Annotated in this window: 51 protein-coding genes and 1 pseudogene (2 of these 52 running past the window's edge); 47 read left to right on the plus strand and 5 right to left on the minus strand. The window is 39.4% G+C overall.

Annotation, left to right across the window (positions count from 1 at the left end):
• The 6 genes in view from CKK03_RS02535 to CKK03_RS02560 are tightly spaced (at most 25 nt apart) and all read left to right on the plus strand, a layout consistent with a single transcriptional unit that may run on beyond the window.
• Nucleotides 1-733, plus strand: partial view of a Tad domain-containing protein gene (locus CKK03_RS02535; RefSeq protein ID WP_099361059.1) — the 3' portion only. 248 nt of this gene lie to the left of the window's left edge; the window shows 733 of its 981 coding nt (coding positions 249-981); its start codon lies off the left edge, out of view; its stop codon occupies nt 731-733.
• Nucleotides 734-758: 25 nt separating this feature from the next.
• Nucleotides 759-1,352 (plus strand): Flp pilus assembly protein CpaB, encoded by a 594-nt coding sequence (gene cpaB, locus CKK03_RS02540; protein ID WP_099361060.1) that lies wholly within the window; start codon nt 759-761, stop codon nt 1,350-1,352.
• Nucleotides 1,352-2,524 carry a CpaE/TadZ family protein gene (locus tag CKK03_RS02545; RefSeq protein WP_099361061.1) on the plus strand — a complete coding sequence of 391 codons (1,173 nt, stop codon included), beginning with the start codon at nt 1,352-1,354 and terminating at the stop codon, nt 2,522-2,524. The genes cpaB and CKK03_RS02545 overlap by 1 nt, the downstream gene beginning before the upstream one ends.
• The gene (locus CKK03_RS02550) at nt 2,524-3,837 is read left to right on the plus strand and encodes a TadA family conjugal transfer-associated ATPase (protein WP_099361062.1); all 1,314 of its coding nucleotides are present in this window, start codon (nt 2,524-2,526) and stop codon (nt 3,835-3,837) included. Before CKK03_RS02545 ends, CKK03_RS02550 begins: the two co-directional genes overlap by 1 nt.
• Nucleotides 3,834-4,784 (plus strand): type II secretion system F family protein, encoded by a 951-nt coding sequence (locus CKK03_RS02555; protein WP_099361063.1) that lies wholly within the window; start codon nt 3,834-3,836, stop codon nt 4,782-4,784. Before CKK03_RS02550 ends, CKK03_RS02555 begins: the two co-directional genes overlap by 4 nt.
• Before the next feature lie 6 nt (nt 4,785-4,790).
• Nucleotides 4,791-5,702 carry a type II secretion system F family protein gene (locus CKK03_RS02560; protein WP_099361064.1) on the plus strand — a complete coding sequence of 304 codons (912 nt, stop codon included), beginning with the start codon at nt 4,791-4,793 and terminating at the stop codon, nt 5,700-5,702.
• Nucleotides 5,703-5,775: 73 nt separating this feature from the next.
• Here CKK03_RS02560 and CKK03_RS02565 read toward each other — a convergent pair whose 3' ends face one another.
• Nucleotides 5,776-6,993: an MFS transporter gene (locus CKK03_RS02565; protein ID WP_483866638.1), complete on the minus strand. Its 1,218-nt coding sequence runs from the start codon at nt 6,991-6,993 to the stop codon at nt 5,776-5,778.
• Between the two features lie 195 nt (nt 6,994-7,188).
• Here CKK03_RS02565 and CKK03_RS02570 point away from each other — a divergent pair.
• The 15 genes and pseudogenes from CKK03_RS02570 to CKK03_RS02635 all read left to right on the plus strand — a co-directional run bounded on the left by CKK03_RS02570 (nt 7,189) and on the right by CKK03_RS02635 (nt 23,172).
• A pseudogene (locus tag CKK03_RS02570) lies at nt 7,189-8,626 on the plus strand (DEAD/DEAH box helicase).
• A 208-nt stretch (nt 8,627-8,834) separates the two neighbouring features.
• Entirely contained in the window at nt 8,835-9,863 is a 1,029-nt protein-coding gene (locus CKK03_RS02575; protein WP_245863964.1) for an alpha/beta fold hydrolase, read from the plus strand.
• Nucleotides 9,864-9,882: 19 nt separating this feature from the next.
• On the plus strand, nt 9,883-10,224 hold the full coding sequence (locus CKK03_RS02580; protein ID WP_099361066.1) for a hypothetical protein: 342 nt from the start codon (nt 9,883-9,885) through the stop codon (nt 10,222-10,224).
• A gap of 138 nt (nt 10,225-10,362) precedes the next feature.
• Complete coding sequence (locus CKK03_RS02585; RefSeq protein ID WP_099361067.1) at nt 10,363-10,812, plus strand: YueI family protein; 450 nt, start codon at nt 10,363-10,365, stop codon at nt 10,810-10,812.
• A 216-nt stretch (nt 10,813-11,028) separates the two neighbouring features.
• The gene (locus tag CKK03_RS02590) at nt 11,029-12,525 is read left to right on the plus strand and encodes a nitrate/nitrite transporter (protein WP_099361068.1); all 1,497 of its coding nucleotides are present in this window, start codon (nt 11,029-11,031) and stop codon (nt 12,523-12,525) included.
• Nucleotides 12,526-12,791: 266 nt separating this feature from the next.
• On the plus strand, nt 12,792-13,217 hold the full coding sequence (locus tag CKK03_RS02595) for a hemerythrin domain-containing protein (RefSeq protein ID WP_099361069.1): 426 nt from the start codon (nt 12,792-12,794) through the stop codon (nt 13,215-13,217).
• A 38-nt stretch (nt 13,218-13,255) separates the two neighbouring features.
• Nucleotides 13,256-13,567, plus strand: a complete 312-nt coding sequence (locus tag CKK03_RS02600) for a hypothetical protein (RefSeq protein WP_099361070.1) — start codon at nt 13,256-13,258, stop codon at nt 13,565-13,567.
• A gap of 97 nt (nt 13,568-13,664) precedes the next feature.
• Nucleotides 13,665-13,949 (plus strand): hypothetical protein, encoded by a 285-nt coding sequence (locus CKK03_RS02605; RefSeq protein WP_388040876.1) that lies wholly within the window; start codon nt 13,665-13,667, stop codon nt 13,947-13,949.
• Nucleotides 13,933-17,610, plus strand: coding sequence for a nitrate reductase subunit alpha (locus CKK03_RS02610; protein WP_099361072.1), 3,678 nt, complete (start codon nt 13,933-13,935; stop codon nt 17,608-17,610). Before CKK03_RS02605 ends, CKK03_RS02610 begins: the two co-directional genes overlap by 17 nt.
• Nucleotides 17,600-19,102: a nitrate reductase subunit beta gene (narH, locus tag CKK03_RS02615; protein WP_099361073.1), complete on the plus strand. Its 1,503-nt coding sequence runs from the start codon at nt 17,600-17,602 to the stop codon at nt 19,100-19,102. Before CKK03_RS02610 ends, narH begins: the two co-directional genes overlap by 11 nt.
• Nucleotides 19,099-19,701: a nitrate reductase molybdenum cofactor assembly chaperone gene (gene narJ, locus CKK03_RS02620; RefSeq protein WP_099361074.1), complete on the plus strand. Its 603-nt coding sequence runs from the start codon at nt 19,099-19,101 to the stop codon at nt 19,699-19,701. The genes narH and narJ overlap by 4 nt, the downstream gene beginning before the upstream one ends.
• A gap of 183 nt (nt 19,702-19,884) precedes the next feature.
• Nucleotides 19,885-20,586, plus strand: coding sequence for a respiratory nitrate reductase subunit gamma (narI, locus tag CKK03_RS02625; RefSeq protein ID WP_099361075.1), 702 nt, complete (start codon nt 19,885-19,887; stop codon nt 20,584-20,586).
• A gap of 44 nt (nt 20,587-20,630) precedes the next feature.
• Entirely contained in the window at nt 20,631-20,780 is a 150-nt protein-coding gene (locus tag CKK03_RS23560) for a hypothetical protein (RefSeq protein ID WP_180271125.1), read from the plus strand.
• A gap of 828 nt (nt 20,781-21,608) precedes the next feature.
• The gene (locus CKK03_RS02630; protein WP_180271129.1) at nt 21,609-22,544 is read left to right on the plus strand and encodes a ring-cleaving dioxygenase; all 936 of its coding nucleotides are present in this window, start codon (nt 21,609-21,611) and stop codon (nt 22,542-22,544) included.
• A 16-nt stretch (nt 22,545-22,560) separates the two neighbouring features.
• Nucleotides 22,561-23,172: a flavin reductase family protein gene (locus CKK03_RS02635; protein ID WP_099361077.1), complete on the plus strand. Its 612-nt coding sequence runs from the start codon at nt 22,561-22,563 to the stop codon at nt 23,170-23,172.
• Here CKK03_RS02635 and CKK03_RS23565 read toward each other — a convergent pair whose 3' ends face one another.
• Together CKK03_RS23565 and CKK03_RS02645 are read right to left on the minus strand one after the other, a co-directional pair.
• Nucleotides 23,173-23,784: a hypothetical protein gene (locus CKK03_RS23565; protein WP_180271126.1), complete on the minus strand. Its 612-nt coding sequence runs from the start codon at nt 23,782-23,784 to the stop codon at nt 23,173-23,175.
• 144 nt (nt 23,785-23,928) lie between these two features.
• Entirely contained in the window at nt 23,929-24,795 is an 867-nt protein-coding gene (locus CKK03_RS02645; RefSeq protein WP_180271130.1) for a VanW family protein, read from the minus strand.
• Nucleotides 24,796-25,235: 440 nt separating this feature from the next.
• Between CKK03_RS02645 and qoxA the strand changes: the two genes are divergently transcribed.
• The 5 genes from qoxA to CKK03_RS02670 all read left to right on the plus strand — a co-directional run bounded on the left by qoxA (nt 25,236) and on the right by CKK03_RS02670 (nt 29,641).
• Complete coding sequence (gene qoxA, locus CKK03_RS02650) at nt 25,236-26,150, plus strand: cytochrome aa3 quinol oxidase subunit II (RefSeq protein ID WP_099361079.1); 915 nt, start codon at nt 25,236-25,238, stop codon at nt 26,148-26,150.
• A gap of 57 nt (nt 26,151-26,207) precedes the next feature.
• Complete coding sequence (gene qoxB / locus CKK03_RS02655) at nt 26,208-28,157, plus strand: cytochrome aa3 quinol oxidase subunit I (RefSeq protein WP_099361080.1); 1,950 nt, start codon at nt 26,208-26,210, stop codon at nt 28,155-28,157.
• Nucleotides 28,154-28,750: a cytochrome aa3 quinol oxidase subunit III gene (qoxC, locus tag CKK03_RS02660; RefSeq protein WP_099361081.1), complete on the plus strand. Its 597-nt coding sequence runs from the start codon at nt 28,154-28,156 to the stop codon at nt 28,748-28,750. Before qoxB ends, qoxC begins: the two co-directional genes overlap by 4 nt.
• A 1-nt stretch (nt 28,751) precedes the next feature.
• Nucleotides 28,752-29,033, plus strand: a complete 282-nt coding sequence (qoxD, locus tag CKK03_RS02665) for a cytochrome aa3 quinol oxidase subunit IV (RefSeq protein ID WP_099353953.1) — start codon at nt 28,752-28,754, stop codon at nt 29,031-29,033.
• Between the two features lie 92 nt (nt 29,034-29,125).
• A complete protein-coding gene (locus tag CKK03_RS02670) occupies nt 29,126-29,641 on the plus strand; it encodes an RDD family protein (RefSeq protein ID WP_099361082.1) in 516 nt (171 codons plus the stop codon).
• Nucleotides 29,642-29,715: 74 nt separating this feature from the next.
• Here the strand turns inward: CKK03_RS02670 and CKK03_RS02675 are convergent, their stop codons facing one another.
• The gene (locus CKK03_RS02675; RefSeq protein WP_099361083.1) at nt 29,716-29,940 is read right to left on the minus strand and encodes a hypothetical protein; all 225 of its coding nucleotides are present in this window, start codon (nt 29,938-29,940) and stop codon (nt 29,716-29,718) included.
• Between the two features lie 399 nt (nt 29,941-30,339).
• On the opposite strand from CKK03_RS02675, the gene CKK03_RS02680 reads away from it, so the two are divergent.
• The 15 genes from CKK03_RS02680 to CKK03_RS02750 all read left to right on the plus strand — a co-directional run bounded on the left by CKK03_RS02680 (nt 30,340) and on the right by CKK03_RS02750 (nt 50,675).
• Nucleotides 30,340-31,062 carry a DsbA family oxidoreductase gene (locus tag CKK03_RS02680; protein WP_099361084.1) on the plus strand — a complete coding sequence of 241 codons (723 nt, stop codon included), beginning with the start codon at nt 30,340-30,342 and terminating at the stop codon, nt 31,060-31,062.
• Between the two features lie 114 nt (nt 31,063-31,176).
• Entirely contained in the window at nt 31,177-31,899 is a 723-nt protein-coding gene (locus CKK03_RS02685; protein ID WP_099361085.1) for a hypothetical protein, read from the plus strand.
• The gene (locus tag CKK03_RS02690) at nt 31,896-32,627 is read left to right on the plus strand and encodes a hypothetical protein (RefSeq protein WP_099361086.1); all 732 of its coding nucleotides are present in this window, start codon (nt 31,896-31,898) and stop codon (nt 32,625-32,627) included. The genes CKK03_RS02685 and CKK03_RS02690 overlap by 4 nt, the downstream gene beginning before the upstream one ends.
• A 46-nt stretch (nt 32,628-32,673) precedes the next feature.
• Nucleotides 32,674-33,555 (plus strand): DMT family transporter, encoded by an 882-nt coding sequence (locus CKK03_RS02695; RefSeq protein WP_245863967.1) that lies wholly within the window; start codon nt 32,674-32,676, stop codon nt 33,553-33,555.
• Nucleotides 33,556-33,730: 175 nt separating this feature from the next.
• On the plus strand, nt 33,731-34,516 hold the full coding sequence (locus CKK03_RS02700) for a helix-turn-helix domain-containing protein (protein ID WP_099361087.1): 786 nt from the start codon (nt 33,731-33,733) through the stop codon (nt 34,514-34,516).
• 671 nt (nt 34,517-35,187) lie between these two features.
• A complete protein-coding gene (gene asnB, locus CKK03_RS02705; protein WP_099361088.1) occupies nt 35,188-37,038 on the plus strand; it encodes an asparagine synthase (glutamine-hydrolyzing) in 1,851 nt (616 codons plus the stop codon).
• 165 nt (nt 37,039-37,203) lie between these two features.
• Nucleotides 37,204-41,655, plus strand: a complete 4,452-nt coding sequence (gene gltB / locus CKK03_RS02710; RefSeq protein ID WP_099361089.1) for a glutamate synthase large subunit — start codon at nt 37,204-37,206, stop codon at nt 41,653-41,655.
• Nucleotides 41,656-41,697: 42 nt separating this feature from the next.
• Complete coding sequence (locus tag CKK03_RS02715) at nt 41,698-43,167, plus strand: glutamate synthase subunit beta (protein WP_099361090.1); 1,470 nt, start codon at nt 41,698-41,700, stop codon at nt 43,165-43,167.
• 203 nt (nt 43,168-43,370) lie between these two features.
• Nucleotides 43,371-44,609 carry an LL-diaminopimelate aminotransferase gene (locus tag CKK03_RS02720; protein ID WP_099361091.1) on the plus strand — a complete coding sequence of 413 codons (1,239 nt, stop codon included), beginning with the start codon at nt 43,371-43,373 and terminating at the stop codon, nt 44,607-44,609.
• 19 nt (nt 44,610-44,628) lie between these two features.
• Entirely contained in the window at nt 44,629-45,513 is an 885-nt protein-coding gene (gene dapF / locus CKK03_RS02725; RefSeq protein ID WP_099361092.1) for a diaminopimelate epimerase, read from the plus strand.
• Nucleotides 45,514-45,625: 112 nt separating this feature from the next.
• Nucleotides 45,626-46,963 carry a type I glutamate--ammonia ligase gene (glnA, locus tag CKK03_RS02730; protein ID WP_099361093.1) on the plus strand — a complete coding sequence of 446 codons (1,338 nt, stop codon included), beginning with the start codon at nt 45,626-45,628 and terminating at the stop codon, nt 46,961-46,963.
• Between the two features lie 344 nt (nt 46,964-47,307).
• Nucleotides 47,308-48,027, plus strand: a complete 720-nt coding sequence (locus tag CKK03_RS02735; RefSeq protein WP_099361094.1) for a YebC/PmpR family DNA-binding transcriptional regulator — start codon at nt 47,308-47,310, stop codon at nt 48,025-48,027.
• 189 nt (nt 48,028-48,216) lie between these two features.
• Nucleotides 48,217-48,603: a DUF2500 domain-containing protein gene (locus CKK03_RS02740; RefSeq protein ID WP_099361095.1), complete on the plus strand. Its 387-nt coding sequence runs from the start codon at nt 48,217-48,219 to the stop codon at nt 48,601-48,603.
• Between the two features lie 50 nt (nt 48,604-48,653).
• Nucleotides 48,654-50,231 (plus strand): M2 family metallopeptidase, encoded by a 1,578-nt coding sequence (locus CKK03_RS02745; RefSeq protein ID WP_099361096.1) that lies wholly within the window; start codon nt 48,654-48,656, stop codon nt 50,229-50,231.
• Between the two features lie 213 nt (nt 50,232-50,444).
• Nucleotides 50,445-50,675 carry an excisionase family DNA-binding protein gene (locus tag CKK03_RS02750; protein WP_099361097.1) on the plus strand — a complete coding sequence of 77 codons (231 nt, stop codon included), beginning with the start codon at nt 50,445-50,447 and terminating at the stop codon, nt 50,673-50,675.
• 48 nt (nt 50,676-50,723) lie between these two features.
• On the opposite strand, the gene CKK03_RS02755 is transcribed toward CKK03_RS02750, so the two are convergent.
• Nucleotides 50,724-51,680: a D-2-hydroxyacid dehydrogenase gene (locus CKK03_RS02755; protein ID WP_099361098.1), complete on the minus strand. Its 957-nt coding sequence runs from the start codon at nt 51,678-51,680 to the stop codon at nt 50,724-50,726.
• A gap of 146 nt (nt 51,681-51,826) precedes the next feature.
• Here CKK03_RS02755 and CKK03_RS02760 point away from each other — a divergent pair, with 146 nt between their 5' ends.
• From CKK03_RS02760 to CKK03_RS02785, 6 genes are all read left to right on the plus strand, one after another.
• Nucleotides 51,827-52,462 carry a YesL family protein gene (locus CKK03_RS02760; RefSeq protein ID WP_099361099.1) on the plus strand — a complete coding sequence of 212 codons (636 nt, stop codon included), beginning with the start codon at nt 51,827-51,829 and terminating at the stop codon, nt 52,460-52,462.
• 7 nt (nt 52,463-52,469) lie between these two features.
• Nucleotides 52,470-54,185 (plus strand): sensor histidine kinase, encoded by a 1,716-nt coding sequence (locus tag CKK03_RS02765; protein ID WP_099361100.1) that lies wholly within the window; start codon nt 52,470-52,472, stop codon nt 54,183-54,185.
• Between the two features lie 55 nt (nt 54,186-54,240).
• Nucleotides 54,241-54,987: a response regulator transcription factor gene (locus CKK03_RS02770; protein WP_099361101.1), complete on the plus strand. Its 747-nt coding sequence runs from the start codon at nt 54,241-54,243 to the stop codon at nt 54,985-54,987.
• Nucleotides 54,988-55,117: 130 nt separating this feature from the next.
• Nucleotides 55,118-56,389, plus strand: coding sequence for an ABC transporter substrate-binding protein (locus CKK03_RS02775; protein ID WP_099361102.1), 1,272 nt, complete (start codon nt 55,118-55,120; stop codon nt 56,387-56,389).
• Nucleotides 56,390-56,469: 80 nt separating this feature from the next.
• Nucleotides 56,470-57,399: a carbohydrate ABC transporter permease gene (locus CKK03_RS02780; protein WP_245863969.1), complete on the plus strand. Its 930-nt coding sequence runs from the start codon at nt 56,470-56,472 to the stop codon at nt 57,397-57,399.
• On the plus strand, nt 57,399-57,671 hold the beginning of the coding sequence (locus tag CKK03_RS02785; RefSeq protein WP_099361104.1) for a carbohydrate ABC transporter permease. Its footprint extends 558 nt past the window's final position; the window shows 273 of its 831 coding nt (coding positions 1-273); the start codon lies at nt 57,399-57,401; the stop codon falls past the right edge of the window. The genes CKK03_RS02780 and CKK03_RS02785 overlap by 1 nt, the downstream gene beginning before the upstream one ends.

Consider the following 57,671-nt stretch of genomic DNA (forward strand, 5'->3'; position numbering starts at 1 on the left):
AGATATTGCACAAGAAAATGGCATTACTATCGTCGATGCTGGTACAGAGGATAACAAAATAGTAGTTACACAAGAATCTGTAGAAGTTACGCAAACTGTAAAAGAAAACCTCTATTTCGCAAGAGTTTTATCACCAGACCTAACTAATGCTGATGTAAAAGCACATGCTAAGGCTGAAATACAATCATTAGTTGATCCAAATGGGGCGATACCAGTGGCTTTTAAGCACAAGCTACTTCAGGATGGAAGCTTTGGTCAAGAATTTCGTTTGAAAGCAGAATCATCTGAAACCGGGAATTATGGATTTCTGGCGATCGGTGGACAAGGGGCAGATGTACTTGCAAAAGGGATTAAAGAAGGTGTCACAGTTAATATTGGAGAAAAGCCTAATACCGAGCCAGGAAGTATATCAAGTGTTACCGATGTATTTGATGACAGAATTAAAGAGGATAACAATGACCCAAATAAAAAGGAAAAGTGTAATGATCCGACTACTGTGGACAATACATGTCGACGGCTAGTAACCATCCCATTGGTTGACGTTGAGACATATCCGAACGGACGAAAAGAAATTGAAATTGTGGGTTTAGCAGCATTTTTATTAACAGAAGCAAGTGGGAATGGAAATAGTACGGTAATAACAGGGAAATTCATCGAATACAAGCTAAAAAACAGTTACACCCCAAACCAGGGTTTTCCTGAAACAATTAGAAAGGTCAAACTCATTAACTAGTACAAATATGAAAAGCAGGTGACGTATGAACACGAAAAAAATCTGGATAGCTGCAATGGTTTTTGGTCTAGTTGCCTCTGGGCTATTATACATACTTTTAAACACTGAACAGCCAACGAAAGCACAAACTGCTAGCAAAGAAGTTGTACAGGAAGATAAGGATGAAGAAAAAGAGGAAACTGTACAGCCGGAAGAAACAGAAGTGGCTTCCGCTGAGTCGTCAGGAATAAAGATTGCAAAAGGAAACCGTGCGATGACATTCGGCGTGACAGATGTTCAAGGGGTAGCTGGACATGTTAAACCTGGTTCATTTGTCGATGTTGTGGCAGTAATGACGGTGCCGGAAGAATATAAAGCGGAAGGACAACATGATTCCGCAACACTCCTTTTACAAAATGTGAGGGTAATAGAAATTGGTCATGCAGCGGATGATCCTGAAACTGAGAAGAAACGTTACCAAATGGTAACTGTTGAAGTAACACCGAAGCAAGGTTTGGCATTAGGATTTGCGTCAAGATATGAATTGTATTTAATGCTTAGAGAAGAAGGGGACCACGATGTGGAACCAACACATACGCATGTTCATGAGGACCAACTTCACGAAGGAGTGTTTAAGTGATGATTAAACTAATTTCTATTTTTGAAAATGAAGAAACGAAGTCTATGCTTGATGCTATAGCGAAAAAAGTAGATAGAAAAATAGAGTGGACTACTCATGAGGAACTTTTCGAGAAATTGCTTCCAACTGAACAGTCACTTGTATTACTTCCACAATCTATTTCATATGACATATACAATCTATGTTCAAAAATTAAGAAGGAATACCGGAATGCAAAGGTATTGCTAGTTTTCGAATATGAGACAGAACTAGATTCCAAACAGGCAATTCGTGCAGGAGCGACCGACGTGACTTTTCTATCGTCAAGTCCTTCAAAAATCCGTGATGATATTCAAAATGCAATTCAAGAAACTAAAAATCAGATCATCTATCAATTGGATCAACCTAAAAAGAACGGAAAAGTCATTACGGTTGGAAGTACAAAAGGTGGAGTTGGCAAAACAAGTATCTCTGTTAACCTAGCTGCATCTTATGGAAAGAGATTAGCAAAGGTTGCGATTCTTGATTTGGACCTTCAGTTTGGTGATGTATCCATGTTCTATGATGTGAAGCCGAAAAGAACAATATATGACTGGGTAAAAGAAGATCGTAACGGGTCGCAAATTGAAAACTTTATGACGCCATTTAAAAATGGAATTTCTATTTTAGCAGCTCCACAGCGACCTGAATTTGCAGAGGTGATAACAGGTGAAGATGTGAAAAGGGCGATAAAAGCGCTAAAGGAAAACTACGATATTGTCGTCGTCGACACAGCACCACATTTAGATGAAAATTCAATTGTTGCTTTGGAAAAATCGGATGAAATTCTTCTCGTCACACATCAGGACCTACCAACCTTAAAAAATACAAAATTATTAATTGAAACATTAGAAACCTTACAGCTTCTAGAAAAGGTAAAAATGGTTTTAAATCGCCATGCCAAGGTAAAAGGGCTAACTATCGAAACGGTCGAAAAGATCATTGGGCAAAAGGTTGCCTTCACATTACCAGCAATGGAAAAAGTAATGGTTACTTCAGTCAATGAAGGTAAGCCACTCGTCTATTCCTATCCTAGGTCACAGGTGGCGAAAAAAATTTTTCAAATGGCCGATACCATTGTTGTGCCTGTTAGTACAACCGGCCGCAAAAAGCTTAAGTCAAAACGAGTGATCCATGCAGGGGGTATGGTCTGATGTCGTTATTAGCGAGGCTTGGTGGTGAGACTCCGGTTAAGGAGCTAAAGAAGGACCCTCCAAAAATAAAGACAGCGAGCGTTAAATCAAGTGAACTAGGAGTTCGCCTACACAATTACCTAGTTGAGGAATTGAAAAAGCCAATCTATCAAGATCGAAACCTAGAGGAAATAATTGATAAGCTTTCGGAAAGCTTTCTTGAAGAAGAGGGTGAACAGCTCGCTTACGAAGAAAAAAAGCAACTAAAATATGATATGTCCTACGAGCTAACAGGTTTTGGACCAATTTCTCCATTGCTGGCTGACCCTGAAGTTTCTGAAGTCATGGTAAATGGTCCAAAGGATATTTATATTGAATCGAGGGGGAAAATCGAAAAAACAGATGTACAATTTCGCGATGATTTGCATGTTTTACGGATAATCGAAAAAATTGTTGCTCCATTAGGACGAAGAATTGATGAGAGTTCACCATTAGTAGATGCAAGACTACCAGACGGATCGCGTGTGAATGCGATTATTCCGCCACTTGCTTTAAATGGACCAACTATTACAATTCGTAAATTCTCTGCAACTCCTTTTACGATCTATGATTTGTTGCGTATGGGGACTTTAAGTGAACAGATGGCCGATTTTTTAAAGGCTGCCGTAGAATCAAAGCTAAATATTTTTATTAGTGGGGGAACAGGATCAGGGAAAACGAGCACATTGAATGTGTTGTCATCCTTCATTCCGAGAAATGAACGCATCGTTACAATCGAGGACGCCGCCGAGCTCAGGTTATCACAAGACCATGTGGTGTCACTGGAGTCACGTCCACGAAATATTGAGGGGCAAGGTGAAATAACCATTCGTGATCTTGTTCGAAATTCACTGCGGATGCGTCCAAATCGAATTATTGTCGGAGAAGTCCGTGGTGCGGAAGCACTTGATATGCTTCAAGCGATGAATACTGGACATGATGGAAGCTTAGGAACAGGGCACGCGAACACCCCTCGAGACCTTTTAGCAAGGCTAGAGACAATGGTGCTAATGGCCGGATTCGATCTTCCTGTTAGAGCTATTCGTGAACAAATTGCGGGTGCCCTTAATTTAATTGTCCAACAATCTCGAATGAAAGACGGTACAAGAAAAATCACGAAAATTACCGAAGTTTTAGGACTTGAGGGAGATACGATTGTCCTGCAGGATCTTTTCGTTTATCAGGAGGGTAAGAAACAAGAGTTTGCCTCTACTGGAATTCTTCCGGATTGTGCTGAAAAGCTTGAGTATGCTGGCTTTAATGTGCGATCGATGATTAGGGAGGAGTGGATATGAGCACTTCCGTTTTAATTGCTATGTCTGCGTTTTTGGTAGTTACCCTTTTTACCGGAATGGTAATTACAATGATTACGGAAAAAGGAAAGTATGAAAAACGAGTCAGTAAATATTTACCCATAAAAAAAGAGGAAGAAAAGAAAAAGAAGAATCGTGAAGGTGTTTTCGTAAAAAAGATCAGCGAAAGAATGGAGCGGGCGATTCATTTTTCAAAATACGAAACAATACTTACGCAATCAGGGCTAAAAATGAATCAGGGTGAATTGTTTATTTGGAGAGTCATTGGTGCTTGTGTAGTTGTGGGTATTGGATACTTATATGAGTTCCATTTCCTTTTATTGATTTTATGTGGAATCATCGGATTCTCCCTTCCGATTTTGTATATCAAACGTAAACGAAAACTTCGTCTGAAAAAGTGTTCTGAACAACTAGGGAATGCACTAGGGACAATGGCAAATGCATTAAGGGCTGGATTTAGTTTCATGCAGGCGATGAAAATGGTAACCGAAGAAATCGAAGATCCATTAGGACCGGAATTTTTGAATACACTTAAGGAAATCAATTATGGTGTTAAGATTGAGGATGCCTTTGATAATCTACTTAAAAGATTACCAGACCGAGAGCTCGAAATGGTTTTAACTACGTTGCTAATCCAACGTTCAAGTGGTGGAAACTTAGCATATTTACTTGAAACAATGCAGGAAACAATTATTGATCGCTCAAGGGTGCAAGATGAGGTAAAGACATTGACTGCACAAGGTAAAATGTCATCAGTTATCATTACTTTATTACCGCCAGCATTGGCATTGTATTTAACTTTAGTAAACCCAGAATATTTTAATATGCTTTTTTCACATCCATTAGGTTGGGGGATGCTTATCGTGGGTGGAATTAACATGATATTAGGCTGGTTATTTATTAATAAAATTGTACACATTGAGGTGTAGGTTCCAATGATACAAATCTTTTTTATTGTCACTAGTTTTCTTTGTTTTATGTTGGTCATTGGTGGGCTGCTAAGTCTAATATATAAAAAGGATATTGCAATTGAGGTGCGGACCAAGCATTATTTTGGTCCAGACATAGAAAGAGAAATACCTGTGAAGAAACAAAAATTACAGTTGCATATAATGAAGAATTATAGCGACAGGCTCAAGTTGGTCGTTGATAAAAAAATGGCGAGTTCGAAAAAAAGAGAACTCGAGAGAAGGCTACGTGAAGCGGGATACCCGTTAAATATGTCAGCCATCGACTTTCGTTTTTTACAGCTGTTAATTGGGGGTGTCCTGTTTCTATCGGTCTTTTTGTTATTAGGTAGTACGGCCATTTTTTCAAGGATTTTACTAGCGGGTGTGGTTGCGGCTCTAGGGATTTATTATCCTTCTTTTTATTTAAGTACAATTATTAAAAAACGGAGACATCAGATTCAAAAGAGTATGTCTGATTTTTTTGATATGGTCAATTTATCGATTGGGGCAGGAATGGGGCTGGATGCCTCGATCCAAAAGGTATGCAAGCAAATGAAAGGGCCATTGTCAGAGGAATTTATGCAAACAATGGAGGGCATGAAGCTAGGAAAATCAAGGAGAGAAGCATTTGCAGATCTCCGTGCTAGGGTTCCAATTCCACAATTCCAAAGTATCATTACTTCACTCATCCAAGCGGACATGTTGGGTGTCGGTATGGCAAAGGTTCTCCACCAACTGACGCAACGAATTAGGGAACAACGGACTCAGTTTGCACGTGAACAGGCCATGAAAGCACCAGTCAAAATGATTTTTCCAATGATGCTATTTATCTTCCCGTCCATCTTTATCGTGTTAATGGGACCGTTAATTATTTATCTAATCGAAAATGTAATGTAAGACAGTTGACCAGTCCCAACATAGAAAAAGGTGACCGAATTTGGTCACCTTTTTTAAAGACATCACTGTCCCATCAAATCATCGCTTTGACTTGCGGTTTTGACTTTGAATTTCTTTGCCACATGATTGTGATGAATAATGTGACAATGAGAAGGATTAGCCCTAGGATGAATGGATAGATAATATTAACATCATATAATAATCCACCAAGTGTTGGGCCTAATATATTCCCAATACTCATATAAGCGTTATTCATTCCCATCGCAAATCCTTGTTCGTTGCCTGCAAGCTTAGAAATTAGTGTGTTAAGCACAGGTCGTAGGATAGAAGTAGCAAGGAAAACGAGTAGCGAAATAGCAAAAAACATTGCAAAACTAGTAGCAACTAATGAAAGAAGGAAGCCTAACGCAGCCACGGAAATAAAAATGTTTAAGATTTTTCCTTCTCCAAAGCGTGTTACCATGCGATCTACAACAAATAATTGAACTATAACACTTACAAGTCCAGTTGATGTTACCATGGTTGCAATATCCTGAGGTGTAGCTTGGTATTGGTTATCAACGAAAAGTCCGATAACTGATTCAAATGCCATTAAACCAAAGCTCATCACAAGTGTTATAATCAATGGAATGAAAAATGGCATTCGGACAGAACGTACTAGTTTTTTTGCCATTGTTTCATCATCAACAGGCATGAATCCTTCTTCTTTTTGTTGACTTTCCTTTAGGACCGCAAACGAGAAAATAACCGATATAAGCGAAACCAATGCGGAAATTAAAAAAGGAAATTTCAATCCAAAGTCAGCTAAAAATCCACCGATACCAGGTCCCACTACGATTCCAAGAGACATTGCCGCTGATACATAACTATTCCCTTTTGCACGTTGTTGCATCGTTGTAATATCCGCAACATAGGCAAAAATAGCTGGAATAAGAAGTGCTGCACCGATTCCGCCAACAACGCGGGATGCATAAAGTAGCCAAATTGAATCCACAAAATAAAAAATAAACATGGACAATGTTAACCCGGATAGTCCATAGATAATCATTTTTCTACGGCCATATTGGTCCGTCCATTTACCTGCGATCGGTGAGAAAATAAATTGCGCACCAGCAAAAATAGCAATCATGAGGCCAGCTGCTTTTCCACCCTCATTGATTGATTCTAGATAAGCAGGCAAAATGGGAATAATAATCCCAAAACTCCCTATTGCAATAAACATATTAATCATCAAAATGATCATTTTTTTACGTTGGTCTGCTGACATCAATACACCTCTTTTTTCATGAATATTTATATAAAAACTTTAATTCTATTTCTCATTAGCTATACTAAGTTAATACATCCCTAACCAGTTGTCAACGATTAAAAATTGGGGACAGGTTCCGCGCTGGGTCGCAGGGACAGGTCCCGCGTCCCACCATATTTTTCCAGGGACAAGGGACCTGTCCCACTGTCCCATAATAAATATAGATGAGGTAATTATATGAATGGTTTTGAAAGATTTAATTTAAGTGATGAAATTGTGAAGGCACTTTCGGGTTTGCGTTATCAAGATCCGACTGAAATTCAAGCGAAAGTGATACCTGTTGCGATGCAGAAAAATGATATTGTTGGAAAATCGCAAACCGGTAGTGGTAAGACTGCAGCTTTTGCGATTCCGATTTGTGAGTTGGTTGATTGGATTGAAAATAAGCCACAAGCCTTGATTTTAACACCAACGAGAGAGCTTGCTGTACAGGTGAAGGAAGATGTTATTCATATTGGTCGATTTAAGCGAATCAAAGCAACTGCTATTTTTGGAAAGCAATCCTATGAACGACAAAAGCTGGAGCTAAAGCAAAAGACACATGTAGTTGTGGGGACACCTGGGAGGGTACTAGACCATATACAAAAGGGAACGCTTTTCGTGGATCAAATAAAAATATCTAGTAATTGACGAAGCTGACGAGATGTTGAATATGGGCTTCATTGAACAAGTGGAGTCGATTATCCAAGCCCTTCCGACTGAGCGGGTTACGATGCTGTTTTCAGCAACATTACCTGAAGATGTTGAAGCTCTATCGGCCAAGTATATGAAAAAGCCAGAATATATTGAGGTTAAAAATCCAATTGTTGCAAAAGGAATGATTGAGCATTCTTTATTGAGTGTTGAAGAAGAAGATAAACTCTCACTTTTAAAGAACATTACGATTGTTGAAAATCCAGACAGCTGCATTATTTTTTGTGGAACACAGCAGGGTGTAGACGATTTGTATAAAAAACTGTCAAATGCCAATTATTCCTGTGGCAAAATCCACGGTGGTATGGTTCAAGAAGAGCGTTTCTCAGTGATGGATGATTTTAAGAAGGGTAAGTTTCGGTATTTAGTAGCGACAGATATTGCAGCAAGAGGGATAGATGTTGAGGATATTTCGCTTGTGATCAGTTTCGATGTGCCTCAGAATAAGGAGCGCTATGTTCATCGAATTGGAAGAACGGGTCGCGCAGGTAAAACTGGAAAAGCAATTACTCTCGCAACACCCCAAGAAGAAAATCTGGTAAAAGAAATTGAAGAATACATCGGTGAGGAGATACGGAACATCGACTCTCCAAGTAAGGAAGAAGTTGCTCGTGCAAAAGTAGCCTTTGTAGAAAAAATGAATGCTAAGCCACGACTTAAACAAGACAAAGCAAAGCAAGTTAACAAAGATATTTTAAAACTCTATTTTAACGGCGGAAAGAAAAAGAAGCTCCGAGTGGTCGATTTTGTCGGAACGATTGCTAAAATTCCTGGAGTATCTGCAGATGATATTGGAATCATCACCATCCAGGAAAACGCAACCTATGTAGACATCCTAAACGGGAAAGGCCAACGTGTTTTAACAGCAATGAAACAAACAACTATCAAGGGAAAACAACTAAAAGTATATATTGCAAAATAGCAAAACCTGACTTCATGTCCTAGGGTCCAAACAGGTCTCTTGTTCCACCATTTTTTTCCTGGGACAAGGGACCTGTCCCTGTGACCCAACCGTTTCCACGTCCAGCCCACCCGCGCCCCAAATCGATGAATTGCGGAAAAGGAATTTTGATGAGGTTGAGAGAATAGATTATTATATATAATTTTTGTTTTCTGAGAGGTTGGTTGATTTGGGGATATTTTCGCGTAAGCCTGATTTTGAGATTCCTTCAAGTGGGATACAGTCGGTTGAAGTGGTTACTCTTGGTGTTATAAAGCAATCGATTTTAATTCAAGCGGACGATGTAACAAAGCCGGTTCTACTTTTTATTCATGGTGGCCCTTCTATGCCGTTACCAGGTATTTCTTCAAAGGGAAGGGATTATACGATCATCACGAATACGAAGGAACTAGTGAAAAAATTTGTAGTGGTCTTTTGGGATCAGCGTGGAACGGGTAAATCATATCATCAGGAAATTCCACAAGAGTCTATGACAATTGAACAATTTATTTCGGATGCGAATGAATTAGTGGACTATTTGCGGGACCGCTTTAAGCAGGAAAAGATTTTCCTTGCTGAACATTCATGGGGAACTACTATTGGATTAAACCTAGCTTCAAGGTATCCTGAAAAGTTTAATTCATATGTAGGAATTTCTCGGATTATTAGCTGGACAGAGAACGATGGATTTGCTCTCAGGTGGCTAAAGGAAGAAGCGAAAAGACGTGGAAATAAGAAAGCAATCACAGAACTAGAAAATGTAGGAGAACCACCTTATATTGAGAGTTTTGAACAGTGGAGTGTCATTCGAAAATGGCAGCGTATCTTCAATACATTAGTCTATCAAACTGAAGATGCACCTGGGCTATTTGCACTCACAATGGATATGGTAAGGTCTGAGGAGTATTCATTGAAGGATGTGTACCATACATTTTATAAAGGCTTCAAGCTTATCTATTCACAGAGATTTATAGAAGAACTGGCTACAAATAACTTTATGGAGTCAGTACCCGAACTTCCTATACCCGTTACGTTTATTCACGGACGACATGATTTTCATGTGAATGGTAGCCTAGTAGAATCTTATTTTAATCAAATGGATGCACCAAAAGGAAAACGGATGATTTGGGTGGAGAAATCTGCGCATGCTTTTCATCCAAGTGATACAAAACGAATAGAGCAACATTTAATAGAAGAGTTAAGTCAATTGAAATTGTAAGAGGCAGAAGGGAGTTCCTATGGATCTTGTTGAGATTACGATACTAGTCTTAATATGGGGAATATTTGGGTTCAATATTATCAAAGTATACAATAAAGCAAAAAAAGAGAAACGTAATCAAATTTTTGACTATAAAAATTTCGAATTCTGGGAAGAAAGCATGCGGCTCATAGGTATACTGCTATTTATTTCAGGGCTAATTGCAGGTATTGCCTTAGTAAAACATATCGGTGCCTACTTATTAGCAAGCGGTTGGCTATTATCGGGCATTTTATTACTGAAGGAAAATAAGAAAAGAGGTGCCCTCATCATGATGGTGGCAGTCCTTTTTGGGGTAATTTATTATCTAATATGGTTTTAAGTCTGGGGCATCGGTGGGTGCTCCATTTTATATTGTATATTCATATGAACAAAGACGTGCCGAACAGAATACTCTTAAATGGAGCAAGATATTGTTATAATTGGAAATAATAAAGGCGAGCGAAAAGGGGAGGACAGTATGACGAAGCAGAATGTAGATGACTATCTTCAGCAGGGGATACATGGGACGAAGGAAATAAAACCAGAAGAACGCAAACAATTTCTTGGAACCATTAGGGAACGTGTATTATTGGCGTTAACTCAATCACAGATTAGAGAAAACAAGATTTTCCAAGAAGTCCAGGATGCATGTAAAAAAAACACCGGGGTACATATGTACTTAAATGGTCATATGAATTATCACTTTTTATCCAAATATGTGAAGCTGGCCAGTACAAACAACATGGAGTACACACTTGTCACGAACAAGGACTACAATTCGGACCTCGGGCTAGTACTTGCATTCGATCATGCCATCGATAAAGACGATATTTATATAAGGGAAAAAGGAAAACCAATACTGCAACAAGAGAATAAATCCGAAAAAAAAGGACTCCTCTCACTTTTTAAAAAGACCTTTAAAAAGTAGGGAAGAGTCCCTTTTTTGTGCGACACAGGGACGGGTCCCGCGTCCCAACATTGTTTTCCTGTGGACACTTTATACCGACCTTTCACAAAAAATAGAAAATTAGGGACCACTAGAACCGTCCCCTTGGTCCATCCTCAAAAAAAATGTTTGATTTTCTTGAAATTCCGTAAACTAGGAAGAATACATAAAGATTGTTTGGAGGAGGAGTACGAAAGTATGAAGACGCAAAAGTTGCAGTTGCCACTTCAAACCTCGAGCTTGGTTGTAGGTTTTATGGTGTGGGTGATTCTTTCTTCCCTCATGTCGAGCATTAAGCAGGATATACCTTTAACCGATAACCAAACCGCAATGGTTACAGCCGTACCTGTCATCTTGGGCTCACTGTTGCGAATACTATTAGGATTTTGGACAAATAAATTTGGGGCCAGATGGTTGTTTTTCCTTGGATTTGTCATCCTGATCCTTCCTATTTTCTATATCAGTATCGCTGATACCATGTTTGATTTGATTCTAGGAGGTCTTCTTTTAGGTGTTGGGGGAGCCCTGTTTTCGATTGGGGTTACTTCCTTACCGAAGTATTATCCGAAGGAACGTCATGGATTTGTAAACGGGATTTATGGTGCAGGAAATATTGGTACTGCAATTACTTCATTTGCAGCACCAGCGCTTGCAATAAGCATTGGGTGGCAAAGTACGGTTCGCTTGTTTTTAATACCAGTCATTTTATTTGCACTTTTAAACTTTTTGCTTGGTGACCGTCATGAGCCTAAAGTAAATAAACCTTTGAGTGAACAGATAAAAAGCGTTTATAAAAATGAAAAGCTTTGGTTCATCAGCTTATTTTATTTTGTAACCTTTGGGTCCTTTGTTGCGTTTACTGTGTATTTGCCTAACTTTTTAGTCACTCATTTTGGGTTAACTTCCGTTGACGCAGGATTGCGAACAGCTGGATTTATTACACTGGCAACCCTAATGCGTCCAATTGGGGGGTGGCTTGGTGACAAATTTAACCCGTATCTCATTTTGTTTATTGTTTTTAATGTAATCACGTTTGCAGGTGTGCTCTTGGCGTTTACACCTGATATTGTTTTATACACGATTGGCTGTTTACTCATCTCCATTTTTGCGGGAATTGGGAATGGAACGATCTTCAAGCTCGTCCCGTATTATTTTTCAAAGCAAGCTGGGATTGTGAACGGGATCGTTTCAGCAATGGGGGGCTTAGGTGGCTTCTTCCCACCAATCGTTCTTTCAATCGTGTTTGGAATGACGGGACACTATGCGATCGGGTTTATGTCGCTCGCGATGTTTGCACTGTTAAGCTCTGTATTCGTTGTGTGGATGTTCTATACTGAAAAAATTCAACTGGAAGCAAAGCTTATCGAGAATGTTGCTCAAGGAATGATGGTTACGAATCAAAAGGGTATTATTCAAAAGGTTAACCATGCGTTTACAACGGTTACTGGATTCGAACCAAATGAAGCAATCGGAAAAACGCCAAGTATTCTCCGTTCAGGAAAACATGATGCAGCGTTTTATGAACAAATGTGGGATTCAATTCGAACGAAGGGATTCTGGCAGGGAGAAATTTGGAATCGACGAAAAAACAAAGAGCTGTATCGTGAATGGCTGACCATTAGTGAAGTGAAAAATGAAGCCGGCGAGGTTAAATATTATGTTGGTCTCTTTAACGACTTGACTGAAAAACAGTAGACATAGGAGGGAAGAGCTGGGGTGCAAACCTCAGCTCTTTTTATGATAGGGATCCCATTTTAACGCAAAAATAAAGCGCAAATCCACGATTTAAGAATTAACCCCGATTCCAAAACACCCCTTTTTCAATTATAACTAACCCGGTAACCAATGATTATGACATTTTTCGCAAAATGTAAGCTAGTAAGTTTAACGCAAACTAAGATGGAAAGGATTATGAAGGAAGAAGAAATTAATCTTTTGTAGATGATGAAAGGATGATAGTGATGTCAACAGGACCAAGTTTACGAAAAACAGATTCTCATTCAGCGATTCATGAGGCTGCATTACATGAAGCGAAAGAGCTCCGCAATTTATTTAGAAAATGTATTGACCAAGGAGATAAAGAAAAGGCATTACAGGTAGCGGAGGTTGCGATTGACCATTGGGAATCGAGAACACTCAAGCATGCGGATTCAGAAGAAGAAGGTTTGTACAAAGAAATAATTGAACAAAACCCGAAACTTGAAAAACTAGTGAATCAATTAACCCGTGACCATGATTTAATGCGTCGCATAGTTGCAACGATGAAGAAAAGCCTTGAGACACAAGAAGCGGATTACCGGATGATTCCACTACTTGATAGCCTAATTATAATAGATGAAATCCATAATGATGATGAAATGAATAAACTGCTAGCAACTAACGAATAATAAAATGAAAAATTAGGAAATAGAGGAAAGGGATGTAAATGGGTAAAAAAGAGGCAATTGAGGACAAAATGCTGCGTTTTGCGACTCCAAACTTATATCAGAAGATGGTCGAAACATTTTTAGCATATAACATTCATTCCTATGACATCTATGCCACTGTCGTGAAGCAGGAAAAAGGGTTTGAGCTCACTTTGCGATTCTCAGAATCATTTTCACAAGCTGTCACGGGCTTTGTAAGCTTTGAACAGGCAGAGAATCCGGATGAAGAGATTACGAACTTTTTTAAAGAAACCGCAGAAAAGTGTAAGAATCAGTTGATTTCCGACTATTACAAGATGATTAAACTATAGAGCTACTAGTTTAAAAATTTCCGCCGACTCTAGAACCACAAGGAATAAAGAGTGATAGGTTCTATTAAAAAAGGAAGGGGTTGATTTGTTGTTTTCGATGGAGAATGACGCAATGTTGATTGATGATCGGGAAGATTTGATTGCTGTTTTAAGAATGAGATTTGGTGACATACCAGGAAAAATGATTGAAGAAATCTATGAAATACAGGATATGAGCACGCTACAGCGACTTATTCTCGCCGCAGCAAATGCATCAAGCTGGAAAGTCTTCCTCGAAGAATTCCAAGCAGGGACGCAAAGCTTCAGGTTAGTGGGGGAAGATTTTAACCCATTGGCAAATATTCTAAAGGGAAGGGATGGAGACATTGGCAAAGCAGAATAGTCTCTTCCACTCGCTAAAGCATTTAGTGCGTGGAGAACGTATAAACGATGGTTGGACAGAGGAAAATCCACGCCCGCGTGACTGGGAATCAATTTATCGCAATCGCTGGGCCCATGATAAGGTCGTCCGTTCCACACATGGGGTGAACTGTACAGGTTCGTGTAGCTGGAAGATTCATGTAAAGGACGGAATCATTGCCTATGAAACTCAGCAAACAGACTATCCGTCTACGGGTAATGATTTCCCAGATTACGAGCCCCGCGGATGCCCCCGTGGTGCGAGTTTTTCGTGGTATACATATAGCCCTACTCGGGTGAAATATCCATATGTACGAGGTGACCTTCTCGCTCTTTGGAAGGATGAGCTTAATAAAGCGGACAACCCTGTACAAGCTTGGGAAAATATCGTCACCAATCCGGAAAAACGTCAATCATACGTATCCGCACGCGGTAGAGGTGGTTTCGTAAGAGGGAACTGGAAAGATATTTGCCAAATGATTGCGGCATCGACCATTTATACGATTAAAAAATATGGTCCAGACCGGGTAGTAGGATTCAGCCCGATTCCGGCGATGTCGATGGTGAGTTATTCAGGTGGAACAAGATTCTTATCGCTCATCGGCGGAACCATTCTTAGTTTCTATGATTGGTATGCAGATTTGCCGCCAGCGTCTCCACAGGTTTGGGGCGATCAAACAGACGTACCAGAAAGCGGTGACTGGTACAATACTAAATATTTCATTATCTGGGGTACGAATATTCCGCAAACAAGAACCCCTGACGCGCATTTTATGGTGGAAGCGCGCTATAACGGAACGAAAGTAGTTGGAGTAAGTCCAGACTATGCGGAGTATGATAAGTTCGCTGATATCTGGTTGCCTGCAAAAGCGGGGACAGATGGGGCACTTGCAATGGCTATGACTCATGTGATTTTAAAAGAATTTTATGTGGATAAAGAAACACCTTATTTCCGTGATTATGCAAAGCAATACACAGATCTACCGTTCCTGATTACCCTTTCTAAAAAGGGGGAGAACTACCGTTCAGACCGGTTCCTGCGTGCCTCTGATTTTTCGACGGAACACGAGCTTGGTGAATGGAAGACTGTGGTTTGGGACGAAAACTCGAATCAAATTGCCGTACCAAATGGAAGTCAAGGTTTCAGATGGGACAGTAGCACGAAATGGAACCTTGATATGACGACTGAAGATGGCACAAGCATTAATCCAAAACTAAGCTTTATGAATGACTCTGATGAAGTAGCGGTGGTAGAGTTCCCGTATTTTGCTGAAAAAGAGGGCGGGAAAATTGAGCGCGGTGTTCCAATCAAACGCATGAAGGACCAATCTGGTAATGAGTTGATTGTGACAACTGTTTATGACTTGATGCTCGCACATACAGGCATTAACCGCGGCCTAAAGGGAGACTATCCGACAGACTACAATGATGCTGCAAGACCTTACACACCTGCATGGCAAGAAAGTATTACAGGTGTGAAAAAGGAACATGTCATCCAAGTTGCGCGTGAATTTGCTGAGAATGCGGCATTAACACAAGGTAAGTCGATGATTGCAATGGGTGGAGGAACAAACCACTGGTTCCACAGTGACCAAATCTATCGCTCCATTTTAAACCTAGTTCTACTAACAGGCTCACAAGGTGTCAATGGTGGTGGTTGGGCTCACTATGTTGGACAGGAAAAGGTTCGTCCTTTAGAAGGTTTCTCTCAAATTGCATTTGCCAATGACTGGGTAAAAGCGCCAAAATTTATGAACGGGACATCATTTTTCTATTTTGCAACTGAGCAGTTCCGTTATGAATATGACTTTGATGAAAGAGAAACAGATTGGGGCAGCCAGTATTCAAATATGCATCCGGCTGATTTTAATGCACTATCTGCACGCTTGGGGTGGTTACCAAGCTTCCCGTCCTTGTCACAAAACACGCTTGATGTAATGAAGGATGCTCGTGCAAAACATAGTGATGACAAAGCTGTTACGGACTATATTGCGAAACAGTTGGTCGATGGAAACCTAGAGTTTGCCATAGAAAATCCGAACGATCCGCGGAATTTTCCAAGAGTCTTCTTTAATTGGCGTTCCAATTTATTAGGGGACAGCGGAAAAGGCCATGAGTATTTTGTAAAGCACTTGATTGGTTCAAAGGATACGGTGTTATCGGACCCTGAACAGTCCTGGCAGCCTAAGGATGTTAAGCTTTCCGAAAAACCGCCTGAAGGAAAAACAGATCTTTTCGTGAGTATGGATTTTCGGATGACAAGCTCAGGATTGTTCTCTGACATTATCCTGCCTGCAGCGACATGGTATGAAAAGCAGGATATCAGTACTACGGATTTACATCCATTTGTACACCCATTTAACGCGGCGATTAGTCCACCTTGGGATACAAGAAGTGACTGGGATGCCTTCCGGGAAATTGCAAAGGCTTTTTCTGAGCTCGCAAAAGAGCATTTGCCGGCCCAAGAGGACCTTGTTATTTCACCACTTGCCCATGACACGATTAATGAAATTGCCCAGCCATTTGGAAAAGTGAAGGATTGGCGTAAGGGTGAAGTAGAAGGAATTCCAGGAAAAACAATGCCGAACTTTAATTATGTGCAACGTGATTATCCAAATGTGTATGACATGTGGATAACAGTCGGACCGAATATTAAAAATGGGTATGGAACGAAAGGTGTAAAAATACCAGGGGATAAAGTGTACCAATCCTTATTAAATCGCCTAGGACCATCCAAACATGAAGGAGTCGGAAAAGGCTACCCGTCCTTGTACACAGATGTTCAAGCCATTAATGCGATTCTTCTCATGTCAGGAGCAACGAATGGGAAGCGTGCTGTTGAAGGCTGGAAATCGATGGAGCAAAAGACTGGGAAGAAGCTTGAACATATTGCGAAAGAGCGTGAGGAGGAGGACTTTACCTTAGATGCCCTAACGATTCAGCCAAGACAAACCCTATCAACTCCGGTTTGGAGTGGCCTTGAAAGTGATGGTCGTCGTTATTCACCGTTTACGGTAAACAAAGAGTACCATATTCCATGGCACACACTTACTGGACGACAAAGCTTTTATTTAGACCATGAGGTAATGCTCGATTACGGTGAAGGTCTTCCACTATATATTCCACCAATCAACAAAGGTCCTTTTATTAAGGGAGAAAAAGAGGTTGAGAATAGTGGAAAGTCAATAACGCTTCGCTATATGACACCTCACCAAAAATGGGGTATCCACACGATGTTCACAGATACCCGAAACATGGTTCAGCTATTTAGAGGCTGGCAGGTTGTCTGGTTGAATGAAGAGGATGCTGCTGAGATCGGCATTAAAGATAATGACTGGATTGAATTATACAACCGTAACGGTGCTGTCGTAGCAAGGGCTGTATTAACATACAGAATGCCTCGCGGTGCTGTCTATATGCACCATGCCCAAGATCGTACAATGGGCGTACCAGGAAATACAATTAATAAAAATCGTGGTGGAACACATAACAGCGTGACAAGAATTTATCCAAAGGCAACACATATGATTGGCGGTTATTCACAGCTTAGCTATGGATTCAATTATTATGGACCAACAGGTAGCCAAAGAGATACGTTGACAATTGTTCGCCCATTAAAGGAGGTCGACTGGCTTGAGAATTAAAGCACAAGTGGCAATGGTCATGCACTTAGATAAGTGTATCGGCTGTCATACTTGTTCTGTCACATGTAAAAATGTATGGACGAATCGACCAGGTATGGAGTACGTCTGGTACAACAACGTTGAGACACGTCCAGGACCAGGGTACCCGAAAGAATGGGAAAATACAGATCGTTATAAAGGTGGTTGGACATTACGAAATGGAAAACTACACCTACGGGCCGGTGGTCCAATTTCCAAACTTGCAAACATTTTTTACAATCCAAACATGGCAGGGCTTGATGATTTTTATGAACCATGGACATACGATTTTGAACATCTGCATCATGCGAAAAAAGGGGAAAACATCCCTGTAGCACGACCAAAATCAATGATTACTGGAAAATACATTGATAAACCGGAATGGGGGCCGAACTGGGATGATGACCTTGCTGGCGGTAGTGAGGTTGTCCCGATGGATCCTAACGTGCAAAAGCTTCAAGAGCATATTGCCATGGAATATGAAAAAACATTCATGATGTATTTGCCGCGGATTTGTGAGCATTGTTTGAATCCATCCTGTGTTGCGTCCTGTCCATCAGGTGCGCTGTATAAGAGGGATGAAGATGGAATTGTTCTTGTTGACCAAGATGCTTGCCGTGGCTGGCGTTTTTGTATGAATGGTTGTCCTTATCATAAGGTGTACTATAACTGGAACACACATAAAGCGGAGAAGTGTAATTTCTGTTACCCGCGAACAGAAGCTGGACTACCAACGATTTGTTCAGAAACATGCGTTGGCCGAATCCGTTATATTGGGGTCGTTTTATATGATGCTGACCGTGTAAAGGAAGCGGCATCCGTTGAAGACCCGAAGGACTTATATGAATCACAGCTCTCTGTCTTTTTAGATCCATTTGATCCAGAAGTCATTGAAAAAGCACAAGAGCAAGGTATCAATGCTAGCTGGATTAAAAGTGCTCAGGAGTCACCGGTATATAAAATGGCAATGAAGTGGAAAATTGCGTTGCCGTTGCATCCTGAATATCGCACTATGCCAATGGTGTGGTATGTTCCGCCACTTAGTCCAATCATGAATCATATCACAAATGAGAATGGCCTAAGTGCCGATGGATATATTCCAGCCGTTGATGATATGAGAATACCGATGGAGTATTTGGCGTCGATTCTATCAGCAGACGATACGGATGTCATTCGCCGAGTGTTACTTAAAATGGCAGCAATGCGTGTTCATATGCGTGCTAAAACAGTTGGGGGAATTGACGAAGTGGAGAAGTCGAAGCTCTTAAAAGAAGCAAATACAACAGTTGAAGAGCTTGAGGAAATGCAACGCTTATTGGGTGTAGCAAAATACAATGAACGCTTCGTTATTCCGACAGGCCGTCGTGAAATGGATGAAGACCTCCATTACAAGCAAGGCGCATGTAGTATTGAGGATTTAGCACCACCTGAAGGAATGGTGACTTATCCATTTGAAAGAAGTGGAAATCAATGACCAATGAAGCAAAAGCAATTTTAATGATCATGTCACGAATACTCGATTATCCGGATAAGACCCTTCATGAAGGGTTTCCCGAAATTGAGGAATATGTGAACGCAGAAATTGGCTCGGTAAAAATGAGAAACGAAGTCTTAGAAAGGATAGCACCACTTTTTAAGATGCCATTATTAGAATTACAGGAACTCTATGTTGAAACCTTTGATTATAAGGATAAAACAGGTCTTTATTTAACATCCCATGAATTAGGTGACAGTAGAAAACGGGGGGCTGCTTTAATTAAGCTCCAAAAGTTAATCGTCGAAGGTGGGTTTGAATATCACGGACAGGAGATTGTGGATTATATCCCGATGTTATTCGAGCTATTAGTTCATGCCCCAGAGGGCAAGAATTTTGAACGGCTATACCGCCGTTTAGCGTTTGCGGTTGATCGGATCCACAAGAACCTATCCGATTCTAATCCATACCACCGAATTGTGGACTTGTTAATGATGTTTGTTTTTGAAGTGCCAGAAGCAGAAGAAATCACATTGCTGGAAAATCAGCGTGAGGAAGCGGATCTAGAAGAGCTTCCATATCCAATGCTTTATCAATAATTGTTCATAACTTGTGGATGATGTGGATAAGTATGATGCTTTTCTGTGGATAACGTGGATATTGTGGAAAAATAAAAATGAGAAACGCTCATCACTATCCACAAAAGGATCCACAGGCTGTGGAAAACAAACGTTCTTATGTGGATAAGTATATACCACAATTTGTTGAAAGGGGGTCATTAGATGGAATTACACTTCTGGTGGACGGCCTATCCTTATATATGCATTGCGATCCTTGTAGTAGGGACATTTTATCGCTTCGTGTTTCGAGGGAAGAGCTGGACAGCGCCATCAACGGAAATTTTTGAGAAAAAGTGGCTACGTTACGCTTCCATTATTTTTCACTATGGGATTATCTTTGCCTTTTTCGGTCATGTGATGGGGATGTTGATTCCGCTTGAGTTCTACAACGCAATTGGAGTGAACGACCACACGTACCACTTATTTGCAATAGTAGGCGGTGGATTTGCCGGGCTGATGGTTGTCCTCGGATTGATCTTATTTTTGATTCGAAAGTTTGTCATTGAACGAGTCCATGTTCATACATCAGCGGGTAGTTATTTCACAATCATTCTATTGCTACTTATAGCCGGTTTGGGTACATATATGACAATCGTCTACAATACAACAGTAGCAGCTTATGAATACCGAATTTCAATCGGGCCATGGTTTCGCAGTTTATTCACATTAAATCCACAGCCTGAATTAATGCTCGGTGTACCGACATTATTTAAAGTGCACGTCATTTTGTCTTTCCTATTATTTGCATCGATTCCATTTACAAAGCTTGTGCATATGTTTAGTTTCCCGTTGCGCTATCCAACACGAGCGCCACAGCAATACCGCGCACGTAATGGATTTTCGAAAAATACACGACAGAACTAAGGGGAGGGCTAACCTCCTCTTTTTTCTGTTTAGGAATACGTTCATTGAGACGAAGTTTTATTAGTAAAAAGAGTCGCAAAGAGCTGGTGATTGAGACACAGTCCATAATTACAGAGGACTTTGAGTCAGAAAGTAGCCCTGATTCTGACAGAGAGTCTATTAATTCGGTGAACCAAGTCGCAAAGAACCGCTGATTGTGACCCACTTCGTAATTACGGAGCACTTTGAGTCAGAAAGTGGTCTTGATTCCGACAGCGAATCTGTTAATTCGGGTGAGCCGAGTCGCAAAGAGCTGGTGATTGAGACACAGTCCATAATTACAGAGCACTTTGAGTCAGAAAGTAGCCTTGATTCTGACAGCGAATTTATTAATTCGGGTGAGCCGAGTCGCAAAGTAACGCTGATTGTGACCCACTCCGTGATTGCTGAGCACCTTGAGTCAGAAAGTAGCCTTGATTCTGACAGAGAATCTATTAATTCGGTGAACCGAGTCGCAATGAACCGCTGATTGTGACCCACTTCGTAATTACGGAGCACCTTGAGTCAGAAAGTAGTCTTGATTCCGACAGATAAAAGAACGTGGAGCTGAACTCATCTGTTCACCGTTAAAAGTTGAGCTCACTCCAAACGAAAAAGACGAATTAATCTGCAAAGAATTCGGTAGACAATAATTTGCACTAAAGCTACTTACTTCCTAACATTTTTTCTAGCTTGGCCTTCTGGTTAACGAACCTGAAGGCTTTTATATATGGCTCTAAACTGAGTTATGTCCGATAATTGTTGGTTATGTCCGAAAAAATAACATTTATGTCCGATAAACTTCAAACTAAGTCCGATATCCCGTCGCCATTGTCCGAAATATAAAACTGTTTGTCCGATATCCGTCAGAATTAGACGTTGACAACGTCCCTCTTTTTTTATAAAATTATCTTGAATTCAAGATAAATAAATTTGAGATAATCAGTTCGAATATTCTTTCATATTTTGTTGGAAAATAATTAGATAAATAGTAAAGGAGAATAATTACTATGAAAACAGCAGGCATTCATCATATTACAGCGATTGTTGGACATCCCCAAGAGAATGTTGACTTTTATGCCGGTGTATTAGGGCTTCGCCTTATAAAACAAACGGTTAACTTTGATGATCCAGGTACTTATCATTTTTATTTTGGAGATGATGTTGGAAATCCGGGGAGCATCATTACATTTTTCCCATGGGCAAATGCGTATCAAGGAAAAATTGGCGATGGCCAAGTTGGGGTAACAACGTACGTGGTTCCAAAGGGAGCACTGCCTTTTTGGGAAGCAAGGTTATCAAAATTTGAAATTTCCTATCAGAATACGAAACGTTTCGGCGAACAATTTCTCCAATTTAATGATATCCACGGATTGCAGCTTGAAATTGTAGAACGAGAAGAAGGAGCAAACAACAAGTGGGAATTTGGAGAAATAACCTCCGATGTAGCAATTAAAGGCTTTGGTGGTGCGATATTATTTTCCTCACAGCCTGAAGAAACAGAAAAGCTTCTAACACTTATGGGTCTAGAGCGGATTGGAGCGGAAGGAGATTTTATACGATTTAAATCTGAAGGGAATATTGGAAATATCATCGATGTAAAACGAACACCTGGGGAAAAAGGTAAAATGGGTGTTGGAACCGTCCACCATATTGCTTGGCGAGCAAAGGATGATCAGGAACAACTTGAGTGGCAAAAATTCATTGCCGATCATGGTTACCGCATTACAGACGTGCGTGATCGAAATTATTTTAACGCGATTTATTTTAGAGAGCACGGAGAACTTCTTTTTGAAATTGCAACAGATCCGCCGGGCTTTGGCATTGATGAAGAGTATAAGGAGATGGGTTCAGAACTCAAGTTACCTCCACAATATGAACCTCACCGTCAGAAGATAGAAAATGTATTACTACCGTTTGAAGTAAGAAGTCTTGATTAAAAGGAGAGATAAAAAATTGATTTCAATTGATCCGAGTAATGCTTCTGAAAGGGATAATTATAAGTTTTTAATTGGAAGTATCATCCCGAGGCCAATCGCATTTGTGACGTCAATCTCAAAGGAAGGTACGCTAAATGGTGCACCTTTCAGTTATTTTAATATAGTGTCTTCCAATCCGCCCCTTATTTCAATATCGGTCCAAAGAAAAGATGGGGAAATGAAGGACACAGCTAGAAACATTATAGAAGGAAAAGAATTTGTCGTTCATATTGTGGACGAAAGTAATGTAGAAAAAATCAATATGACGGCAGCAAGTCTTCCACCGAATGAAAGTGAGATTGAAAGTGCCGAGCTGACTCCAGTTGAAAGTAAGAATATAAGTGTACCGGGGATTAAGGAATCTAAAATTCGTTTTGAATGTATATTAGAGCACTCAATTGAATTAGGTGGTCAAGAGGATTTGCCTGGTAGTGATTTATTAATCGGAAAAGTCGTTCAGTTTCATATTGATGAGGATCTATATAGTAATGGAAGGATCAATCAAGAAAAATTAGGGGCGGTAAGTCGCTTGGCAGGAAATTATTATGCGAAAATTGGAGACGTTTTTGAAATTGAGAGACCAAAGTAATCATGTTTGGTCTCTTTTTTTCTTTTTCCTTTGACTTTGACTATGGTTCATGTTTTTTTGACGTTGACTATAGTTCATGTTTTGACTTTGATTTTGGTACATGTTTTGGCTTTGATTTTGATTCATGTTTTGACTTTGATTTTGATTCATGTTTTGACTTTGATTTTGGTTCATGTTTTGACTTTGATTTTGGTTCATGTTTTGACTTTGACTAAGGTTTATGTTTTGACTTCGACTATAGTTCATATTTAGGCTTTGATTTTGGTTCGTGTTTTGACTTTGATTTTTATTAATGATTTCTTCAAGCTGTTTCACTTTTTCCTGAAGACTATCAAGATCCTCCTGCATCTTATTCTTCACTTGATCCGATTGATAACTTTCTACTTGAGATTGAAAGTCAGTAGCAGTATCTGTATTTAGCTGAATGATTGCCCCGATAGTTGCTAATGCGTCACCGGCAATCGTTAGTACGCCCCCCATTATTGCTAGGATTGTTCCGCTATTATTAGGTGGTTTATATTGGAAGTTACCTTGAGTCGTGTTTGAAATATTTCCGCTATCTTGGGATGCAGTAGTAGCAGCAATAACGGTTGCTCTTTTATCCCTTTCCATGAGCTCCCCCCTTACCTAAAATCAGATATTGCAGGTTCGCGATGTATCTATATAATCATCTCGTATCTTATTTTAAGCCCATTTCCAATATATTCACCCAGACTTATAAAGGTGTCGAAATGCTTTTTATAGAATGACCAACATCTATCCTTTTTTTGTTTTAGGTACAATCTTACGAGGGGAGTAATTGATATCCTCTGATGAGTATACGGTCACGATAAGAGTTCCTCCATATACCTTTGCACGAATTAAAATCGGTTGATTGTATGTATTTTTAAAAAGAAAGTCTGGCCCATACCAACTCACAGTTGCATCGCGACCCGGTGGTACATAGCCGACACGTTTGCTGTGAGAATAGCGTTTTACAATTTCAACACCTGCACGATCAACGGCATTGAAGAGTGTGGAGGAGGTTTGGCAGATGCCACCCCCGATTCCTTCAATTAGTTCTCCTCGAATGATTTCAGGCGCTGGCTGATAACCTCTAGCAGCGGTTCGTTTTCCAACAACCTTATTAAAAGAGAAGGTTTCATTTTGAAACAGCACATAGCTATCGATTGCTGCTGCTGAAAGTGCAATATTCTTTGAACGCTCCTTATTCGAAGAGTTAAAATGAGTGACATACTGCCCAATCTGTTTTACCCGAATCGTTGATAATAGCTCACTATCTACTCGTGGATAAATTCGCTGAATCGGTACTTCAAGGTATTCTCCTTTTCCAAAAAACGTTGAATAGAATAGCCTTGAAAATTTATCTTTATCTAATTTCACACCCACATGTTCTTTGAGGATTTCATTTGACTTGCCAATTCTTGCATCCTTTGGCTCCTCGTAAACCTGTTCTTCTAAATAGGTAAGAAAATCTGTATATTTTTCAATATTCAAGGTGGGTATGCCAAGCAGTTGCATAGAGTATTCAGAACGGTTAACAGTCGCGATTGGTTCACCTTTATAGGTTATGTAAAGATTATCCTGAGGATGGAACTGCTGTACAGAAAGGAAAAGCATCATTGCCAACAATATTTTCAGTGTCCCCACCACCTTTTCGAAACTCTTTTTTATAGTATGGATGGTTACTTCAAATTCCATTAAAAATAGGAGAACTTTTTTCGTTTTATAATCTGTAACAAATTGTTCAAATTCAAGAAAATGCTGTGATTTGCGTCACATCAAGGTTTGATGCATTTATGTTAAGATAATAACTTTTTACAAAAACTTCCTTCCCTTTTCTGTAACAACTTTTTGCTATCTCGCATGTTATTATCATTTACACAGTGATAATCTTTAAAAAATAATTTCGCGAAATAAAATTTTAGCTTCAATTTTTTCTAGATATTACGAAAAAAACAAGTAGCTAAAAAATTTTTGACAACTTTGTGAAGTTGTACACATATTCGTCACAAGCCACATAGTTGTGAATAAAGAGCATCCATTCGGAAAGGAGTACACTTATGAAAATCAAATGGTTTTTCTTATCGATGGTTATTACTATTGCCACAGTGCTTGCAGGCTGTGAACCAGTAATGGTTCTCGATCCAAAAGGTCCACAAGCCGAGAGGCAAGCCCATGATATCTTACTTTCAATTGGAATCATGGCATTTGTAGTTATTGTCGTTTTCGTATTGTTAATTTATATGCTTGTAAAATATCGTGCTTCTAAAATGCCAGAGGATTACGAGCCACCACATATTGAAGGAAATCCTTGGGTTGAAGCGATTTGTATTGGTATTCCAATCTTAATTGTTGGTTATTTATCAGTTGTTTCGGTTCAAAGTAACTACATTGTCGAGTCAGCTCCTCAAGGCTATGAAGAGCAAGAACCATTGGTTATCTATGCTTCATCCTCCGATTGGAAATGGCATTTTAGCTACCCTGAAGAGGATATTGAAACAGTCAATTATCTATACATCCCAACCGATCGTCCACTTGAATTCAGACTTTATTCATACGGTCCAATCACAAGCTTTTGGATTCCACAGCTAGGTGGACAAAAGTATGCCATGGCCGACATGATCACGACTTTGCATCTTGCAGCTGATGAGCAGGGTGAATTAATGGGACGAAACGCAAACTTTAGTGGTAAAGGATTTGCGGAAAATGCGTTTAGTGTAAATGCCGTATCTCCAAAGGATTTTGAAGAATGGGTAGATGAGGTTAAAGAAACTGCGAAACCTCTCACTGAAGAAAAGTTTGATGAGATTTTAGAACCAGGACATCTTGGTCAAATGACGTTCACCGGAACACATTTAGAGTTTGCACCACCGCCAGAGCATAACCATGGATCAGATGATGCTGAAGAAGGTCATGAGGTCCATGAGGATGAGCATACAGAACACGAAGGTCAATCAGAACATAACAATCATTAATAAACAAATATATCTTGAACGCCGAATTTATACTTCATTTGAAAGGAGTAACAACGGATGGAATTCTTCGAACGTTTTGCCATACCACATCCAAGTCCCGCCATCTATGCAGCGATGGTTGCAATTGGACTTACGGTAATTGGAATTATCGCCGGCTTAACCTATTTTAAAAAATGGGGTTATCTATGGCGTGAATGGTTAACAACCGTTGACCACAAACGAATTGGTATTATGTATTTAATCTCCGCATTGATCATGCTGTTCCGCGGTGGGGTAGATGCGATTATGATGCGTGCACAGCTAGCTTCACCTGAAGCAAAGTTATTAGACGCGCAGCACTATAATGAAATTTTTACAACACATGGTGTTGTCATGATCATGTTCATGGCGATGCCGTTTATCATAGGATTCATGAACTATGTTGTACCACTGCAAATTGGTGCGCGCGACGTAGCATTTCCACGCTTAAATGCGATTAGCTTCTGGCTCTTCTTTATGGGGGCAATGCTATTTAATATCTCCTTTGTAATTGGGGGATCACCTGATGCAGGTTGGACATCATACTTCCCACTTGCTGGTAATGAGTTCAGTAAATCAGTTGGAACGAACTATTATATGCTCTCGTTACAAATTTCGGGTCTTGGTACATTGATGACTGGTATCAATATGATTACCACAATTCTTAAAATGAGAGCACCTGGTATGACGTTAATGAAAATGCCAATGTTCACATGGTCTACTTTAATTGCTAACTTAATTATCGTAACAGTTTTCCCTGTATTAACAGTTGCACTAGCAATGGGTACAATGGATCGCCTATTTGGAACACATTTCTTTGCAAGTACAAACGGTGGAATGGATATGCTTTGGGCAAACCTATTCTGGGTATGGGGACACCCTGAAGTGTATATTTTAATCCTACCTGCGTTTGGTATTTATAGTGAGATCATTTCAACCTTCTCAGGAAGAAACCTATATGGTTACAAATCAATGGTTGGTTCAATGGTCATTATCTCAGTTCTTTCATGTCTAGTTTGGGCGCACCATTTCTTTACAATGGGGCAAGGGGCAGCATCAAACAGCTTCTTCTCAATTACAACAATGGCGATTGCGGTTCCAACTGGTGTGAAAATCTTTAATTGGCTGTTTACCTTATGGAAAGGTAAAATTCGTATGACAGTACCGATGCTTTACTCAATTGGATTTATTCCACTATTCACAATCGGTGGGGTAACTGGGGTAATGCTTGCGATGTCAGCAGCCGACTATCAGTATCACAATACAATGTTCCTAGTGGCACATTTCCATAACACAATTATTCCTGGTGTAGTATTCGCAATGCTTGCTGCACTCACATATTATTGGCCAAAAATGTTTGGCTTTATGTTAAATGAACGAATCGGAAAGTGGGCATTCTGGTCACTATCAATCGGATTTGTCTTAGCGTTCTTCCCGATGTATATTACTGGATTAGACGGTCAGGCTCGTCGTATGTACACATACTCTGAATCTACAGGTTTTGGTCCATTGAACATGCTTTCATTCATTGGTGCTGGAATCATGGGGATTGCCTTCATTTTAATTGTGTATAACATTTATTACAGCATCCGTTATTCACCAAGAGATATTGGAAGCGACCCATGGGATGCACGTACTTTAGAGTGGGCAACGCACACACCTGTTCCTGAGTACAACTTTGCACTAACACCAAGTGTGAATTCAAGTGAGCCATTCTGGGATGATAAGAAGAAAAAGCACAAGCTCTTCCCAGGCAAAATTGAAAAGATTCACATGCCGAACAATAGTGGTGTTCCATTTATCATGAGTAGTATCTTCTTTGTATGGGGCTTCTCATTCGTATTTGCAATGTGGCCACTGTTGATTATTTCAACAATTGGTATCTTTGTTTGTATGGCATACCGTTCATTTGAACAAGATCATGGACGATATATTTCTGTTGAAGAAGTAAAAGAAACAGAAGAAAAATTAGGAGGTGCTAAGTTATGAAACTAGATCACTCGCAACCTCTTGAATATAGTACGCATGAAAATGAGTTAAATATTTTTGGTTTCTGGATTTTCCTTGGTGCCGAAATCATGCTTTTCGCAACCTTGTTTACATCTTATTTTACATTAGAGAACCGCGTCGGTAGTGGTCCATCAGGTGCAGAGATTTTTGAAATTACACCTGTGTTAATCGAAACACTTCTACTTTTAACAAGTAGTTTTACAATCGGTCTTGCGGTTCATGCGATGCGCCTTGGCAGACAAAAAGCGATGTTAGGTTTCTTCGTAGTAACATTGCTTCTAGGTTTAACATTCCTAGGTGTTGAAATCTATGAATTTGTTCACTATGTCCATGTCGGAGCTGGACTACAAACAAGCGCGTTTACAGCGATGTTGTTAACAACATTAGGAACACATGGACTTCACGTTACATTTGGTTTGTTTTGGGGAGTTATGATTGTTCTCCAAATAAGAAAAAGAGGCTTAACTGCTCAAACTGCTGGTAAATCGTTTATCTTTTCATTGTATTGGCACTTCCTAGATGTAGTCTGGATCTTCATCTTCAGCTTCATCTATTTGAAAGGAATGATGTAATATGAGAGAACTATTTCCAGCAAAACAAGTCATGGGCTTCGTATTTTCATTAGTTCTTACGGTTATTGCTCTTTCGGTGTACTTCCTAGATTTAACCTTTACGGCAGGACTAACAATCCTGATTGTAACAGCATTTGTGCAAGCATTGCTGCAACTAATTGTATTCATGCATGCTGGTGAATCAAAGGATAAATGGGCAATCTACGGAAATGTATACTTCATGATTTTTATCGCGTTAATTACAATATTCGGTACATTATTCCTGCTTGTTTGGGATATGTAATAAAATTTAGAGTGTCTTTATAGGCACTCTATTTTTTATGGAGAATAGTAAGGTTAATGGTTTAATATAGTTTATGAGAGGAGGGGTGGCAGATGTATGCTTCGTTTCGATTGAGGTTCAAAGCTTTCATGATTGATTATATAATAATTCTGGCATATTTAGTTGTCCTGATCATTACGTCCGTATTTTTGTTTCCGAGTTTGCAAGAATTATTCAAGGGGTCAGTAGTAGTCGCACAGTTATCAGGATTTATAATGGTGACTTTGCCGGTTTCCCTTTATTTCATAATTAGCGATTCAAAAATTGTCGGGCAGTCATTTGGAAAACGTAAATCAGGTATAAAAGTGGTCCGGGAAAGTGGTGAAGCTGTGTCTTTCCTGCAAATGGCTTTTCGGACAATCTTAAGGTTTTTACCTTGGGAGCTGTCACATTTTCTTGTTTATCGTTTAATGTATATTGGCGATGGAGGGGTTCCGTTCGCTTACACAATGATTGGTGGGCTCATCTACGCACTCATGTTTGCTTATATTTTGACATGTATTTTTACAAAAAAGAAACAATCTTTATATGATCTTCTAGCGAAGACGTATGTGGTCAAGGTGCATTGAAACTGCATCTTTTTTTGTGCAAAATAAAAAGCTTAGCCAGATTGAGTGGCTAAGCCTATAAATAATTAATTGTTTTATTTAATCTTGTTTGCGCCTTGTGCCTTAAGTAACATTTCTTCAGACGCGATTAAAAATAACCCCATCAAAAAGACAAAAATTGCTCCCATGACCGTTCCGATTCCGATTGCAGTTAACACACTGGTACCGCTTCCGAAGAATCCAAGACAAAAAATAATGATACCGGCAATAAGCACTGTTCCCCCAAAATACTTAACAGCCTCAAGCATAGTAGATTTCATTTTTCCTCATCCTCCTACTATATATTATTAATCTTGTTCACAAAATTGTCAAATATAATTCACTAAATGTTCAAAAGTTGTATTTTGGGCGGGGAGGAACGAGAAACCATGAATAGTAAAGTATGGGAATTGACTCATTATTTAAAGCTAAGTACATTATGAAGAACATAACACGAACAATTTTAAAAAGTTAAGTACTTCATCGGGGATATGAAGACCATAACAAGTGACATAATTAAAAGTTAAGTACTTCACCAGGGATATGAAGACCAAAACAAGAGACGTAATTAACAGTTAAGTACTTCATCGAGACTATTTTAATGTATAGGTCGTGATAAGAGCATTTAAAGAAAGCATATGTTACCATGGTGAAAAATAATCTAAATGAGGTGTGGAAAAATGAAAATTGAGGTTTGGTCAGATTATGTATGTCCCTTCTGTTATATAGGAAAGCGGCGCTTGGAACAGGCTCTTGAGCAATTTCCAAATCGCGATCAAGTCGAAGTGGAATTCAAAAGCTTCGAACTAGATCCGAGTGCAAAGCCTTATTCGGGTCAAAGTATTCATGAATTACTTGCTTCAAAATATGGTATGCCAGTAGCGCAAGCTAAGGAAATGAACGAAAATCTTGGTCAGCAAGCCGCAGAACTCGGTCTAAACTATAATTTTGATGAAATGAAAAACACAAATACCTTTGATGCCCACCGTCTTACAAAGTATGCAGCGACCGTCAGCAAAGAAAAAGAACTTACTGAGCTTCTTCTTCAATCGTATTTCGTGGAAGGAAAACTCATCAGTGACCATGATGTACTAGCGGGTCTAGCGGAATCTGTGGGAGTCGAGCGCCAGGAAGCGTTAGATGTGTTAAAAGATGAGAAGAAATATGCGAATGATGTACGAATTGATGAGGCGATTGCACAACAAATCGGTGTTACCGGCGTTCCGTTTTTCGTAATCAATCAAAAGTATTCCATTTCTGGTGCACAGCAAACTTCTACATTCCTTGGTGCACTGCAACAGGTTTGGAATGAAGAGCATCCAGCACCAAAACTCCAGGACCTCTCAGGAGACCAAGGTGCAATTTGCACAGATGAAAGCTGTGAAATCCCAACAGATAAATAATAAAAATGTGCAGGCCTTTATGGCTTTGCACATTTTCTTTTTTCCTAAAAGGGAATTCAACGTAAAATTACGAATATATAAGAGGGTAGAAAGAATGGGGTGGTATCAATTACGTTGTTACAGTTAGATTTTAAAATTGGCCTCGTATCGGTTATTACGTTATTAATCGGTTGGGGAATGATTGGTTTTTTAGCCTTTAGAATTTATAAAAAACAAGAAGTGAAACCAACTCTATGGAAGATTATTCTTGTTTTGCTTATTGGGCTTTTTTCTTTTTCCTTTAATATGAATTTGTTTGATACATTGATTAAGCTTCCCATTTTACCGTTAGGTGTATGGATTCTTTACTTTTTTCTAAAATCAAAGGAAGGCCGTTGGGATAGGCTCCGGAAGTATGCATGGCTCGGCTTTTTGGCGAACTTTCTATTTTTAGCTCTATCCTTAGCCTCGATTGGTCTGCAGCATGTTATTTACGCGCCTAGCAATCTATCAACCTATATTTCTAATGTGGAAAATGCAACAATTATCAACACTCATCCATCCGCAGAGGATGTAACCTTACTAAAAGATGAATTACAAAAACTACTTCCAACAATGAAAGAAACTAAGTTTTTTAGTGATAAATGGTATGAGGAAACGTATCTGAGTGGAGATACGAACACTCGAAAAGAACGGTTTCCATATCAAGTGGTGGGTATAAAGGAGAAATGGGGAAGCGGGGTTGTCACAACCATTTTTATTGAAAAAGATGGGAAAGGTTTATTAATCGCAACACCTAAGAAGCAATATTATTTTCGCTCCTCAGAAGTTTTTTTAGAAGGGGTGGAAAGTAAATGAAGCGAAGAAAGATCCTAGGTTTGCTCGGTTTGGTTGCTCTTCTTTTCGTCATTTATTACTTTTATCTGGCTAAACCTACAGACTTTGCTACAACTGATACTTATAAAAGGTATTCTGAAGTATATGAGGTTCTTGACATTATTGAGATGGATGACAGCCGTATTTTTGTACCAGTTGTCACAGAAGAAAATAAATATGGCATGAGCCTGTGGGTGTGGAAAAATCATAAATGGAATATGGAATTTGAAAGCACAGTAGGTGGCCCTAGGGTTATCAAGCTTAAAAATAATGATCCAAGTTCCTATAAGGTTTTTTGGAATATTCACCCTGATGACCAAGTAAGTTATGGAGAATTTTATTTACTGAGAAAACGTAATTATCATATTACAGAAGGAATACATAATTATTATCCTCGTTTGCAATTGAAAACGATTTTAGATTTTGAAGGAACACCATTTGGGGTAACAGACCTTCCGAAAGAATGGCAAAAAGCGATGGAAGCATCGATAAAATTGGAAGAAGCAAAGCAACCAGATCCTATTTTTACAAACATGTTTCCTGTGATGCAAGATGTATACTTCGGCTGGATTCCCTATAATAACGAACATGTAAGGCAACATGCGAATGCTACTAATGTAGGCGGAGCTTCGTGGGGTGGTGGTGTCGATATTCTGCACGTGGTGGATATGCCAGAAGAGGAGCTTGAGTATTTTAAAATAGAAGAATAAAACGGGGGAACCGTACTAAAAGATACAAGGAGAGGAGGTTCGCCTTTTGTATATTGCTATTCTATGTTTAATATGGGGATTTAATTTTGTTATGATGAAATTAGGCAATGGTGCTTTTCCTCCTGGCGAGTTTGCCGCATTGCGATTTTTAACAGGTTCCATCGTACTGCTAAGTCTGTGTTTTATAAAAAGAATACCACTTCCGACTAAATCAGATTTCAAGTGGTTTGTTCTTTGTGGGTTGCTCCAAACAACATATTTTAATATTGCTATTCAAATATCGCTTAACTACATAAGTGCAGGTCTTACCTCTGTTCTGACCTACAGTATGCCGCTTTTTCTTTCAATTATGGCACATAGGTGGATTCCTGGTGAACGGTTGACGGTAAAAAAGACATTTGGAATTGTGATAGGACTAATAGGTTTATTCCTCTCTTTGAATATCCATTTTGGAGGATCGATTTGGATTTTATTACTGGCACTAAGCTCCGCTATTTCTTGGGCTACAGCTAGTTTGCTTTTTAAACTAAAATTAAAACATTGTGATACCGTCCAGTTTACGACTTGGCAAATGACGATTGGAGCGTTTGGGTTATTGATCTATACTGTTTCATTTGAAAATGGTGCATCACACTGGGGCTTCATGCCGGTTGTTTATATTCTGTTTTCTGGAGTTATTGCCTCTGCCTTAGCTTTTGTAATGTGGAATCATATTTTGAGGCGGACAGAAGCAAGTAAAGCATCGGTTTCTTTATTATTTGTCCCCATCGTGGGTGTCATTTCTGGTTACATCTTTTTGGATGAAAGCTTAAGTATCATAACGTTGGCAGGGATTTTCCTTGTACTGGTAGGGATCTGGTTTGTAAATAGTAAAAGTACTCAAGAAAACCGTACGAACATTCCTAATAATCTTAATAAAGTACTATAGAGGTTTGATTAATCTCAAAAATAGATTAATTCTATTCAAAAATGATATTTGTTAGATTGATTAGGGAGTTATACAATATTTTCTAGGGGATATTAATGGTATATAGGTCTAAAGTGAATTGATCTTCCCCTAGAAATAGTAATAAAAAACCTTACGTGTGAGGAAGGTGAGCGGCATGCTGAGTATTAATCCTGAGCAATTTATCTTGAAACCATCTCTTGCGACAATTACCTGTGAACCAAACTGGCAATGGAAGCGAAAAGAGCCTATTCCGAACTATGATTTGTTTTATGTTTGGAGTGGAGAAGGAAATTTGATTTTAAACGGTCAAGATTATTCCATAAAACGCGGAAGTTGCTTTTTATTCCTTCCAGGCGATTGGACGACTGCCACCCAGAATCCTCAGAATCCACTTACAATCACCTACATTCATTTTGACTTAGAGAATGAACCAAGCCTAATACCAAATTCTTATCGTATTATTCATGACGCAATTCCTTTTGAGTCTCTCTTAACACAATACGTTCGATTATTTTTAATTAAAACATTTGGGGCAGAAACGGAGGCCAAGTTAATCCTTAAACAATTGATGATTCAGCTTTTGCGAGAGGAGCATCAGGTTGAGGAACGAAACGACCAGGCTCAAACTTCTCTTTTGTCAGCGATTAGGGAAGTGGCAAATTACGTACAGCAGCATCCTGGCGAGGGTCATACGCTTGAAAGCTTGGCTGCTCGTGCGAACTTTTCTCCAAGGTATTTTTCGCTGAAGTTTAAGGAGATTATTGGCAAGTCAGTGCGCTCCTATATTGTAGAAGCTCGTATTAAAAGGGCGGAGCATCTCCTACATTATACAGGAATGTCGGTAACTGAAGTGGCTCAAGCGTTAGGCTATGATAATCTGCATTTTTTTAGCCGACAATTTAAAAAATACACAGGGAAAAGCCCTTCTGAAATTCGTTAAATACAGTCATAACAAGCACCTAACCATTGTGGTTTAGGTGCTTGTTTATTTGAGCTGTGTTAAACACTCTTTTCGAATTCCTGCACTAATTTGACTCTGGGACCCATGATTTTATGCTGTTAGTTCGGAATTCCGGACTTATTCTGACTGCAAGCACTGTTTGATCATAAAGCTAGTCGCAATCCTGGGCTTATTTCGACTCTGAAACACATTTTTACATGCTTGCAGTCAGAATCCCACATCTATTCTGACTGCAAGTACCTTTTGCTTATAATGCTTGTCGCAATCCCGTGCTTATTCTGACTCAGAGACACCTGATTTTATGCTGTTAGTCAGAATTCCGGACTTATTCTGACAGCAAGCACTGTTTGATCATAAAGCTAGTCGCAATCCCGTGTTTATTTTGACTCTGAGCCACCTGATTTCATGATGTAAGTCAGAATCCCCCACCCATTCTGACAGCAAGCACCATTTAATCGTAATATTTGTCCCTTTAACAGAGCTATTATTCAAAAAGAAAAAATTATGTAAAAAAGTGCAAATTTTACACAGAATAGTCTAAATATTTTCAAGTAAGAGGGTGATACGATTAAAATGACAGATCAATATACATGTTTGGCTTTTACTGAATAGAAGGAAGCCAGAAAATTTCTTAAGAAAGAGTGATCTCAATGTGTGGAATTACAGGATGGATTGATTGGCAACAGGATTTGAATCACCAAGAACAAATCGTCGGTAAGATGGCGCAAACATTAGCAAAGCGTGGTCCAGATGCTTCTAATGTCTTAAGTGATCATCATGCTGCACTGGGTCATACAAGATTAATTGTTGTGGATCCTTCCGGAGGAACACAGCCGATGACAAGGAGATCAAAAAGCGGGCATGCTTTTTCAATGGTTTATAATGGAGAACTTTATAATACAGAGGATTTACGTAAGGAATTACTAAGCCGTGGGTATACATTTCAATCCCACTCCGATACGGAAGTACTTCTTACTTCTTATATTGAGTGGCGAGAAGAATGTGTAGAGCGGTTAAATGGTATTTTTGCTTTTGCAATTTGGGACCATCAGCAAGAAAAACTTTTTATGGCAAGGGATCGACTCGGGGTCAAACCGTTATTTTTCAAACATACAGATAGCACCCTTTTGTTTGGGTCAGAGCTTAAAGCTATTTTGGCACATCCAAATGTGAAGGCGGAAGTAGATCGCGAAGGACTTCAAGAAATTTTTGCGCTGGGACCTTCACGTACACCAGGGCATGGTATTTATCGAGGGATACAAGAATTAAGGCCGGCACATCTTCTTATGTTTGATCGGAATGGACTGAAAATGAAACGTTATTGGAACGTCGAAAGCCGCAAACATGCTGATTCATTGGACGATACGGTGGAAGAAGTGCGATTTCTAGTGAAAGATGCCGTTGAAAGACAATTAGTTGCAGATGTTCCGGTCTGTACATTTTTATCAGGTGGGTTAGATTCTAGTGCAATAAGTGCGATTGCCTCGAACTACTTTAACCAACAAGGAAGAGGAAAGCTTCATACGTATTCGATTGACTATGAGCGGAATAGCGAGTTTTTCAAATCAAGCTTATTTCAAGTGGATGAAGATAAACCATGGATCGATAAGATGACTCAATATTTAGGTGTCGTCCATCATTCGAAAATAATTACTCAGGAACAACTGGCTCACTCGTTAGAGAATGCGGTAAAAGGAAGAGACTTACCAGGAATGGCGGATATCGACTCTTCTCTCCTTTGGTTTTCTGAGGAAATCAAACAAGACTTTACGGTTGCCTTATCTGGAGAATGTGCGGATGAAATTTTCGGTGGTTACCCTTGGTTTTATAAGAAAGAGTTACTACAAGATAATCATTTTCCATGGATGAAGTCTGAAGAAGAAAGACATAAGCTTCTATTACCTCATTGGCAAAACAAACTTAAACTAAAAGACTATGTACAAGAACGTTACCATGAAACATTACGGGAAGTTCCACGATTAGATGGAGAAAGTCCGGAAGAGTCAAGACGCAGGGAAATATTTTATTTGAATATGATTTGGTTCATGTCTACTCTGCTAGAACGAAAGGATCGCATGAGTATGGCCGCTAGTTTAGAAGTACGCGTTCCATTTGCGGATCACCGACTCATTGAATATGTGTGGAATATTCCATGGGAGATGAAGATGTTAGAAGGAAGGGAAAAAGGAATCTTAAGGAAAGCATTAGAGGGAACATTACCTAATTCCGTTCTGTATAGAAAGAAAAATCCTTATCCGAAAACTCATAATCCAGATTATCTGAATCTCGTAAAAAATATGCTGACTAGCGTAATTGAGAAGAAGAACTCTCCTATTCTAGAATTAGTTTCGAAACAAAAGGTAAGAGATATCATTGATTCTGACGGTGCATCATTCAAGGTTCCTTGGTTTGGGCAACTAATGACAGGACCTCAGCTCATCGCACATTTAGTGCAAATCAATGTGTGGCTTGATTCTTATAATGTGAACATTGTTGATTAAACTTGAGCTCCGAAAGGCGTTTTGGTAGAGAATATCCTAGCGTGAAGGTAAAACAAGTTGTGTCATTCAGTGTAAATTTTATAGCGAATAGTTTAAATATCTTTCAAAATAACGGTGCTACTATTAACTTAACAACGAAACAGATAAGGAACAGGGGTGATACAAATGCATCGATTAAAAAGACTTGGTTTATATGATCCTCAGTTTGAACATGACGCTTGTGGTATCGCCTTGCTTGCAAATATTCAAGGTGGTAAAACACACACCATAGTAAGTCAGGCACTAACAGCTCTTGAACGATTAAATCATCGTGGGGGTCAGACGGGTAGTGAAAAATTAGGAGATGGCTCCGGAATTCTAACTGAGCTCCCACACGATTTATTTGTAAATGAATGGAAGTTGAAAGGGAAACAACTTCCATTCATGGGTGCTTACGGAGTAGGGATGCTATTTTTACCTCAAGAGTTAGACAAAATGACAGATTATAAATTGAGAATAGAAGAAATCATGCAGAATGAGGGTCTAGAGATTTTTGGATGGAGAAATGTACCAACGAATGATGAAGAGTTGGGAAGCACGGCTAAACAGTCTCAACCATCTGTCCATCAATTATTCGTTACTTCCACAAATGAGGAACTAGACAGTGATCAATTTGAGCGATTGTTATATATGGCACGTCGAAAAATAGAGAAAGCATTCAATGATGCTGAAGTGAATCAGGAAGATTGCTATATTGTTAGTTTTTCATCAAGAACCATCGTATATAAAGGACTTCTCTTACCAAGCCAGTTAAGAAGCTATTATGAGGATTTAAGTCGAGATGATTACCAATCCGCGATGGCCATGGTGCATAACCGATTTAGTACCAATACCTTTCCTAGCTGGAGAAGAGCGCAGCCAAACCGAACATTAATGCATAATGGTGAGATTAATACGATAACAGGGAATGTAAACTGGATGCTTGCACGGGAACCAGTTCTTCGTTCCGATCTTCTGGAGGATAATGAAGCTCTTCATCCAGTGATTGACCTTGATGGCAGTGACACCGCAATGTTTGATAACGCGCTAGAATATCTAGTGATGTCCGGTTGGCCACTCGCTAAAGCAATGATGTTGATGATCCCAGAACCTTGGCAGAATAACAAACTTCTTTCTGACAAGAAAAGGGCATTCTATCAGTTTCATAGTTGCCTTATGGAGGCCTGGGATGGTCCAGCAGCAATGGGTTTTACAAATGGAAAGCAGATTGGAGCTTGCCTAGATAGAAATGGGTTAAGGCCAGCACGTATTATCCTTACAGATGATGATTTCCTTTGTTTATCTTCGGAAGTGGGAGTAGTAGACATTCCAGAAGAGAAAATAATTCTAAAGGATCGCCTAAAGCCAGGACAAATGCTTTTAGTAGATTTAGAGAAGAAGAAGCTTCTACTGGATGAAGAAGTAAAACAACAATTTATAAACGAAAATCCTTATGAAGATTGGGTAAATGAGACCATTACTCCAATTGAAAATCTGCGTACAACAAAGAAGAAAGAGGCAACAGAAAGCAAAGAGGAACTATTACGTATTCAAAAAGCGTTCGGCTACACCTATGAAGAGTGGGATAAAATCATTAAGCCGATGGCGCAAGAAGGAAATGAACCGATTGGTTCTATGGGATACGATGCTCCGCTAGCCATTCTATCATCAAAACCTCAATTACTATTTAATTATTTCAAACAGCGTTTTGCCCAAGTAACCAATCCTCCAATTGATGCGATCCGCGAAGCATACGTCACATCAATGGAAGTATTACTAGGAGCAGAGGGGAATTTATTGCAACCGAAGACTGAAGATTACAAAAAAATAAGGTTGAGCTCCCCAATCCTGTCTGAAGTAGAAATGAGAACAATACAAAGTTTGGATAGCGAAGATTGGAAAGTATCGACTATTTCGATTCTCCTACCTATACAAGGAATGGCGATTCAGGACTGTCTTCACGAAATACTCTCAACCGCTGAAAAAGCAGTAAGGGATGGAAGCAATCTAATCGTGTTAAGCGATCAGGGAATCAATCAAAATCAAGGTGCAGTTCCTTCCCTACTAGCTGTATCTGCTCTCCACCACCATCTGATACGACAAGGGCTTAGAAGCAAGGTCAGCATCATTGTAGCATCGGGAGAGCCTAGGGAAGTTCACCATTTTGCAGTGCTTCTCGGTTATGGCGCAAATGCCATCTTTCCATATCTGGTATACAAATCGCTTTCGCAACTAACAGGTGAAAACTTATTCGCAAATTATAAAAAGGCAGTTACAAAAGGAATCCTGAAGATCATGTCAAAAATGGGGATTTCGACAGTTCAGAGTTATATCGGTGCTCAAATTTTTGAGGCTGTTGGGATTAGTGAAGAGGTAATCGACACGTATTTTCCGCGCACATCTTCTCGAATAGGTGGTCTTCAACTCGAAGATGTTGCAAAAGAAACGATTAGTCGTCACAACCAAGCGTGGCTAAATGAAGATCCAACTTTAGATGAAGGTGATGACCTACAATGGCGTATAAACGGAGAGTCACATTTGTACCGACCAGAGACCATCCACACCTTACAACATGCCTGTCGTACCGGTAAATATGAGGTTTATAAAAAATACAGTCACATGATGGGGGAAGATACCGAAAAGAGTATTACGCTCAGAGGTATGTTCCGGTTAAAGAGTAACAGGAAGCCTATTTCAATTGAGGAAGTTGAACCAATTGAGTCTATTTTTAAACGTTTCAAGACAGGAGCAATGTCATACGGATCCATTAGTAAAGAGGCTCATGAAGCAATTGCTGTAGCCATGAACCGAATTGGAGGAAAAAGTAATTCTGGTGAAGGTGGGGAGGATCCACAACGTTTTATACCGCTCGCTAACGGGGATTCAAAATTAAGCAGAATGAAGCAAGTGGCATCCGGACGATTTGGAGTGACAAGTCATTACCTTGTGAATAGTGATGAAATCCAAATAAAAATGGCCCAAGGAGCAAAGCCAGGTGAAGGAGGTCAACTCGCTGGTCATAAGGTCACCATATCAGTAGCGAAAACGAGGGGATCAACACCTGGTATCGAGTTAATCTCACCTCCTCCACACCATGATATCTATTCGATAGAGGACTTAGAGCAGCTTATATATGATCTGAAGAATGCGAATCCTAGTGCAGATATTAATGTAAAGCTTGTTTCAGGAACAGGTGTAGGAACAATTGCTGCGGGCGTTGCCAAAGCAAAAGCCGATGTTATTTTGGTGAGTGGCTATGATGGTGGAACAGGCGCTGCAGCAAAGACGAGTATTAAGCATGCTGGTCTGCCGTGGGAACTAGGATTAGCAGAAGCTCATCAAACCCTCATGCTAAATGGCCTTAGAAATAGTGTGAGGCTTGAAGCTGATGGAAAATTGATGAATGGCCGAGATGTTGTCATTGCAGCATTGTTAGGTGCAGAAGAATATGGTTTTGCAACTCTTCCACTTGTTTCACTTGGTTGTATCATGATGAGAGTTTGCCACATGGACACATGTCCAGTTGGAATTGCGACTCAAAACCCTGAACTTCGAAAGAAGATGATGGGAACAGCGGAACATATTGTTCATCTCATGACTTTTATAGCACAAGAAGTTCGAGAATATATGGCTCAATTTGGTTTCAGAACGATGGATGAGATGATTGGATGCACAGACGTCATCCAGATAGATAATCCTAAAGCGTGGAAATTACAAAGTCTTGATTTGTCTCCACTTTTAGTCAGACATGAAGGTGAAAGAGTTTCATCTAAAAAACAAGACCATCAACTCGAACAAACACTCGATTATCGAGAACTACTTCCAATAAGCAGCCAAGCATGGGTTATCCAGCAGACTGCAAGGGATGTTTTCCGAATTTCAAATACCGATCGATCTGTGGGAACACTGACCGGAAGTGAAATATCAAAGCAATTTGGAGCAGTTGGCTTACCTGAGGATACGCTTCACTATCTATTTAAAGGATCAGCTGGTCAAAGCTTCGGGGCATTCATCCCAAGTGGACTCACTTTAGAAGTAGAAGGTGATAGCAATGACTATGTTGGGAAAGGTCTATCCGGGGGTAAAATTATTGTCCGCCCATCTAGTTTATCTCCACTCGTTTCCGAAGAGAATGTGATTATAGGGAATGCGGCGTTTTATGGAGCTACAAGCGGGAAGGCATTTATTCGTGGAAAAGCAGGGGAAAGATTCTGTGTTCGTAATAGTGGTGCAACTGTTGTTGTAGAGGGTGTCGGCGAACATGGTTGTGAATACATGACAGGAGGCAGTGCATTAATCCTAGGGGAAGTTGGGAAAAATTTCGCTGCAGGAATGTCCGGAGGCATCGCTTATATATATGAACCGGCTAATCAACATTTCCAACATGAATATAATCCAGAACTGGTTCTACTAGAATCCATAGAAGATCTTGAGGAAAAGAATATGATTTACAGTCTTTTGAAAGAACATTACGAATACACAAATAGTCCCTTGGCTTATCGCTTAATTCAACATTGGAAAACAGAAGCAGATCAGTTTATTAAAGTAATCCCTCGGAATTATAAATTAATTCTTGAAACGCAAAATCTAGTTGTTTAACTATTATTTACCACTAGTTTCCTAAGAAAAGAGGTGTACGATTTGGGAAAACATACAGGATTTTTAGAATATAAGCGGCAGCCCGCAAATTATCGTGAACCACTGCAACGATTGAAGGATTGGAAGGAAATCTCGGTTCTGCCTCCTTCAAGAGATCTTGTTAACCAAGCGGCACGATGTATGGATTGTGGAGTTCCCTTCTGTCAGAACGGAAGTGTTCTTGGAGGGATGACTACCGGATGCCCTTTATATAATCTAATTCCAGAATGGAATGAACTGGTTTATCGGGGAAATTGGAAAGAGGCTTATGAGAGATTAAGTAAGACAAATCCGTTTCCGGAGTTTACCGGAAGGGCTTGCCCGGCCCCTTGTGAGGCGGGGTGTGTAGCCTCACTATATGAAAGTTCTGTCACGATAAAAAATATCGAATGGGCTATTATCGACAAAGCCTTTGAGGAAGGTTGGGTAACTCCACAGATTCCTAAGAATAGAACAGGAAAGAAAGTTGCGATTATCGGTTCAGGACCTGCAGGATTAGCCAGTGCATCGGAACTGAATCAACAAGGACATTCCGTAACAGTATTTGAAAGGTCCGACCGAATTGGAGGATTGCTAACGTATGGAATTCCCAAAATGAAAATTGAACAACATGTCGTGGATCGTCGGATTAATGTTCTAAGAGAATCAGGAATCACGTTTGTGACAAATACAGAGATTGGTAAAGATTATCCTTTGGAAAAACTAGATTCAGAGTTTGATAGTGTGATTATCTGTACCGGGGCAACAAAACCACGGAATGTGGTGGCAGAAGGAAGAAATCTAAAAGGTATCCATTTTGCCATGGATTACCTGCATAGCAATACGAAAAGCATGCTGGATACTAACTTCGCAGATGGGAAATTTATCCCTGCAGAAGGGAAAGACGTAATTGTAATTGGTGGGGGAGACACAGCAACAGACTGTGTATCAACCGCTCTCCGACATAATTGTAAAAGTCTAGTCCAGTTTGATATTTATCCGGAGCGGTCAACCAGTCGTACTGAGGAGAATCCTTGGCCGCAATATCCAATCATTCACAAGCTTGATCATGGACATGAGGAGGCATTAGCAAGGTTTGGAAGTGACCCCCGTGCATATGCGACATCAGCTATTGAATTTATAGGGGATGAGAATGGGCACTTAATGGGTGTTAAGAGTATCGAAGTTCGGACGATAGTGAATGAAAATGGGGAGAAAATCAGAGAGCAAATCCCAGGTTCAGAAAGAGTATGGCCTGCCCAGCTTGTTTTATTAGCGGTTGGATTTGAAGGGATGGATCAAGACCTCTTAGAGAAATTCAACCAAGAAGAAACCACAACAAGAGCCGAAAAATCAGAAGATCCTTACCAGACAAACAAGGAAGGTACCTTCATAGCAGGTGATGCCCGCCGTGGTTCAAGTTTAATAGTATGGGCTATCCAAGAAGGAAAAGAAGCTGCGGAAGCTTGTCACAACTACCTAATAAACATTTAACTTTATTCAGGAAAGTCCCCATTCTGTAAATACTGGGATGAAAAAAGTGAATATACAATTCAGTTTGTGTTCAAACACAGACTGAATAAAGTTAATGCCTCCGGCGGATGCCACAGATTTTCAAAGGAAACTTTTCGAGCTTGCTCGAAAAAATCTGGGCGCAAATACGCCAAGGCGCATTTGATTGATATGGAGGAGTACCAATGACTTTAACAGACTATACCCAACAACTCTTTGCTGATCGAATCGGTGGATCGTCGTTCGGACTCAAAGATGAGATTTTTAAATTTGAAAAAATAAAAAGGGCTAAAAAAGCCGCCTTAAAAGAGAATCCTCATATTGAATTGATTGATTTAGGGGTTGGTGAACCAGATGCAATGGCTGATGAAGCAGTTGTAGAAAAGCTCTCATTGGAGGCTGCAAAACCAGAAAATCGATTCTACTCAGATAACGGAATTTCTGAATTTAAGGAAGCGGCTGCTCGCTACATGGAAGAGGTATTTGGAGTAAGTGACCTTGATCCAGAAACAGAAATCAATCATGTAATTGGGTCAAAATCAGCACTTGCGATGTTACCAGCAGCTTTTATCAACCCAGGTGACATCACATTAATGCCAACACCAAGCTACCCTGTACTAGCTACTTATACGAAATATTATGGGGGAGAAATCGTACAGTTGCCCCTCTTAGAAAAGAATGGATTCTTACCGGATCTTAGTCAAATTGATCGCGATACATTGAAAAAGGCTAAATTGCTTTATTTAAATTACCCGAATAACCCAACTGGTGCTGCGGCAACTAGAGAATTTTTTGAGGAAGTAGTTGCATTTGCAAATCAGAATAATTTAATCGTTGTCCATGACGCAGCCTATGCCGCACTGGTATTTGACGGTGAGAAACCACTAAGTTTTCTATCAATCCCTGGAGCAAAAGAAGTGGGTGTAGAGCTTCATTCTTTATCAAAATCCTTCAATATGACCGGATGGAGAATTGGTTTTATCGCCGGACATCCGAATCTAGTTAAGGCATTTGCAACGATTAAGGACAATAGTGACTCAGGCCAATTTATACCGATCCAAAAAGCAGCAGCATATGCCTTGGCACATCCAGAAATTACAGTAAAAACAGCTGAAAAATATTCACGCCGCCATGAATTACTTGTTAACGCACTTCGTAATTGCGGATTTAAGGCGGAAAAACCGAAGGGCTCCTTCTTCCTTTACGTGGAAATACCTGTTGGAGTTGTCGGAGGTCCGACTTTTACGAATGCAGAAGAGTTTGGACAGTACCTGATTCGAGAGCACCTTATTTCAAGTGTGCCTTGGGATGATGTGGGTAACTATATCCGATTCTCAGTGACTTTCCAAGCGGATAGAGACGAAGAAACACGAGTCATCGATGAGATCAAATCACGGTTAAGTAGAGTCCAATTTATATTTTAGAGAAGGAAGGTGAGTGTAAGTGCTTTTTACAAAAATGCATGGTTTGGGTAACAATTATATCATTTTCAATCTCTTAGAATCCTCCTTGAGGGAACAGGACCTTACTATTCTTGCCAAATCGGTATCGGATGTTAATTTTGGAATTGGTTCTGATGGGATGATTCTCATCTGTCCATCAAGTGTAGCGGATTTTAGAATGAGAATATTTAATGAGGATGGATCAGAAGGAAAAAACTGTGGAAATGGACTCCGATGTGTTGCAAAATATTTGGTCGATCACTTGTATGCTGAATCTAACACATTTTCGATCGAAACCCTTGGTGGAATTGTGTACGTGACGGTTACAACTGGACACAAAAATGTAGTCGAGTCAATCACAGTTGATATGGGAGAGCCTAAATTACTAAAAGGAATGGTCCCTATGGCGGGTGACCCTTATTCAACAACAATCAATGAACCCGTGAGTATTGGTGATAATCAATATCATCTGACTTGTCTTTCAATGGGAAACCCACATGCAATCCTTTTTGTTGATGATGTTCATGAGGTACCACTAGAGAAACTAGGTCCTTCCATAGAGCACTCATATCACTTTCCGGAAAGAGTTAATGTGGGAATCGTCCAGATCAGAAATAGTAATGAAATTGATTATAGAGTGTGGGAGAGAGGTTCCGGGATTACAATGGCTTGCGGAACAGGGGCATGTGCAGCTGTAGTTGCAGCCACGTTAACTGGGAAAATAGCAAAACACATACCTGTAACAGTTCACCTTCCCGGAGGTGATTTGGAAATCAGATGGGATGAGAACAACCATATTTGGAAGAAAGGGGCGGCTGAGTACATTTGTCACGGTGAGATCGATGTACAGGCATCCTTGGCAAGGCACATTACAAAAATGAATTAGGATTAATTAGTTGTCGCCCGTATCTAGATAAAAGATTCTGATGCCTTGATGAGTAAATAGCAACGATGTGAACGGTAGCGATACTAATGACAAATATAAGGAGGAAAGTTTTATGGGAAGAACTTATACGAAGGAAGAGATTTTACAAAACGCGAAAGAAGAGAATGTACGCTATATTCGCTTACAGTTCACAGACTTATTCGGCATTATCAAAAATGTAGAAATTCCGGTTAGTCAATTGAAAAAGGCATTGGATAATCAAATGATGTTTGATGGATCTTCAATCGAAGGTTTTGTGAGAATAGAAGAATCTGATATGTATTTATACCCAGATTTAAATACGTGGCTTATCTTTCCATGGAGCGCTGAAGAAAGCAAAATTGCACGTCTAATCTGTGATGTATATTTACCTGATGGGAACCCATTCCCTGGCGATCCTCGCGGAGTGTTGAAAAGAGTATTGAGTGAAGCAAATTCCTTAGGGTTTACAGCGATGAATGTTGGTCCAGAACCAGAATTCTTCTTATTTAAAACCGATGAAAAAGGCAACCCAACTATGGAATTAAATGATAATGGAGGCTATTTTGATTTAGCTCCGATTGACCTTGGTGAAAACTGCCGACGTGATATTGTTCTCACTTTAGAGGATATGGGATTTGAAATAGAGGCCTCCCATCACGAAGTGGCTCCTGGACAGCATGAAATTGATTTTAAATACTCTGATGCAGTTGATGCCGCTGACCAAATCCAAACATTTAAGCTTGTTGTAAAAAATATTGCGAGAAAACATGGTCTACATGCAACCTTTATGCCTAAGCCGCTCTTTGGAGTAAATGGTTCAGGGATGCACTGTCACCAATCCCTTTTCCGAGGGAACGAAAATGCTTTCTACGACGAAAGTGATGAATTAGGTCTAAGTGAAACAGCGAAACAATATTTAGCTGGAATTCTAAAGCATGCTCATAGTTTTGCTGCAATCACAAATCCAACGGTTAACTCCTACAAGCGTTTAGTACCTGGATATGAAGCGCCAAGCTATATTGCATGGTCAGCAAAAAACCGTAGTCCGCTCGTACGTGTTCCAGCAAGTCGAGGCTTAAGCACACGTATTGAATTGAGAAATCCAGACCCATCTGCTAACCCATACCTTGCCTTAGCAGCTATGCTTGCTGCAGGGGTGGATGGCATTAAAAATAATCTTCAATTAGCCGATCCTGTGAATCTAAACATCTATCATATGTCAGATGATGAAATGGCGGCGTTAGGAATTCAAAGTCTTCCAGAAAACCTGAAGGAAGCTGTTACAGCATTTTCAAAGAATGAGCTACTCATCAGTGCACTAGGAGAACATATTAGCACCCATTTTATTGAAGCTAAACGAATCGAATGGGATCAATTCCGTACTCAAGTTGACACATGGGAAAGAGACCAATATATGACTCTTTATTAATCTTTTAGACTTCTTGAATCTAAATTTGACTAATACGATGATAGTAGCCCCGTACACAAAAAAGTGACGGGGTTTTTACATATTCTAGAATGAAGAAAAAAATCCCAATATAGCCTGTCAATCACATATTTTGTTAATGAGAAGTTTGATGTATAATATAAAGCGAAACTTCCATTAGTAGGGGGTGTATTTATCCCCTGCTAATGGTTAGTTGAACCAATCGGGCTTTTACGGGCAGTTAACCCCTTATTCGTCTTTCATGCTTACAGGAATTACTGAAGTGGGGGGACCACTGCCCGTTAATGCGGGATATATGATTCAAAAGTTGAAAGCGAGTGTTCTAGATGGGACGTAAATGGAACAATATTAAGGAAAAGAAAGCGTCTAAGGATGCAAACACAAGTAGAATCTATGCAAAATTTGGACGTGAAATTTATGTAGCAGCAAGACAGGGCGAGCCTGATCCTGAGTCAAACCAAAACTTAAAGGTCGTTCTTGAACGTGCAAAAACATATAATGTACCAAGAGCAATCATTGACCGTGCGATTGAAAAAGCAAAAGGCGGCGCAGAAGAAAATTACGATGAGCTTCGCTATGAAGGCTTTGGACCAAACGGCTCAATGGTTATTGTTGATGCATTAACGAATAACGTGAACCGTACTGCATCTGAAGTGCGTGCAGCATTTGGTAAAAACGGTGGAAACATGGGTGTCAGCGGTTCAGTAGCCTATATGTTTGATGCAACAGCTGTATTTGGTATCGAAGGAAAAACAGCTGATGAAGTACTAGAATTGTTAATGGAAGCAGATGTAGATGTACGTGACATTTTGGAAGAAGAAGAATCTGTCATCGTCTATGCTGAGCCAGAACAATTCCATGCTGTCCAAGAAGCATTTAAAAATGCTGGCATTACAGAGTTTACAGTAGCAGAGCTAACCATGCTTGCTCAAAACGATGTAACCCTTCCTGAAGATGCACAAGCAAAATTCGAAAAAATGATCGATGCACTAGACGACCTCGAAGACGTACGCCAAGTCTACCACAACGTCGACCTAGGCGAATAAACAACAACCAGACCTTTTGGGACAGTTCCCCTGTCCCAAACTAAGGGTCTTTTTTTATGCGGAAAATTTTTGGGTCAAGGGGACAGGTCCCTTGTCCCACTTTTTTTACGAGAAATATTTTTCGAACATTGAAACTTTATAGTCCTTTTTGCGTATGGATACTACAGAAGTTTTTTGAGGGGGAAGATGATGTATCCTGGAGATATGATGTTCAATGCTGTCCCAATTTTTATGATGATTGTGTTCGTTGCTGTGATCGTACTCGTTATTTTTAATCTAGGAAAAGGGATTAATCAGTGGAAGAAGAATGAGGATTCGCCTAGACTAAGTGTCCCTGCAATTGTCAAATCAAAGCGTACACATGTTAGCAGGCACACTCACCATCAAACAGAGCCACACCACCATAATCATGTAACATCATCGACTAGTTACTATGTTACCTTTGAGTTTGAGAGTGGAGATCGATCTGAATTTACGGTTTCTGGTGGTGAATACGGTCTGCTTGCTGAGGGGGATATGGGAAAATTAACATTTCAAGGAACGCGATACTTAGGGTTTGAAAGATTGAAGGCTTAAAGGATTTTGTTGATTTTTTTAGAATTATAGACATGAGGAGGGGTTTTACAATGTCAATTAAGCAATTTCTAGAGGAACAAAATAAAGCAATTCGTGAATTACATATTAATGGTGCAGAAGCATCATGGATGGCGGCCACTACTGGTGAAGAGGAGTGGAATGCAAAATCAGCAGAAGCGGATACTGCTTACAGTGTTTATTTTTCAGATGCAGAGCGTTTTGACCAGGTAAAAAAATACCTTAAACAAACAGATGATGCTGTTCAAAAACGCCAGCTGGAACTCCTATATTCACAAATGCTTGAAAACCAGCTCCCAGAAGAAACGCTAAAGGAAATGGTTCTATTATCAACTGAATTAGTAGGCGTATTTAATACTTTCCGCGCGACTTTAAATGGAAAGCAAGTTTCGGAAAATGATGTGCGCCAAATTTTAATTAAAAGCAATGATCTTAAACTTAGAGAAGAAGCGTGGCATGCAAGTAAGCAAATTGCAAAAGAAGTAGAAGAAAAATTATTGATACTTGTGAAAAAACGCAATGAGGCGGCCCGTTCGCTAGGTTTTGAAAATTTCCATCAGATGAGTTTTGAATCACAGGAACTTGACCGTGAGGAGATTTTTTCAATTTTTACAGAGCTTAAGCAGCTATCGGATGAACCATTCCGCGAACTAAAGCAGGAAATGGATGAAGAGCTTGCCGAACGCTTTGGTATCAAGGTAGAGGACCTTCGTCCATGGCATTATGCAGACCCATTTTTCCAGGAGGCGCCACCATCTAAGGAATTAGATTTAGATCCGTTTTATGATGGGAAAAATCTTGAAGAATTATCAATACAGACTTTCGCAAAAATGGGTATGGATATTATGGATATGCTGCAAAAAAGTGATCTGTATCCAAGAGAGAAGAAAAATCAGCACGCATTCTGTACCGATATTGATCGCGAGGGTGATGTTCGTGTCTTAAGTAACAATGTGCCTTCTGATTACTGGTCAAACACGATGCTACATGAATATGGGCATGCGGTTTATTTTAAATACATTGACCGTGATCTACCATTCCTACTGCGCAGTCCAGCACATACGCTAACAACTGAAGCAATTGCGATGCTATATGGTCGTTTCGGGAAAAATACGGGATGGCTCCAGCAGTTTTTAGGATTAGACCAAGCGCAAGTTGATGAGTTGAAGCCACTCATTGAAAAATCATTGCGTCGCCAAATGCTGATTGCTGGCCGTTGGATTATGACATTTGTGTTTTTTGAACGTGAGCTTTATGAAAATCCGGATCAGGATTTGAATCGTTTATGGTGGAAGATTGTCAATGAGGTTCAATTGTTAACGCCTCCTGAAAATCAGGATTATCCACATTGGGCTGCGAAAATTCATTTTACGTTGGTGCCGGTATATTATCAAAACTATTTACTAGGTGAGTTAACAACTTCCCAGCTGCAGCGCTATATTGAAAAGAATATATCAACTGATCTTTTCTCGGAAAAAGTAGGCGAATTTTTGTTGAACGATTTCTTTAAGCCTGGTGCATTATACAATTGGAATGAAAAAATTGAAAGAGCCACTGGCGAAAGACTAAATCCACAGCATTTTGTTGATCAGTTTGTAGCGGTAAAATAAAATGAGAGAGCAAATCTCTCATTTTTTTCTTAAAAAGGAGGGTAAAAATGTTCTCTTTTTTTGGTGCGAAATGTGCGATTTGTAAAAGAAAAATTAAGCCTTTGCGAAAGTATCTCGATGATAAAGGGAATACAATAAAGGTGTGCATTCCATGCTCGGAATACGCGGAACGGCGGGCTTATAAAATTCGAAGATAAAGAAGGATGAAGTACGTTGTATTTAACAGTTAAAGAAACAGCAGAATATTTATCAATACCAGAAGAGCTTGTGAAAAAACTTATCCAAGAAAAAAAGGTACGTGCACTTTTCGATGGGGAGCAATACTTATTAAATAAAGAACAATTCAACGCTACCCTCGAACAGCTTGAAAAATACAAAAAGCTCTACGTAGAATGGCTAAATGAACCCATCCCTGAAGATATTGATGTGAAGGATGAGGATTAAGGTGGGACAGAGGTCCCACCATTTTTTTACTGGGCAAAGTGCCTGCCCCTAATATCCCTTCTTATAGTCCACGACATTCCTCGGTAGAACTCCGCCTTGAGCGTAGCTTTTTAGATTCGGGATAAAGATATCTTCAATGACACGCTTGGTGTAGTGCTCTGTTGAACCAGACGTATGCGGTGTCACAATCACATTTTCAAATTCCCAGAGCGGGCTATTTTCTTCAAGTGGTTCTTTCGTAAATACATCCAAACCAGCTCCAGCGATTTCACCTGAACGAAGTGCTTCAATCAAATCATCTTCCACGACAATTTCGCCGCGTCCGATATTAATGAAAAATGCAGAAGACTTCATTGTTTTAAACTCGTCAGCCCCAAATAAATGATGCGTTTCATTCGTCAATGGCAAAGTAACCACGACATAATCACAACGAGGCAAAACATCAGATAACTGTGCGGTTGTATACATCTCATCCACAAATTCCTCATCTCGGTCAGAGTGGCGTACCCCGAGTACCTTCATACCAAAGGCTTTTGCAATCTTGGCTGTTTCCTTCCCAATATGACCGACACCAATAATCCCAATCGTCTTTTCATGAATTTCCAGGTTCATGTCTGCATGATGCCATTTTTTCTCCTGTTGATTACGGACATATGTATGTATTTTTCTCGTTAACCCGAGCATTAAGGCAAAAATAGTTTCTGAAATCGGATAGGCGTGAACTCCATTTGCGCTTGTTAGAACCATATTTTTCTGCTCCATTTCCTCAAGTGGCATACTATTGACTCCAGCACTCCAGCTTTGTAACCAACGAAGCTTTGAGTCCGCATAAATAGAATGCTCCGCAATTTCCTTTTTCCAGCCAACAATAACCTCAGCATCTTGTAAATGATCTAACCAAACAGAAGAATCTCGTCCTGCGACAATCTCCCAATCTGGAACAATTTCTTTAATCTGATCCAAATGAAATTCTTCAATGTTTTGCGTAATAACTAGTTTCGCCATGTCAGTCCCACACCCCATGTTTATTTATTTTAATTTAATTTTATAATAGTATAGACGAAAGGGACAAGAGACAGGTACACTTACCTACTAAATTTTTACTGGGACAAGGGATCTGTCCCTCCGTCCCAAAGTGAAGGGGTGGCAGCATGAATACATCGGGGTTGATGGGTGGGTTGTACCAGTTTTGTGTATGGGTAACCCGGCTCGTTTATATTAATTTATTATGGGTTGTTTTTACGCTATTGGGGTTAGGGTTTCTAGGAATTTTTCCGGCGACAGCAGCTTTGTTTTCTGTAATAAGAAGGTGGGTCCTCAGGGAAAATGAAGAAATAAAGGTTTTCTCTACATTTTGGAATGCTTACAAAAGTAGTTTTAAAGATAGTCAGTTCATAGGATACTTTCTTACCGCGATTGGTGCACTTCTTTATTTTGATTATCATTTTTTTACCGCGCATGAAGGGCCGATATTTTTCGCTATCAAGATTGTAACATTAGGTGCCGTCTTTATTTTCATAATGATTGCATTATACATTTTCCCACTCTACGCACATTTTCAGTTAAAGCTGTTTACTTATTTTAAAAATGCCTTTTTTATAGGGTTGTCACAGCTTCTCATCAGTATATTGATGGTGATTAGTACGGTTATTTTGTTTTATGCTTTGCTGAGATTTTCGGGAGTACTGTTTATTTTTGGACTTACTTTACCAGCGTTTTGGGTAACTTGGTTGTCACATCTTGCATTCCGTCGAGTGGAAAAAATAAAGCCATTAAACCAAGAGTAGGGGTTTTATGATAAAAAAGAGTCTTCATAAAAAATTATTGGTCATTATGCTTGTTGCAGTTATTGTTCCATATGTTGTGTCTAATATTATGACCTATCATTCTTCTACTGAAGCGATTGAGGACCAACTTATAGAAAATAACCGTTCATTAATTGAATCGGGAATTCTTAATATTTCTGCCTATTTGGAGAAGCTTGATCAGCTTTCACTTACATGGCTATATGACGAAACCCTTTTAGAAAGTCTCAACACGACTAATTTCAGTATTCCGCAAAGGAATCAGGTGGAGTACGAAATGAAAAACCTGCTATATATGAATCCGGATGTCATGAGAATTGAATACCATTCTAATACAGCCGGTGAGACCTTTTTTACTGAAAGATTACGTTTTTCATCGGAATCGAATCCTACGACTCCGATTGGGGACCGCTTAAAAGACACCTATCGCGTGATGGAAGTTAAAGAATATGAGGGAGTACCAACCCTTATCATTCATCGAAAAATCGTGGAACCTCCTAAACCCGAACCATTAGGTTATTTAACCATTTATACGTCAACAAGAGAACTGGACTTACTTTTAAAGAGACTTAGCACAAATGAGGAAGAAATTTTGCTGTTTTTAGAAAGTAAATCGATTTCATCCTATTCGAATACTTTGAAAGAAACCAACCAACTGCAATCCATTTATAAAAAAGGGGAATTACAGCAATTCCAATCATTTACATTAGGTGATGAAAAAGGAGCTTTATTCAGTGAAACAGGTAATATTGGAGATATGTCGTTGACGCTTCTGAAGTTTATCCCAAGTTCAATGATTACGGGAAAAGCAACCGAGTCAATTCGAAATATTACATTCATACAGGTGATTATGTTAGTATTGCTAGCAATCATGCTTTATTTTGTTTCGTTTTCCATCATTCAACCAATTAAAAGATTAATTAAAAATATCGCCTCCATTGAAAAGGGAGACTTCCATATTGCACAAGTGGTTGAACCTCAGCGTGAGGATGAATTAGGACAGCTTGAAAAAAGATTTGTAGAAATGACAAATCGTCTAAATCAGTTGATTACAAAGGAGCTGCGTCTCCAAATTGAAATGAAGACAGCTCAATTAAAAATGCTGCAGGCTCAGATCAATCCACATTTTTTATACAACACACTTCAATCAATTGGCACAATTGCATTAAAGCAAAATGCGCCTGACGTATATGAGAGATTACTTTCATTAAGCTCCATTTTTAGGTATAGCATGGACTTAAAAACACGAACTGTTCCACTTAATAATGAAATTCAGCATACAAAAGAATACCTGTATCTACAGACAGGAAGATTTAAGGACAGACTACATTATGAAGTGAATTGTACGGAAGAAAGCCTGAAAGTCGATGTTCCTAAAATGATTCTTCAACCAATAGTCGAAAACAGCATCATCCATGGTGTTGAAAAGGGCAACCGTTCAGTACTTATAAAAATTGAGGGTTACATTTCAGAGGAAAGCTTAATTTTAAAAATCATGGATAATGGACAAGGTTTTTCTCAGGAAAAAATTGAAGAAATTCGCGAACAGTATTCGAATGGGCAAATGCAAGCCAATTCGTCTAGCGGAATCGGTTTATTAAATGTTCTACTCCGTCTCCATTTTGAGTATGGAGAATCCTTCAAATGGGACATAAACAGTATTCCTTTAAAAGAAACCACCATACAGTTCGTTATACCAAAATAGGGATACTCAGGACAGGCTCATTGTCCCGGCTTACTGCGAAGAGGGGGAGATTATAGTGAAGGTGTTAATTGTTGATGACGAGGAGCATGTTCGGGAAGCGATTGAGTACTTGGTGGATTGGGAAAAATTTAAGATTAAGGACCGCTTTTTTGCAGGCAGTGTGGATGAGGCAGAAGAAATTATTAAGGCACATAAACCCGAAATTCTTTTATGTGATATGAAAATGCCTGAAAAAAGTGGAGTTGACCTTATCGAAAGTGTGAAACTGGCTCACCGCGATATGCAAATCATTGTAATTAGTGGTCATGATGATTTTGAGTATATGAGAGCAGTCATTCAAGCGAAGGCAGTGGACTATATCTTAAAACCAATTCGCAAACAGGAGCTAGAAGATGCCATAGAATCAGCAGTGAAAAACTGGAAGGAGTTATCACTATCAAAGGAATGGCTTGAACTCGTAGATCGAGAAAAGTCTGAGATGAAGAAAACTGATGTCATACAGGAAATCAAAACCTACATCGATCATCATTTTAAGGAGAAGATTACGCTTGATTTGCTAGCGAAATCCTTCTATGTGACACCTCAATATATTTCAGGTCGGTTTAAAGAGAAGTTTGGCATGACGGTGATTGATTACGTAACGTCCTTAAAAATTAAAAATGCAAAATACCTTTTACTTGAGACTGATATGCCAGTCATCGAAATAGCCTACGAACTCGGATTCAGTAATGAGAATTATTTTAGTAAGGTGTTTAAAAAATATGAAGGCCTATCCCCGAAAAATTTCAGAGAAAACAAATGAAAGTGAGTACAATGTGACTCACTTTTTATTGTATAAAATATTACCCGTTCACATGAAAATATGACATGTAAGCGCGTGCAAAATAAGGGTAAGATGGACTTGTAACCTAATCAAAGGAGGAACAATTGCAATGAAAAAGAAAGCGTTAGCACTTATGATGATACTTGTTATGCTTGTAGCCGCAGCTTGCGGAACTGGCGAAGATAAAACAGAGAAAGAAAGCACAGGAGGAGAAAAAGAAGGACAAGTAACCCTTAATCTCCTACAATTCAAAACTGAAATCGTTGATCAAGTTAAACAAATGGCTGAGGATTACACAAAAGAAAATCCAAACGTTAAAATCAATGCACAAGTTGTAGACGATTACTCAACATTACGTAAAGCACGTTTTGCATCTGGACAAGGTCCTGATATCTTCTTCGTTCGTGGATACACTGACATGGAAGACTGGCAAGAATATTTAACAGACCTTTCAAACGAACCATGGATTGAACAAGTTTCAGAAGCAGCAAAACCAGGTATGACAATCGATGGAAAAATGTATGGCTTCCCAGTTGGTTTAGAGGGATACGGCTTTATCTATAACAAAGACTTATTTAAACAAGCGGGAATTACAGAAGTTCCAACAACACTTACTGAGTTAAAAGAAGTAAACGAAAAATTAAAAGCAGCTGGAATCAAATCCTTCAGTGAAGGCTACAAAGAAGATTGGGTATTAGGATTACACTTATTTAACCTACCATTCTCTTCTGTAGAAGATCCAGGAGCATTTGCTTCACAGTTAAAATCAGGTGAAACAACTTTAAGTGAAAATCCTTATATGGACAGCTTCTTTGATGTATTAGATATGACAGTAGATTACGGAGAAGGTGTAAATTCAATCGGTATTGACTACACTCGCCAATTATCAAGCTTCACATCAGGTAAATCTGCAATGATGCAACAAGGTGTTTGGACATATGCTTCAATCATGGAAGCAAACCCTGACTTCGACTTCGGTATGTTTGCCATTCCGATGAGCGAAGACCCAGCAGAAACAAGATTACCAGTTGACGTTCCAGCTTACTACGGCGTAAATAAAGACAGCAAGCATGTAGACGAAGCAAAGAAATTCTTAACATGGTTACATGATAATGGACAAAAATATCTAGTGGATTCATTTAACTTTATCCCAGCATTTGACGATGTTGAAGCACCAGAATCATTAGGGCCATTAGCTGCTGACTTATTGAAGTATTCAAAAGACAATCAAACAATGCCGTGGGCAATGAATTACTGGCCATCAGGTCTTGATACAGAATATGCGGCTGCTCTTCAAGCGTATGTTGCAGACCAAGCAACAAAAGAAGAAACGATTGAAGCATTACAAAAAATCGTTGATGAGCGTATGAAAGCTAAGTAAGTAATCAAACAAATCACCTTCTATTCCCGATACTCAAGATTAGAAGGTGATTTCTTATTAGAATGAAGGGGGTTGTAACAGTGAGTTATTCATTAACAAATGAAAGAATGGAAGTTGAGGCTACTGTTAAACCAAAAAAGAACAAATGGAAAAAGACATTAACCTATATCGCGTTTGTCCTTCCAGCTTTATTGTTTTTTACATTAGTGATTGTGATCCCGTTTTCTCAAGCGATTGTGTATTCATTCCAGGATTGGAACGGAATCAGTTCTGAGACAAAATGGGTAGGTTTACAAAACTATATAAATCTATTTTCAGATGCAGGATTTATTTCATCATTGGTTGTAACCATAAAATTCGTACTAGCGATTGTTATTGTTACAAATATTATTGGTTTTTCTTTAGCAATAGTTTTAAATAAAGCATTAAAATCACGAAATATCTTGCGTACCTTTTTCTTTTTACCGAATGTAATAGGTTCTCTTATTATCGGATTCATTTGGCAATTTATTTTTACAGAAGTGTTTGCTCAAGTTTTTGAAAAAACAGGGATTGAAATCTTTGGAATTAACTGGCTTACACTACCAAACTATGCATTTTATGCGTTAGTGCTCGTATTCTCTTGGTCATTCTCAGGATATTTAATGATCATTTATCTAGCAGCTTTACAAGGTGTACCAAAGGAACTTATTGAATCATCCTATATTGATGGGGCAGGTCCATGGGCTAGATTACGCTACGTTGTTGCACCGCTAATTATGCCTGCCATTACAATTTCAACATTCCTATCAGCTTCAGAGGCTTTTAAAATGTTCGATATGAACCTATCGTTAACAAATGGTGGACCTTTTAACACAACTGAAATGCTAGCTCTACAAATCTATCAAGAAGCATTTGTAAATAACCAATATGGATATGGCTCAGCACAGGCTGTTGCATTCTTCGTAATCGTTGCGGGAATAACCCTTGCACAAGTTGCCGTCCTTAAACGAAAAGAGGTTGATTTTTAATGAAGGAGAAATATGGCATAAAGAAATTTGTTGCAGAAATTATCATGATCGCCTTGGCACTTCTTTTTATAAGTCCATTATATCTTGTCATTGTCAACGCGTTTAAGGGTTATGATGAGGTATTAACGTCTACAGCTGCTTTACCTAAAGCATTTAATTTTGATAATTTCGTTACCGTTTGGGAGCAACTCAATTTCCCAGTTGTCTTTATGAACACAGCAATTATTACGGTAGTTAGTGTGGCCGGTATTCTATTAATTAGTTCAATGGCG

The sequence above is a fragment of the Fredinandcohnia onubensis genome, from assembly GCF_002734215.1.
GTDB lineage: Bacteria > Bacillota > Bacilli > Bacillales > Bacillaceae_L > Ferdinandcohnia > Ferdinandcohnia onubensis.

What these genes read in the sequence shown, in the direction of transcription:
- qoxA (WP_099361079.1), top strand. Translation starts at nt 25,236, where the DNA reads ATGAAAATCAAATGGTTTTTCTTATCGATGGTTATTACTATTGCCACA.
- cpaB (WP_099361060.1), top strand. Translation starts at nt 759, where the DNA reads ATGAACACGAAAAAAATCTGGATAGCTGCAATGGTTTTTGGTCTAGTT.
- CKK03_RS02555 (WP_099361063.1), top strand. Translation starts at nt 3,834, where the DNA reads ATGAGCACTTCCGTTTTAATTGCTATGTCTGCGTTTTTGGTAGTTACC.
- CKK03_RS02700 (WP_099361087.1), top strand. Translation starts at nt 33,731, where the DNA reads ATGCTGAGTATTAATCCTGAGCAATTTATCTTGAAACCATCTCTTGCG.
- CKK03_RS02590 (WP_099361068.1), top strand. Translation starts at nt 11,029, where the DNA reads ATGAAGACGCAAAAGTTGCAGTTGCCACTTCAAACCTCGAGCTTGGTT.
- gltB (WP_099361089.1), top strand. Translation starts at nt 37,204, where the DNA reads ATGCATCGATTAAAAAGACTTGGTTTATATGATCCTCAGTTTGAACAT.
- qoxB (WP_099361080.1), top strand. Translation starts at nt 26,208, where the DNA reads ATGGAATTCTTCGAACGTTTTGCCATACCACATCCAAGTCCCGCCATC.
- qoxD (WP_099353953.1), top strand. Translation starts at nt 28,752, where the DNA reads ATGAGAGAACTATTTCCAGCAAAACAAGTCATGGGCTTCGTATTTTCA.
- narI (WP_099361075.1), top strand. Translation starts at nt 19,885, where the DNA reads ATGGAATTACACTTCTGGTGGACGGCCTATCCTTATATATGCATTGCG.
- qoxC (WP_099361081.1), top strand. Translation starts at nt 28,154, where the DNA reads ATGAAACTAGATCACTCGCAACCTCTTGAATATAGTACGCATGAAAAT.
- CKK03_RS02670 (WP_099361082.1), top strand. Translation starts at nt 29,126, where the DNA reads ATGTATGCTTCGTTTCGATTGAGGTTCAAAGCTTTCATGATTGATTAT.
- CKK03_RS02585 (WP_099361067.1), top strand. Translation starts at nt 10,363, where the DNA reads ATGACGAAGCAGAATGTAGATGACTATCTTCAGCAGGGGATACATGGG.
- CKK03_RS23565 (WP_180271126.1), bottom strand. Translation starts at nt 23,784, where the DNA reads ATGGAAAGGGATAAAAGAGCAACCGTTATTGCTGCTACTACTGCATCC.
- CKK03_RS02765 (WP_099361100.1), top strand. Translation starts at nt 52,470, where the DNA reads ATGATAAAAAAGAGTCTTCATAAAAAATTATTGGTCATTATGCTTGTT.
- asnB (WP_099361088.1), top strand. Translation starts at nt 35,188, where the DNA reads ATGTGTGGAATTACAGGATGGATTGATTGGCAACAGGATTTGAATCAC.
- CKK03_RS02605 (WP_388040876.1), top strand. Translation starts at nt 13,665, where the DNA reads ATGGAGAATGACGCAATGTTGATTGATGATCGGGAAGATTTGATTGCT.
- CKK03_RS02600 (WP_099361070.1), top strand. Translation starts at nt 13,256, where the DNA reads ATGGGTAAAAAAGAGGCAATTGAGGACAAAATGCTGCGTTTTGCGACT.
- narJ (WP_099361074.1), top strand. Translation starts at nt 19,099, where the DNA reads ATGACCAATGAAGCAAAAGCAATTTTAATGATCATGTCACGAATACTC.
- CKK03_RS02680 (WP_099361084.1), top strand. Translation starts at nt 30,340, where the DNA reads ATGAAAATTGAGGTTTGGTCAGATTATGTATGTCCCTTCTGTTATATA.
- CKK03_RS02740 (WP_099361095.1), top strand. Translation starts at nt 48,217, where the DNA reads ATGTATCCTGGAGATATGATGTTCAATGCTGTCCCAATTTTTATGATG.
- CKK03_RS02675 (WP_099361083.1), bottom strand. Translation starts at nt 29,940, where the DNA reads ATGAAATCTACTATGCTTGAGGCTGTTAAGTATTTTGGGGGAACAGTG.
- CKK03_RS02755 (WP_099361098.1), bottom strand. Translation starts at nt 51,680, where the DNA reads ATGGCGAAACTAGTTATTACGCAAAACATTGAAGAATTTCATTTGGAT.
- CKK03_RS02580 (WP_099361066.1), top strand. Translation starts at nt 9,883, where the DNA reads ATGGATCTTGTTGAGATTACGATACTAGTCTTAATATGGGGAATATTT.
- CKK03_RS02550 (WP_099361062.1), top strand. Translation starts at nt 2,524, where the DNA reads ATGTCGTTATTAGCGAGGCTTGGTGGTGAGACTCCGGTTAAGGAGCTA.
- CKK03_RS02560 (WP_099361064.1), top strand. Translation starts at nt 4,791, where the DNA reads ATGATACAAATCTTTTTTATTGTCACTAGTTTTCTTTGTTTTATGTTG.
- CKK03_RS02735 (WP_099361094.1), top strand. Translation starts at nt 47,308, where the DNA reads ATGGGACGTAAATGGAACAATATTAAGGAAAAGAAAGCGTCTAAGGAT.
- CKK03_RS02760 (WP_099361099.1), top strand. Translation starts at nt 51,827, where the DNA reads ATGAATACATCGGGGTTGATGGGTGGGTTGTACCAGTTTTGTGTATGG.
- CKK03_RS02595 (WP_099361069.1), top strand. Translation starts at nt 12,792, where the DNA reads ATGTCAACAGGACCAAGTTTACGAAAAACAGATTCTCATTCAGCGATT.
- CKK03_RS02645 (WP_180271130.1), bottom strand. Translation starts at nt 24,795, where the DNA reads ATGATGCTTTTCCTTTCTGTACAGCAGTTCCATCCTCAGGATAATCTT.
- CKK03_RS02775 (WP_099361102.1), top strand. Translation starts at nt 55,118, where the DNA reads ATGAAAAAGAAAGCGTTAGCACTTATGATGATACTTGTTATGCTTGTA.
- CKK03_RS02720 (WP_099361091.1), top strand. Translation starts at nt 43,371, where the DNA reads ATGACTTTAACAGACTATACCCAACAACTCTTTGCTGATCGAATCGGT.
- CKK03_RS02690 (WP_099361086.1), top strand. Translation starts at nt 31,896, where the DNA reads ATGAAGCGAAGAAAGATCCTAGGTTTGCTCGGTTTGGTTGCTCTTCTT.
- CKK03_RS02745 (WP_099361096.1), top strand. Translation starts at nt 48,654, where the DNA reads ATGTCAATTAAGCAATTTCTAGAGGAACAAAATAAAGCAATTCGTGAA.
- glnA (WP_099361093.1), top strand. Translation starts at nt 45,626, where the DNA reads ATGGGAAGAACTTATACGAAGGAAGAGATTTTACAAAACGCGAAAGAA.
- CKK03_RS02545 (WP_099361061.1), top strand. Translation starts at nt 1,352, where the DNA reads ATGATTAAACTAATTTCTATTTTTGAAAATGAAGAAACGAAGTCTATG.